We start from the raw sequence: 57,671 nt of genomic DNA, 5'->3' as shown, positions 1-57,671 counted from the left end.
AGGAAGTAGAGTTTGAAGTATCAATGAACTTTTACCAGAACCGCTAACACCTGTTATGCCAACTAAATTTTTAAGCGGAAATTTTACGCTTAAATTTGAGATGTTGTTGATATTTACATTTGAAATTTCAAGCCATTTTTCTTGCTTTCTGTTTTGCTGATAGTCTATACTCTTATCACCGTTTAGATACTGGGCGGTAGTTGTGTTTGAGCTTAGTAATTTATCAACGCTTCCCGCAAATATCACCTCCCCGCCAAATTTACCAGCTCCAGGACCGATATCAACCACAAAGTCAGCTTGCTCGATGGTCTTTTTATCGTGTTCGACTACGATTACCGAGTTGCCTTTTAGCTGTAAATTTCTAAGAGTTTTTATAAGTTTTATCGTATCTCTTTCGTGCAAACCGATACTAGGCTCATCAAGCACATACATGACTCCGCTTAAACCGCTTCCTATCTGACTTGCGATACGAATTCTTTGTGCCTCGCCGCCGCTTATGGTTCTAGCGTCACGGCCAAGACTTAGATAGCCAAGTCCAACATCATTTAAGAAAAATAGCCTTTCGCTTATCTCTTTTAAGATGGGGGCAGCTATGACTTTTTCTTGTTCGCCAAGATATTTAAATTTATCCTCGTTTGTAAAAAATGCTACACAATTTTCTATACTCATATCTAAAATTTCACCAAGCCCACATCCTGCTACCCTTACAGCTAAACTTTGAGGTCTTAGTCTATGACCACCACAATCAGAGCAGCGCTTTTCGCTCATGTATTCATCAAAGTCTTTATAGTCTTTAAGAAGGTTATAGCTTATGGCAACAGCTCCTTCAAATTTACGACTAAGCTTATGTCTTTTCCACAAAAACTCAACCTCATTTGCATTACCATACAAGACAAGTCTACGCTCATCCTCGCTTAGCTCATAAAACGGCTTTTTGACATTGATGTCGTTTTGTTCACAAAAAGCCAGTAAAAATTTATAATAATAACTCATGTTATAGCCGTAAAGCAGCTTTATAGCACCGCCTTCTATGCTCTTATCCTCGCTTATAACCTTACTCATATCAAGACTGTATCTTATGCCAAGACCGTCGCAACTCTCGCATGCACCCTTTGGAGAGTTGAAACTAAAGCTCAAAGGCTCAAGCGGAGTAAATGAAATTTTACAATCAAAACAAGCCAAATGCTCGCTATAATGCACAAATTTATCATTTATGCCAAGCTCATCGGAATTTAAAATTTCAACCTCAACTTCGCCATAACTCTCATTTAGCGCCTTTTCCACGTCTTGCGCCAAACGAGTGGAGTTTTCATCACTTACGACAAGGCGGTCGATGACGACTTTTATCGTGTGTTTTTTGGTCTTTGAAAGCTCTATTTCCTCATCAAGTCTTACCGTTACTCCATCGATCTGCGCTCTAACAAAACCCTTTTGTCTTAAATTTTCGATAAGATCGGCCCATGTTCCCTTTTTTTCTCGCACAAGCGGAGCATAAAGCACAACTTTTGCACCATTTGGAAGCTTTGAAATTTCATTGATAATATCTTGCGCACTCATCTTTGATATCGGTTTACCGCATTTATGGCAGTGCTGAGTGCCTATTCTTGCATATAAAAGCCTTAGATAGTCATAAATTTCAGTTATCGTTCCTACTGTTGAGCGTGGGTTTTTAGATGTTGTTTTTTGATCTATCGCGATAGCCGGAGTAAGACCTTCTATCTTATCTACATCTGGTTTTCCTACTCGATCTAAAAACTGCCTAGCATAGCTTGAAAGACTTTCGATATATCGTCTTTGACCCTCAGCATAAAGCGTGTCAAATGCTAAAGTTGATTTACCGGAGCCGGAAAGTCCAGTAAAAACAGTAAGTGAATTTTTTGGAATTTCAAGATTTATATTTTTTAGATTATGTTCTCTTGCGCCTGTTATTTTTATGATATTGTGGTTTTGCATATTTACCGCCTAATTTTTTTGAATTTACCATTATACATCATCTCTATTAATATTTTCATGTTACGTTTGTTGTCATTTTATTAAAAATATTTTAAAAATTTAAATCTAAATATACAATGTAAGCTATTTATTTGATAATATAAAATAAAAATTACAACAAGGTTTTATCATGTCAAATCCAAATATTCCTATCGATAGACGAACCAACAGAGTCGAGCTCATAGGGCTTATTTGCGGTATTGTTTTTGCATTTATCGTTTATAACATCATGCCCAGTAATGCCGGAGAGATAGCAACGGCGGCAGCAAACGGCAAAGTCTTAAAAGTAGATGCCATGCCTGCAGTTGCAGCTATCGCTACATTAATGGCGGTTTGGTGGATGACTGAAGCCATCGCACTTCCTGCTACGGCTTTGCTTCCTATGGTGCTTTTTCCAATATTTGGCGTAGATAGTTTTAGAGCCGTGGCTGCTCCTTATGCTTCTGATACTATCTATCTTTTTATGGGTGGTTTTGTTTTAGCGCTTGCTATGCAAAAGTGGAATTTGCATACCAGAATAGCCCTTGGCATAGTATCGTTAGTTGGAACAAGCCCTAGAAAACTAGTCGGCGGATTTATGATAGCAACCGGCTTTTTATCCATGTGGGTAAGCAACACAGCCACCGCCATAATGATGCTCCCTGTTGGCCTTAGCGTCCTTCATCTTGTAAACACCCTAACTAACAAAAACGATACCGTCTCTATAGAAGATGATATGAGAAATATCGATGAATTTTCTATCAAAGGCACACAAGGAGGCGTTGTCAATACAGCCTTTCATAAAGGTAGAGATATAGTAAAAGAGATAAAAGACAAAACAACAGCTTATAGCTCAAATTTCGGGATATCTCTTATGCTAGGTATAGCCTACTCGGCATCTATAGGCTCTATGGGAACTATCATAGGCACTCCTCCAAACACCCTACTTGTAGCATATATGAAGAATGAATTTAATATAGAAATAGGCTTTTTTGAGTGGATGTTAGTAGGTGTTCCGCTAAGCATTATCATGCTTTTTGTGTGCTGGTTTGTTTTAACCTGTGTTTTATTTAAACCCGAAATTAGCGAGATACCGAACGGCAAGGCTGTTATAAAAAATGAGCTTAAAAAGCTTGGTAAGATAAGCAGACCTGAAATTTTAGTAGGGGTTGTATTTTTATTAGCAGCAACTAGTTGGATAGGACTTGGTTTTGTGCTAAAAGGCTTTGGGGTCAAGCTAGCAAGCATTGATGCGATCATTGCCATGAGCACAGCCATACTACTTTTTATCATACCTGCAAATAAAAGCGGAGAGAGGCTGATCGACTGGGATAGTGCCAAGAGGCTTCCTTGGGATATACTTATACTTTTTGGCGGAGGCTTATCACTATCGGCTCAATTTAGCAACACCGGTCTTTCGCTTTGGATAGGGCATCAAGTCTCTGCTCTTGGCGTTATGCCGATAGCTCTTATTACCTTGATCGTAACCGCACTCGTGATTTTCTTAACCGAGATCACATCAAACACGGCAACAGCAGCTGCATTTTTACCTGTTATCGCAGGAGTTAGTATAGGGCTTGGATATACTGGCACAAATGTCATGATATTTACTATACCTGTCGCACTTGCTGCTACTTGCGCATTTATGATGCCTGTAGCCACTCCTCCAAACGCCATCGCATACGGCTCTGGCTATGTCAAACTTAGCTCGATGATAAGAACGGGAATTTGGCTAAATTTAATAGGTGTAGCCTTAATCACCTTTACTACATTATTTATAGCAAAAGCAGTATTTGGTCTTAGTATATAAATTTAACACACCTTAAAAGTCCGAACCGACATTTTCGGACTTTTACCTTTATTTATTAAAATATCTAACTTTGTAGTATAATGTAACTCGCACCTAAATTCTTGATTTGTCAAAAATAAACTTTATATCAATTTCAGTTTTTTTTGATACTCTAACGCTGAAAAATCAACCCAAAAGGAGAAGAAAATGGCAGTAAAAATTACAGATATTTGCATAAGTTGTGGCTCATGCATAGACGAATGCCCAGTAAATGCGATCGTAGATGACTCAGATAACCCAACAGGAGAGGATACATACTACGTATACGCCGATAAATGCGTTGAATGTGTAGGACACAATGATGAACCAGCCTGTGCTTCAGCCTGTCCAACAGACGGCTGCATAGTTTGGGATGCTCCTTATGCTGGTCAACCATCTCGTAGTGAGATCGGCGCAGATCTTAGAGATGGTCATAGCCCGGTTATAGCATAAATTTAGGCCCATTCTATGGGTCTATTTTGTTTTTTAGAATTTTTTTGATATAATTGCCGACTTTATTACGAAACACTTTAAGGAAATTTAAATGCAAAGAACACTTTCTATAATCAAACCAGACGCAGTCAAAAAAAATGTTATAGGCAAGATCGTCGATAGATTTGAAAGCAACGGACTAAGAATCGCGGCAATGAAAAAAATCAGACTAAGCAAATGCGATGCAAAAGCATTTTACGCAGTTCACAGTGAAAGACCATTCTTTAACGATTTAGTTGATTTTATGGTTAGCGGACCTGTTGTTGTTATGGTTCTTGAAGGTGAAAATGCAGTAGCTAAAAACCGCGAACTAATGGGTGCTACAAACCCTAAAGAAGCAGCAGCCGGAACCATCAGAGCAGACTTTGCAGATAGCATAGATGCAAATGCCGTTCACGGAAGCGATAGCCTTGAGAACGCTGTAAATGAGATAAATTTCTTCTTTGCTGCAAGAGAAATTTGCTAAGCAAGAGGTATAAATTTGAAGATAGCATTTGCAAAAGTTGCAAATCAAAATATAGACTTTGAAATCAAAAGTGAAGAGCTAAATTTCAAAGGACATTTAAAAAGAATAGATCACAAAAACGTAAAATGTTTAGGAAATATCAGTGGAAGCACAGCGCATAACTGCGATAGATGCGGAGCTGACATCTCGTTAGATATAAATGAAAACGTAGGTCTTATCGTTAGCGATGGAGTATACACCGACCCCGAAAACGAATTAAGCGATGCGATAGAGTTTTTTGATCATCAGATTTATTTAGAAGAAATTTTAAAAAGCGAAATAGAAGCATTTAAGAGCGACTATTTTTATTGTAAAGATTGTAAAAATTTATAAAGGAGAATAAAATGGCAGTACCAAAGCGAAGAGTTAGCCACACACGTGCAGCAAAACGCAGAACACACTACAAAGTGACACTTCCAATACCTGTTAAAGATAAAGACGGTTCATGGAAAATGCCACACCGTATAAACAAAACAACAGGTGAATACTAAAATATGATACGCATTGCTATTGATGCCATGGGCGGGGATTTCGGCCCCGAACCTATAGTTGCAGGTGTAGTCGAGGCTTTAAAAGACACAAATTTCTCTGCCGTGCTTGTAGGAGATAGCAATGCCATAAAACCTCTTATCCCAACTCATTTATTAAAAAACATAACATTTGTCGAAGCAAACGAAGTCGTTTCTATGTCAGACGGTGCGACTGATGCCTTAAAACGTAAAGATAGCACGATATACAAGTCGATAGAACTGCTTAGAAACAAAGAAGTAGACGCTGTTGTATCAGCCGGCCACAGTGGTGCAACTATGAGTTTAGCTACTTTGCGTGTCGGCAGACTTAAAAATGTCGCAAGACCGGCAATAGCAACTCTCATGCCAAATTCAAAAGACACTACTACTTTAGTGCTTGATGTCGGAGCAAATGTTGATTGTAAAAGCGAACACCTTTTTCAATTTGCCGTTATGGGGGAAGTTTACTCAAAGCAAATTTTAAACAGAAAAACTCCACGCGTAGGACTTTTGTCTAATGGCGAAGAAGCAAGTAAAGGAAATGAGGTAAGCAAAGAAGCTTTTAGCCTTATTTCAAGACTTGACAGCTTTGTCGGCAATGTCGAGGGTAACCAAGTTTTTGACGGAAGCGTCGATGTGGTGGTTTGTGATGGTTTTATAGGAAATATTTTGTTAAAAACCAGCGAAGGTGTCGCGGATGCGATCGGAAAAATCATAAAAAAACAGATCACTAAATCACCTTTGGCGATTGCAGGCTCTGTGCTAATGAAAAAAGTCTTTAAAAAGCTTAAAAAACAAGTTAGCTATGATGAATACGGCGGTGCGCCACTTATAGGCGTAAACGGCTGTGTTATAATTAGTCATGGAAAAAGCAACGCGAAAGCTATCAAAAACGCTGTTTTCCAAGCTATAAATTTTGCAAATTCAGACATTAATAAAACAATAGAAGAAGAACTCTCAAATTTCGTAAGGTAACAAATGCCAAAAGCCTCTTTAATATCAATCGCAGCCTATACTCCAAGTCACGTTCTATCAAATTTTGTTTTAGAAAAAATGGTTGAAACAAGTGACGAATGGATAGTAAAGCGCACGGGCATTAAAGAAAGGCGTATAGCAAAAGATGAGATCACAAGCGATATTGGCACAAAGGCAGGCGAGTTAGCCATTAAGCGTTCTGGGCTTAAAAAAGAACAGATCGACGCTATAATTTGCGCCACCATAAGCCCCGATCATCTTTGTATGCCTTCAACAGCATGTAAGATAGCAGCAAATTTGTCTCTTCCTCACGGAATAACCGCTTTTGACATAAGTGCCGCTTGCACGGGTTTTATATATCTACTTGAGATAGCAAAGTCCCTTGTAGAAAGCGGTGCTAAAAAAAATGTCTTAATCATCGGCGCAGAGAAGTTAAGCTCCGTGGTTGATTATACAGATAGAAGCACTTGCATACTTTTTGGAGACGGAGCCGGTGCGGCTGTTGTTAGCGCAAGCGATGAAAATGAAATTTTAAATGTTCACACAGCAAGCGACGGAACTCAAGGAGAGCTTTTAATCACCCCAGGATGTGGAAGCGCTTTTCCTGCAAGCAAAGAAACTCTTGATAAAAAACTAAATTTCATACATATGGCAGGTAATGAAGTTTTTAAAATAGCTGTTCAAACTCTTACAAAAAGCGTTCTTGACATACTAGAAAAAAACAACCTAACTAGCGATCAAATAGACTTTTTTATACCTCATCAAGCAAATATCCGCATAATCGAAGCGGTAAAACAACGCCTAAATTTTACAGATGAACAGTGCGTTTTAACTGTCGCAAAATACGGCAATACAAGCTCGGCTTCTATTCCGATGGCGATAAACGACGCATATGAAGACGGTCGTATCAAAAACGGCTCTATGTTACTGCTTGACGCATTTGGTGGCGGGTTCACATGGGGTTCTGCAATACTAAAATTCGGTGGCAAAAACTACTGCGATCTTAACGCTTAAAAAGCGTTACACAAATTTAACCTTTAGATAGCTTTCATATATTTTAATCAAAAGCTTAGTCCCTGAAATTTTACTCAGGAACTAAACACCGTAAATATCGATTTAAACCTTAAACTGTGAAACCTTGCCGTCAAGCATTGCGCCCATATCTTGCAAATGTTTTGCCGCGGCACCTATTTCCTCTACGGCTCTTGCGTTTTCGCCTGAAAGGGCATTTGTTTTTGTGATATTTTCTATCATTAAATTTATCTGCTTAGCGACCTCAGCGTAATTACATATAAAATTATCGGTAACCCCTATGGCGTATTGCATAGAATTTGCCATTTGAGTTATCTTCTCCTCTACATTTGCGGATAAATTTGCTATATTTTGAATATTTTTCGCATTTTCGTTCATTGCTTCGCTTGATTGAGTGGTTGATTGCACTATGATTTTTAGTGTTACATTTATCTCATTTAATGACTTTTGCGTCTTTTCGGCAAGCTTCCTAACCTCATCGGCAACTACGGCAAAACCGCGTCCATGTTCACCGGCACGTGCGGCTTCTATAGCAGCGTTTAAGGCAAGCAAATTTGTCTGCTCGGCTATCTCTTCGATAACCGTTAGCACTTGCTTGATATTTTCGGTATCCGTAACAAGTCTTGAAAGTTTATTGGCAAATTCGGTCTCCACCTCGACACTCTTTTGCACTTCCTCGTTTAGTCGTAGGATAGAGTTGTTTGCTTCACTTATATATGAATTTGATTTAAAAAGCTCGGTCTTGCCGTTTTCACCATCTTTTACAGACTCTTTTAAATTTTGCTGTATTAACATCGCATCTTTGGTTGTGCTGTTTAGTAAGAGTGCACCGTTTTCTACACGGCTTCCCGTGCTTATCGCGCTACTTGAAAGCTCTTGTGAGGTAGATAAATTCTCGCTTGAGAGTCCTTTTATCTCAATTACCATAAGTCTGATTTTTTCTATAAATTTATTTACCTCTTTGCTTACGTTGGCGATCTCATCATCGCCTTTTATTGGCATTTTTCTTGTTAGATCACCATCTTTTGAGGCTAAATTTTGCATATTTTGTGCCATTTGATTGATAGGGTGTGATATAATTTGTCTTATTAGAAGCGAGCTCATAAGTATCATTAGAACTATCATAGCAGCACTTGCTATATAAATATCCTTTTGCACCTCTTTTTGCGGAGTTAGATAATCGCTTGTAACCGCACTTCCTACAAGAACCCACTCAAACGGCTCAAATCTCTCAAACGCCATTATCTTTTCTACACCCTTATCTTTTATATGCACAAGTCCGCTTTTATCTTTTAAAACCGTATCTAAATCAAATGACGAATTTTCTCTTATGCTTTTGCCTTCACGAGTTGGGTCTATATCAAATTTTTGAGTTTTTAAATTTAATATAGAAAAATACCCGTTTTTACCGAGCTTCATCTGGGAGATCGCGCTCTTTAACGAGCTAAGTCCCTCCGTAAAATCATATCCGATAAATAAAATACCTATCAAATTTTTACTGTCATCAAGGATTGGCTCATAGATCGTCGTGTAATTTCTACCAAAAAGCATGGCCGTTCCTATATATCCTTGTTTTTGCATTATAGGCTCATAAGCCGGGTTTTGTTTTGTCAAAAATGTCCCAAGCGCCCTACTTCCGTCCTCTTTTTTAACCGAGGTAGAAATTCTCAAAAAATCATCTCCAACCTTTGCAAACACTGTAGCTACTGCGCCGGTGGCATTTGTGTATCTATCCATCATTGCAAAATTTAGATTTATTTTAGTGTCGCTTGCATAAAGAGTCGGCACTGCTTTACCATCCATAAACGAGATATTTTGGCTATCTATACTTATCTTTCCAAGGCTGTCTTTTAAAACATTAAATGAAATTTTTGCATTTTTTTCATTATCCTCTTTAAAAACCATAATGGCGTGCATCGCCATCGCTACGCTTTGCTCTATAGTCCTTTCGACATCCTTTTTTATCTCACTCTCCAAAGACGATCTTACTCGTAAATTAAAAACCATCATAGAAATCATCAACAAAACAGCTAAAGCAACGGAAATTTTGCCCGCAAGACTTCTTAGATACCTCATTGCACCACCTCCTTATGTTTAAAATTTTTTGAAATTTAATTGTACTTAATAACATTTATAACAAATTTCAAAAACAGAATTTAAGTATTTTCTTTAATTGTTTATTAAGTAAATAGACATATAAATTTATTTTTTACCATTTAATGATTATTAATCTTTGAACGATATAATTTCGCTATTAATAAAATTTATTATTAGGAGAAAAAATGATAGTTACAAAAAAAGCACCTGATTTTACAGCTGCGGCAGTTTTAGGAAATAATCAAATTGTAAATGATTTCAACCTATATAAAAATATCGGCGAAAAAGGCGCGGTAGTATTTTTCTATCCAATGGACTTTACGTTTGTTTGCCCAAGCGAAATAATCGCATTTGATAAAAGATATGATGAGTTCAAAGCTCGCGGTATCGAAGTTATCGCAGTTTCAACAGACAACCAATTCTCACACTTTGCATGGAAAGAAACTCCGGTAAACAAAGGCGGCATAGGTCAAGTTCGCTTCCCTATCGTTGCTGATACAAACCACGCTATTTCACGCGGTTTTGACGTATTGATAGAAGAAGCTGGCGTTGCTCTACGCGGTTCATTCTTGATAGACAAAGACGGTACAGTTCGCCACGCGGTAGTTAACGATCTTCCACTTGGTAGAAACATCGATGAGATGGTAAGAATGGTTGATACAATGCTATTTACTAACGAGCACGGCGAAGTTTGTCCAGCAGGTTGGAACAAAGGCGACGCAGGTATGAAGCCTAGCACAGAAGGCGTTGCTAACTACCTTGGCTCAAATGCCGACAAACTATAAAATTTAAACAAAGAGGTCACTTGACCTCTTTAACACTTTCTTCAACTAAAATTATAAATTTTTAATTTTGCAAAAAACAAACCCCGATATGATATAATCCATCATTAAATTTAACCACGGAGAATCACATGGAGTTTAAAGGAAGGCAAGAGCTTGTGATTGCTTGTGAAGAGAGCATTTTAACACTCAAAAACCACTTCATACATACTAGTATAGAATTTTGCAAACACGAAAATATCTTTATATCACGAGAGAGAGAGCAGGCGATATTTGAGGATATCTTTGACTCGCTTTTGCTTCTACGCCCGGATGCAAACAAGCTTTATGACGAACTTAGCGAGATAATCAAAGATGAAAAAATACGAGAAAACTACATAAATTTCGCTATGTTAGGTCTTGTTTTAAATTTCAATAAACTACCAAATGTCCAAAACTACGTAGGCTTTTTTGTAAACGCCATCGAGCGAATAAAACAAACCCTTAGCAAGCTAAGCACAACAAAAGAGCTAACATATGATGTTCCAAATTTAAACACAAGTTCTTTCTTTTTTGAAAATACCATAGACACACTTTTTCGCATGAAAAATGCAAACAAAAAACCGGAATTTCTAAATTTATATGACGGTGTTAATATCAAAAACGAGGCCGAAATTTTAAAAGTTCACGAAGATAGCGTTGTTTTTGGCGTGGATGTCATGCAAATTCTGGCCATGAAACAAGAAGGAAGCGGATTTATATTGCCAAATGAATTTTTCCCACAACACATAAAAGCTGACATCGTTGATTTTAGCACTATAAATAAAACGGTAACACTGGCAAATTTTACCCGCATATCAAAGATGAATGCAAACCTAAGAAAACATCAGCGCGTCCATCCAAATCGCTTTACAAAAGTCACACTCAAAAACCAAATTTCACAGCTTGACGGAAATTTATATGATATTTCAGACGGCGGTCTTAGTGTCCTTAGCTCAAATATCGGCGATTTTAGGCAAGGTGATAGTTTGGAGGCAAATTTTGAGCTTTTAATGCCAAAAAAAAACAAAATTTACAACGTATCGATAAAGCTGATCCTGATAACAGAGCTAGCTTATAAGGGTTGTATTCGCTATTGCTTACAAATACCACAAGATCAAAGTAGCGATATAGTGCACGAATTTACAACCGCACGTGTAGAAGAGACGCTAGAGGAGCTAAAAGCCCATATGGATCTATATAAATAAGGCAAAACATGAAAAGCATACAAGAAAATTTAAAGCTATTTTATCTAGGTCTTAAAGATAAAGAGCCGTTTTTTTATAAAAACAAGGATTTAACCACTCATGCAGCCATTATCGGTATGACGGGAAGCGGTAAAACAGGTCTTGGTATAACACTTCTTGAAGAGGCTTGTATAGATAATATTCCTTCGATCATAATCGACCCAAAAGGCGATATGACAAACCTTGCTTTGACATTTGAAAATTTAACAAGCGATGACTTTGTCCCATATATCGACGAAAATGAAGCCGTAAACAAGGGCATAAGTATAAGTGAATCAGCAAGTCTTCAAGCTGAGAGTTGGCGTAAAGGCATAGAAAGCAGTTTTCAAGAAATTTCACGCGTAAAAACACTCAAAGAAAGTGCCGATATAACGATATACACGCCAAAAAGTAGTGCCGGAGTCGGCATAGCTTTACTTAGTGATTTTCATGCGCCAAAGATGGATGACGAAGAGAGCTTTAGTGCATATATAAACTCGCTAACGGCTTCGGTATTATCTTTGGTGGGCATCAAAGATGACGACATGAGCTCAAAAGAGCAACTACTCATCGCAAAGATATTTGAGAGTAAATTTAAAGAGGATAAAGATGTAACGATAGAAGACCTTATCGGTTTTATCGCCTCTCCTTCATTTAGCAAAATCGGCGTTTTTGACATAGAAACATTTTATCCAAGCGCCGAGCGCATGAAACTAGCAATGAAGATAAACGCACTTTTGGCAAGCCCAAGCTTTAAAGGCTGGAGCGAGGGCGTTCGTCTTGATGTTTCAAAAATGCTCTTTGATGCAAACGGCAAAGCAAAATGCAACATCTTTACCATATCGCATTTAAGCGATGAAGAGCGAATGTTTTTTGTAACGCTTCTACTAAACGAAGTCATCGCCTGGATGCGCACGACAGATGGCACAAGCTCACTTAGAGCCATACTTTATATGGATGAAATTTTCGGATTTTTCCCGCCAAATTCCAATCCTCCGTCAAAAACACCTATGCTTACACTCTTAAAACAAGCCCGCGCCTTTGGTATAGGCTGTGTTTTAAGCACTCAAAACCCTGTCGATCTTGACTATAAAGGTTTATCAAATATCGGCACTTGGTTTATAGGGCGACTTCAAACAGCTCAAGACAAAGCGAGGGTGATCGACGGCCTAATAGGAATCTCAGGCTCGTCGCTTGATAAAAACGAGATAGGAAACACCATATCAAATTTAGCCAAAAGGCACTTTTTAGTTAAAAACATAAACGAAGACGGACTAAATATCATCTCGACAAGATGGGCGCTAAGCTACCTAAAAGGTCCTTTATCACGCGATCAAATTTCAAATTTAATGAACGAGAAAAAGACAAATTTACAACATAAGATAAGTAAAAATTTAGCAAAAACAGGCGGAACAAAACCCGTCTTATCAAACGAGATAGAGCAAATTTTTGCTCTAAACGAAAACAAATTTCTCTCTCCTTGTCTATTTGCAAAGGCTAAAATTCGCTACTTTGACGCCAAAAAAGGTATCGAAACAACAAAAGACGTGAGCTATCTTTATGAACTCGATGAAACGCAAAATTCCATAAACTGGCTAGAGGCATCGGAAGATTTAGATATAAGTTTAACAAGTAAAAAAGACGATGCAAGCTTTAAGGAGCTGCCAAATTTCATCCAAAACGCTAAAAATTTCAAAAATTTCGAACGCGATTTTAAAGACTTTGTGTTTAGAAACCGCAAGCTAGAGCTCTTTGAAGCCATGGGGATAAATTCAACCCCAGATGAAAGCAAAGAGGAGTTTTACGTAAGACTTAGCGATAAATGCAATGAAATTTTAGAGCAAAAAACCGCTGATCTAACACAAAAATTTCAAAAAGAGCAAGCAAGGCTTGAAGATGCTTTAAGCAAGGCAACCGCAAGGCTTGAAAAAGAGCAACGAGAGATGAATGCGAGCGGTCTTGAAGCGATAATTAACATAGGCTCAAGCCTACTTGGGGCATTTTTGGGAAGCTCAAGAGGTGTTACAAAAACCAGTGTCGGTAAGATCGCCACTAGTGTAAAAAGTGCAAACAAAGTCTTAAAAAACAGAACCGACGTAAAACTTGGCGAAGAGAGTGTTGAGGCGATAAATGCTAAGATCGAGGAGTTGATCCAAAATTTCACGAACGAAGCCCAGGCACTAAAAGATAGCTATGATATAAAAAATATCACCCTAAACACCATCGCCCTTGCTCCTAAAAAAAGCGACATTTATGACGAGAAAATCGTTCTTTTGTGGAGATGATTTATAAAATTATCAGCAAATTTTAATTATCATCTCGGTTTTTAAATTTAAACAAGGTTAAGACATGAATGAAAATTTAATAGCATATTTACTAGCATACATACTAGGCGGGATACCTTTTGGGCTCGTTTTTTGCAAACTTTTTTGCAACGTAAATATCACGCACTCTGGCAGTAAAAGTATAGGCGCTACAAATGTTTTACGCGTACTAAAAGAAAAAGAGCCAAAAAAAGCCAAAAAAATAGCCGTCTTAACCGTGGTTTTTGATGTTTTAAAAGGACTTTTGCCATTAATCATCGCAAAAATGATCGGACTTAGCGAGCAAACTCTTTGGGCGATGGCAGTTTTATCAGTTATAGGACACTGTTTTTCACCGTTTTTAAAATTTGAAGGCGGCAAAGGCGTGGCAACGGGAGCCGGGGTGCTTGGGTTTTTTCTACATTTTGAGCTTTTAATAGCACTTGCGGTTTGGTTTATCGTTGGAAAAATACTTAAAATAAGCTCTCTAGCATCACTTCTAGCACTTGTTGCACTTGTTATCTCAAGCTTTATTTTGCACCCAAATTTAGAGATAAACTCACATGCTCCGATATTAATTATCGCCTTTATCGTGGTCTATAAACACGCACCAAATATCAAACGCCTCATTTGCGGCGAAGAGAAAAAAGTGATATGACAATAAAAATCACGACTTTGATTAAGGATTATGAGTTTGAAACCATAATCGGCATGCTTGATTTTGAGCGAGTAAAGCCGCAAAAAATTCGCATAAATGCAAATTTTACAAGCGATGGTTTTATCGACTATGTTGAGATCATAAATTTCATTGAAAATTTTTACAATGAGCATAAATTTCAAAGCGTAGAAGAGTCAGTTGAAAAAATTTCAATTGCTTTAAAGCAAAAATTCAGCAATTTAACAAGTCTAAATTTAGAAATTTTAAAGCTAGAAATTTTAAAAAATGCCCTTGTGGGCGCAAAAGTAGAAAGTATTTATTAAAAATTTATTAAAGTATCTTGAAAAATTGCTTAATTTATGATACAATCGCGCTTAAATTTTAAAACAAGGAATTAAAATGAGAATTTTAATAGTTGAAGACGAGGTAACGCTAAACAAGACCATCGCGGAAGGTCTACAAGAGTTTGGTTACCAAACCGATAGCTCCGAAAATTTCAAAGATGCCGAGTATTATATCGGTATTAGAAATTACGATCTAGTGCTAACAGACTGGATGCTACCAGACGGAGACGGCGTAGACTTAATAAATGTTATCAAACACAAGTCACCTCGCACTTCTGTTGTTGTTCTTTCGGCAAAAGATGACAAAGATAGCGAGATCAAAGCGCTTCGTGCCGGTGCTGATGACTACATAAGAAAGCCATTTGATTTTGATATTTTGGTTGCTAGAATAGAAGCTAAACTTCGCTTTGGCGGAACAAATATCATTAAGATCGACGACCTTATCATTAACCCTGACGAAGAAAAGATAACATACCTAGGACGCGACATAGAGCTTAAAGGCAAACCTTTTGAGGTATTAACACATCTTGCTCGTCACTCTGATCAAATCGTAAGTAAAGAGCAACTTCTTGACGCTATCTGGGAAGAGCCTGAGCTAGTTACTCCAAACGTTATCGAAGTTGCGATCAACCAAATTCGCCAAAAAATGGACAAACCTTTAAATATCTCAACTATCGAAACAGTAAGAAGACGCGGATATAGATTTTGCTTTCCCAAAAAAGCTTAAGAACTAGATTTATATTACAACTGGCATCCGCATCGATGATGCTAGTTGTAATTATCTCGGTAATACTCTACTACTACATCAAGGTAACCATTTTTGAAACTGCCGTTCAGGATCTAAATTTTGAAGCAAAAAGCATAGTTGAAAACAAAGAGAAATTTAATCCAAATAATCTAAAAAATTTTGACATTCAAATACCGCATAAAACGCTAAGTAATGTCCAAATCATACACACTAACACCAAAAAAAACCAAAAACCTTACTACTCTATGCAAAAAGAGGAAACTCATGTTTTTATGACGTTAAACTACCCTTATGATAGTGATTCGTATATGATACTTAAAAAAGATACAACCCTACAAAGTAAAATAGTAGATCAAATTCTAATCGATATCATGATGGTAAACGCAAGTGCGATACTACTGGTGCTTTTTTATGCGTTGTTGCTTTCAAGAATGATGCTAGTACCAATAAAAATACTAACAACAAAACTAACCAATCTTGATGAAAAATTTTTAAAAGAGATAGATTTTAAGCATCTTCCGGAAGAATTCTGTCCGCTTGGAAACAGTATAAATAAACTCATAAATAGGATACAAACCTTTGTAAAATACCAAAAGGAGCTTTTCGTCGGTGTTGCACATGAACTAAAAACACCACTGGCAGTCATGAAAACAAAAAACGAAGTTACTCTTTTAAAAGAACGTGACAAAGAGCGTTATATAGAGGCACTGGTATCAAACAACGAAGCCATAAAAACCATGAATTCCATGATAAGTTCTATCTTAGAGATCGGGCGACAAGAGGGCGCACAATTTGAAGAGCCTGTAAATGTTAATGTTATTAGTTTTTTAGAAAAGCTTGGAAACGGCTTTAAAATTTTAGCTCATCAAGAAAGCAAAGAAGTTATCTTAAATCTTGAGCCAAAAATTTTAAATATGAAAATTCAAACAACATTACTAACTCATGTTATACAAAATTTCGTTCAAAATGCTATCAAATTTTCGCCAACAGGAGCAAAAATAACAATATCTTCAAAGGTTGTAAACTCAAATTTTATAATCGAAGTTACCGATGAAGGCGTCGGCATAGATGAGAGCAAGGATCTATTTGCTCCGTTTAAGAGATTTGGCGATAAGGGCGGAGCCGGACTTGGGTTATTTTTGGCAAAAAGTGCGGCTCAAGCACTGGGAGCTACAGTAAGTATCAAAAATAGAACCGATAGAAGTGGGGCTATTTCTACACTTATCGTGCCTATACAAAATCACAGAATCAAACAAACTTCTATCGGTAAAAAAGTTTAAAACAAGGCAAAGCAAAATGGCAAAAAGAACCGCGGTTATTGATCTTGGCTCAAATTCTATGCGTATGGCAATCTTTGAGCGCACGTCGCGCTGGGCATTTTTTATACTTGGCGAATACAAAATGAAAGTTCGTCTAGGAGAGGGTGGATATGGCTCAAACAATGAAATTTCAGCCCAGTCGTTACAAAAAGCATACGAAGCCTTTAGCGAATTTAAAAATATAGCCAAAAGCTACAAATGCGGTAAAATTTTATGCGTTGGCACAAGCGCTCTTCGTGACGCTCCAAATTCAAGCGAACTTATCTCACTAATCCGCAAGAAACTTGATATCGGCATAAAGGTCATAGACGGCAAAAAGGAAGCTACTTACGGTGCAATAGCCGCAAATAATCTCCTATCGCCGATAAAAGAAGCCGTAACTATAGACATAGGTGGTGGCTCAACCGAGCTAGCTCGCATAAGCAACTCAAAAATCATAGACACGATCTCTCTTGATATCGGAACAGTGCGCTTAAAAGAGCTATTTGCTAAAAACAAAAGCGAAATTTCGACTTTCGTTCAAAATATATCAAAGCAAATTCCGCCACACTTTAAATCCCAAAACATCATCGCTATCGGTGGTAGTTTGCGTGCTATCTCAACTGCAATCATAACAAAGACAAATTATCCCCTAAACACCTTGCATGGCTTTTCTTATAAACTAAGCGATCAGAAAAATTTCATACAAAGCATAATAAACGCCGACTACGACGACTTGAATAAATTTCTAATCAAAAAAGACAGACACGATACTATAAGAGAGGGTGCGCAGATATTTTTAACCATAGCAAATGCACTTGAAGCAAAAACTGTGCACACAAGCGGAGTTGGTGTGCGTGAGGGCGTATTTTTGAGTGACTTTTTGCGTCCTAGTTTAAAATTTCCACAAAATTTAAATCCAAGTGTAAAAAGCCTGCAAGATCGCTTTATGCCTACTGCAAATAAAAACATCATAAGATATGCTAAAGAAATTTTCCTAGCACTTGCACCTATACATGAGCTTAATGAAAGCTATCTTGAGCATCTTCTAACAGCAGCAAGACTGTTTAATATCGGTCAAGAGATCGGCTTTTACGGAGATCATCAAAACTCCGCGTATCTTGTGTTAAACGGGCTAAATTTCGGCTTTACACACGAGCAAAAAACTCTAATCGCAGCCATCATCGGAACAAACGGTAAAAAAACAGTATATGAGTACGAAAGATACAAGGCGCTTTTGCCAAAGCAAGAACACGTCAGATGGTTAAGCTTTATACTAACTTTAGCAAAAATTCTTGATCTAAATTGCAGTGGAACGAAGCTTAAATTTGAGCTCATAGCCTATACACTTCAAATTTACGGAGCTAAAAATTTAATAATGTCAAAAGAGGAGATAAAAAAACTTGCAAAGCCTGAGCTTTTTGCTATCTGCTTTGCTTAGTTCATACTCATCTTGTCTTTATAGTCGCTAAGGCTGTTTTTGCGCTCTTCCAAAAATGAGCCTAGCTTCTTTTTATTATCTTCAAAAAACGCTTGAAAATCCTCTTCGTTTTGTATCTTGTCTTCACCAAAGCTATCAAGCATAACATTTGAGTTGCCGACTATCACAAGATATCTGCGATTTTCATAGCTTAAAAGCATAAGCTTATTGGCCTTATCAAGATGTTTTTCATATATCACGTTTACATCACTATTTTGATTTTTAAGAAGCCAGCTAATAGACTTCGTTTTGTTTGCAGGAGCTTGGGCAGGAGCCGTAAATCCTGAAAAATTTTGCTTACCAAGCATGATCTTTTTAAACACAAACAAGAACAATAAAAGCAAGACAAGGACACCAAGGATTATAAAATACCTTGAGTCCACAACCGGCTCATTACTGTTTTTAGGGGCTGATGTAGACGGGGTTTCTACTTTTACACTTGCTTGTGGCATTGTAGCTACTTGGGCCGGTGTATTTTTCGGGCTTACTCTTATGCGAAGACCAAAACCATCTGTAGTTTTTGAAGCATTTACTACGATAGGATCTTGGGATTTTAAATTTAATATAAGTGAATTCTGCTTAGGTTCGATATCAAATTCTTGTAAAATTTTAGAATTTACAGCCTTGCTTACGGTTTGATCAAAACTTAGCGAATTTAGTATCAAAGACGTTGTATTTTTCTCGCGTTTTTGAAAGATATTTCCCTCATAAGGCGCATCAAAACTTAGCATGATATCTACACGGTCTGTTCTTTCGTAGATATTATATGTAAGTAGATTAGAAGCCAAAATGGGCAAAAAAGATATTAAAAACGTAAGTAAAATTTTCATAAAAGCTCTTTTTTAAAGTATTGTATAACCGACTTAGAGTCTAAAATTTCATTGATACGGATGGCTAGGTTTTTCTCGTAAACCATAACTTCACCCTTGCCAAAAATTCTATTATTTATATAAAGCTCCACGCTCTCTCCTGCAGGCTTTTCAAGATCTACAACAGATCCTGACTCAAGCTTTAAAAGCTCATGCACGCTTATAGTAGTCGTGCCAAGTTCCGCGATGAAGTCAACTCCGATGTCCATCAACTCATCATAGCTTTTAAACAAGCCAACACTGTCTAAATTTTCTAATTTTTCCTCTTCACTCATGCTTTTTTATAGCCTATCTGAAAAGTTCGGTTTTTCATTTTATATATAAATTTTTCATCAAGCTTGACGTGAAATTTATCAACTTCACCGAGAAATTCCGGAGTTCCAAGCTTATATGCGTCATCTTCTTGTTCATTTAGTAAATTTTTTGCTTTGCCGATGATCATGTTTGCTATCTCTTTGCAAAGATCATCAAGGTCATTTCCCTCAAATTCTTTAACTCCAAAAAACGCTTCTAGAAAAATTCTTAACGTATCTTTTTTAAAAAATAGATAAAAATGATACTCTTCTTTGCCTTTATATACAGGAATACTAGCACCATAAAAGCCGTTTCCGATACTTGACCCACTTTCTAGCTTAAAGCCTAAAGTATCAGAGCAAAGATATCTAGTTGATACGTCTATAACGTTTTTCATCTTATTTCCTTAAAAATTTATAACCTCTATTATACTTTGCATTTTCTAAAAAGGTTATAAATTTAGAAACCAAGCCAGCGCCGCACAAGGTAACATTATCACTGAAAATTCGCACTCATACGGGTAGCATTATCAAAAAGGATATGAAATGAACAGACGAAATTTCTTTAAATTTAGCGCCCTGTCTGCTGCTGGCACAGTCGTAACGGCAAATAATGCACAAGCAAGCGAAGTTAAGGACAAAGCAATGGCAAGCATTATCGATATTGATCTTTGCGATGGATGTAAAGACTTTGATATACCGCGTTGCGTAAATGCTTGTCGCACAAAAAATGAGCAAATTTTTCCTGTTCCTAAAAAACCCATCATGCCGTATTTTCCTCAAAAGAAATTTGAGGACTACTCAGATCAAAAAGATAATATCTCACGCCTAACGCCATATAATTTTACCTATATAGAAACGCTAAAGATTGATGAAAAACAGGTATTTATACCGCGCAGATGTATGCACTGCGATCATCCACCATGTCAAAAGCTCTGCCCTTTTGGAGTCATAGGCAAAAGCGACGAGGGTGCTGTAAGTATAGATAAGGATTTTTGCGTTGGCGGGGCAAAATGCAGAGATGTCTGCCCTTGGGGAGTGCCGCAACGCCAAGCAGGAGTTGGTATATATTTAAAAATTATGCCTAAACTTGCAGGCGGAGGCGTGATGTATAAGTGCGATATGTGTGCGGACTTACTTGCTAAAAACCAAAAACCCGTATGCGAAACGGCATGCCCGAAAAATGCCATAAAATTTGGCAAAAAAGATGAGATATTTGCCATTGCAAACGAGATGAAAAAGAGCCGTTTTATATACGGCATGAATGAAAATGGCGGAACCTCCACTATATACGTAAGTTCGGTTGATTTTAACACCATAGACGAAGCTATATCTAAAAAATATAAAGACAAGTCAAAATCCGGGATAATGGATATGAAATTTCACACAAATCCTCTGCGCAACTCTCAAAATCTTGCAATGGCTACGCTAATAGCCCCTATGGCTGCATTAGGTGCTGCAAGCATAGCCGTCATAAAGAGCAAAAAGGATAAAAAATGAATGATAAAGTCATTAGACAGAGCCTGCAAAATCGCATAATCCACTGGGGTATAGCCTTTAGTATTTTTGGGCTAATTGTCACGGGAATTTTACAAATGCCGGTAGCAAAAAGATATAATATAACTAAAGTTTTTGAGTGGAGTGGGGATTATTTTTTTACTCTAAATTTGCACTATATTTTTTCGGCTACGTTGATATTTTTTAGCTTTTATCACATCTTTTATCATGGACTAAAACGTGAATTTGACATAGTTCCAAGAAAAGCAGATATCAAAAATAGCTATCTTGTCATAAAAGCAATGATAAAAAAAGACAAAGAGCCTCCAAGCCCAAAATACCTGCCAGAACAGCGTATCGCCTACGCGGCAGCCGTGTTTATCATTGCTCTTCTTATCGTAACTGGACTAATTAAAGCGTATAAAAATTTATTAGGATTTGATATATCAAATTCACTCTATACCTGGGCGGCCACTTTACATAACGTAGGCCTTGTTTTGATAATACTTTTTATCATAGCTCACTTAATGGCATTTGTCCCAAAGGCAAATAGAGCACTTTTAGGCGGTATGTTTAGCGGTAAAATAGATAAAAAATACGCAAAACACAGACATAGTTTATGGAAAATAGAGTAGAAATTTTTAAAAATTTAAGCTACTTTTAATTTTGGTAGTAAAAATGAAAAAAGAGCCGAAACAACGCAAACTAACGATATAGCGTAAAATGTATATGTTATGGTGTAAGTGTCGGCTATCTTGCCAAAAAACGGTGCGGTTATCCCGCCTATACTAACGGCAAGTCCTAGTGTAACACCGGAAGCTAGCCCTATGTGATTTGGTAAGTAACTCTGCGCTAAAACAACCATAGGGCTATATGACATACCCATAGCGGCTCCAAGCGGTATAATCACGGCAAGTGCCATATAAAAGTTGTCATTTATTGCAAATAAAAAGATCGAAAATAACAAAAAAGTAAATGCAGACTTGATAACCGTGTGGTATCCGTATCTATCAGCCAGCACCCCACCAAGAAGCGTGCCCGCCGCAACAATAGCATAGTAAGTGCTTAGTATAACGCTCGCGCTTGAAGCGGAATTTCCAAATTTACTTATAAAAAATAGAGCCAAAAACGTGTTTATACCGTGAAAAACTATAGACCTACTCATGATCACAACACAAAGATAGCCAAACGCACTCCAGTCATCCTTACTCTCTTTTTGCACTATCTTTTTTGTTTTAATATATGTCCCAAGCTCGCTTATGCCCTTATAATGATATATAAATAACATAGCAAAGATAACTTGAGGCAACAAAAACCATATCATGCCTCTAAGCCCAAAAAGATAAACAACTAAAGATACGAATACCGGACCCAGTGTAAAACCTAAATTTCCGCCAAATGAAAATATACTAATATTAATCGCACGGTTATTATCGTTTGAGGCTTGGTTGATGATCTTTGCGGCTTGAGGATGAAACATCGCCATGCCTATACCGCTTATCGTTACAGCAAAACAAAGTAGATAAAAATTTGAGCTAAATCCAACACAAGACATACCGCCACCTGCTAGTATAAGCCCGATCAAAACTATATATGGGGTATTTTTCTTATCGTTTATATATCCAATAAACGGCTGGACAAACGAGCCTATGATATTTGCATACAAAACAAGCATGGCTGCGGTTGTGTAGTCATAGTTATAAGTAGCGATCAAAAATGGCAAAATAGCGCTTAATGCACCTTGATTAACATCAGAGCAAAAATGCCCAAAAGATATTAGGTATTTATAAATTTTGTTGTTTGTCATTTAATTTTGCCGAGAGTTAAATTTAAAGAGGGGCTTCTCCCTCTTTAAATTTAAAAAAGCTCCGAGATCTTATCCATCAGCTCTTTGCCGCTGTATTTTGCCGTTAGCTCAACTATCGCAGTGCCGATTATCGCACCATCGGCATAGCCTTTGACCTCATTTGCATCAACGCTATTTTTAACACCAAAACCAACTGCAACAGGCAGGTCGCTCTTTGACTTTAGCTCCTTTACCAACATTGCCAAACGCTCATTACTGGCACGTTTTGAGCCGCTTACTCCAATAGCGCCGATAGCGTAGATAAATCCAGATCCAGAAGTTAAAATTTTATCCGTTCTATAGGCTGAAGTTACGCTAATAAGAGGCACAAGCGCTATCTTATGAGCCGTGCAAAGTTTGAAAAATTCACCATTTTCCTCATAAGGCAGATCAGGCACGATAAGCCCGCTTACACCGTATTGCGCGCATGTTTTTACAAATTTTTCCATGCCGTATGAAAATATAAGATTAAAATATATCAAAAACACTATCGGCTTGTTAAATTCACCCTTGCACTCTTTTAAAATTTCAAACACACTATCGGTATTTACGCCGTTTGCTGCTGTAGTAAAACTTGCCTCGGCTATAAGCTTGCCGTCTGCTAACGGATCTGAGTAAGGCACTCCAAGCTCAAGCAGATCAAGCGAACTTTTGTCATAATTTCGCAAAAATTCTTTCGTGTGTTCTATGCTTGGATATCCTGCGACGATATAGCCGATATTTGCCTTTTTGCCATTAAATGCTTCTCTTATCTTATCCATAAATTTTTCCTTTTTCATAACCCATTATCGTATCCATATCTTTATCGCCCCTACCTGAAACGTTAACGACTATCGTCTTTTTAGACTCTAAACTTGGGCAAAGCTTTTCTAAATACGCCAAAGCATGCGAGCTTTCTATCGCAGGAATGATACCTTCAAGCCTTGTCGTAAGTCGCAATGCATTGACACACTCATCGTCAGTTATAGCGTAGTATTTTACACGCTTTATATCATGCAAATGTGCGTGTTGCGGACCAACACCAGGGTAGTCAAGTCCTGCAGATATGCTATGAACCTCCTCTATCATGCCGTAAGCATCCTGAAGCACCATGGTTTTCATGCCATGTATAATACCCTCACGACCGTTTGTAAGAGTTGCCGCATGATAAGGAGTGTTAGCACCAAGACCTCCTGCTTCTATGCCGATTAGTTCGGTGTCTTTATCATCTAAAAATTCGTTAAAAATTCCTATCGCGTTACTTCCTCCGCCAACACAAGCGATGATATAGTCAGTCTTTATGCCATAGTCTTTAAGCTGGGATCTAGTTTCACGCCCTATGATACTTTGAAAGTCGCGCACCATTTTTGGATAAGGATGTGGACCGACAGCCGAGCCTATAACGTAAAACACGCTTTCTATCTCATTTACCCATGCTTGTATCGCAGCCGTTGTCGCCTCTTTTAGCGTCTTTAGACCATCTTCTATGCTAACAACGTTTGCTCCAAGAAGCTGCATGCGGTAAGCATTCAGTTGCTGTCTAGCGATATCAACCGCACCCATATATACATCACACTCTAGCCCTAAAAGTGCCGCCGCAGTCGCACTAGCAACGCCGTGTTGTCCCGCTCCCGTTTCTGCTATGATCTTTTTCTTACCCATCTTTTTAGCAAGCAAAGCTTGCGCTAAAGCGTTGTTTATCTTATGCGCTCCTGTATGGTTTAAGTCTTCTCTTTTTAGATAAATTTCATGCCCATAATGCTCACTTAGGCGCTTTGCATAATAAAGCGGACTAGGACGTCCAACATAATTTTTAAGCAAGTCGTCTAGCTCTGCTTGAAATTGTGCGGTAGATGCGATACTTTCATACGCACTTTCTAGCTCATCAAGCGCAAACATCACGGTTTCAGGCACAAACTGACCGCCGAATTTTCCAAAATACGCCTTTTTATCCATATTTTTTATCCTTTATTCTATTTTCATTTTGTTATTTACTATAGCGGCTAGCACGGCTACCTTGCTTGGAATTTTTATAAATTTTTCATCTTCAAGCTTGCTATTTGCATCTATTACAAGTGGATTAAATTTTAACGCCGCGCATGCGTTGTTTTCATCTATCCCACCTGCTATACCAAAGCTAAACGGCTCTAAATTTTCAAGCTTTTGCCACTCAAAACTAACACCGTTTCCGCCTAAATTTCTTCCTTTGCAGTCATAAAGCACCATGTCGTTTGGTTCATTTGTTTTTGGAAGATCACCCTCTGAGACACTTAAAACACGCCAAACCTCAACATCTAAATTTTTTAGACCAAGATATAAACTTTGGCTTATTTCGCCATGAATTTGAGCCACATTAAGCATTGCAAATTCACAAAGCTCAACTATCTCGCTATCGCTTTGTCCCGCAAAAACACCTACACACTTCCTATCCCGCTCCCGCGCTAAGGCTGAAATTTCCTTTGCCGTATCAGGAGCTACTTGACGCACACTTTGTGCAAATATCACGCCTATATAATCAACATCAAATTCAAGCACATCAAGCGCTTCTTTGACGTTTTTAATACCACAAATTTTAAGACGTGTAGCGTTTAAAGAACTCATAGGATTTCCCGCTTTCTATCGCTTCAAGCACGATCTCTTTGGCATCCATAGGTGTTTTAACCACGTCTGCCGCATATAGTGCAAACATTGCGTTTAGCACGACTATATCAAGCTTTGCGCCCTTTACTTCGCCTCGCAAAGTCGCTTTTAAAATTTCGGCGTTTTCTTCGCCTGTGCCACCCTCTATGTCGGCGTGAAACGCTCTTTTAAAGCCAAATTGCTCCGGTGTTATGCGGTATTCTAAAATTTTACCGTCTCTTACCTCATGAACTAACGTCTCATCGCAAAGTGTGATCTCATCCATGCCGTCCATACCGTGAACAACCAAGGCGTGTTTTCTACCAAGCTTTAAAAGAGTCTTTGCCATTAGTTCGTTCACCTCTTCAAGATAGTTGCCCACCATTTGAAATTTAAGTCCTAAATTCGGGTTTAAAAGCGGTCCTAGCATATTAAAGCAAGTGCCTATTTTCAGACGATCACGCACCTCTTTTACCTCAGCTGTTATTTTATGGAAAAACGCCGCATGGAAAAAGGCCAAATTTTCATTTCTGATCCTCTCGCGATTTTCATCTATGCTTGCGCTTAGTTTTACACCTAGCGCGCTTAACGTATCGCTACTGCCGCTTTTGCTTGTTATGGCTTTATTGCCGTGTTTTGCAACCTTTACACCAAGACTAGCAAGTATAAACGCAACCGTAGTTGAAACATTTATAGTTTTTAACCTATCGCCTCCGGTACCAACTATATCAAACATATCGCTTGGGTCATTATAAGTTATGGAGTATTTTAGGATATTTTGCACCAAAGCCGCAACGCTTTCAGGATAAAGGCTCTTTTCGCTTATAAGCACAAGCAAGCCGGCCAGCTGAACAATGTCGTATTCTTTATCGTTTATAGCTTTGCAAATAACAGCGTAATCAGCCCCATCAAGCATCAGACCCTTTTGTAGTTTTATCATAAATGGTGCAAAATTTACCACTTCATTCTCCTTTATCATCTCTTTTTTGTTTATATTTAAAAAATTATCGATTATTTTTTTGCCATACTGTGAAAAATAGCTTTCAGGATGAAACTGAACACCGTATATTGGGCGATCTTTTACCTTTAAAGCCATCACTACGCCATCATCACTTACAGCCAAACACTCTAAATTTTCGCTAAGTTCATCGACATAAAGCGAGTGATAGCGCATGACGCTAAATTTTTGCGGAAGTCCCGTAAATAATGGCTCGGCATTTAAAATTTCAATATCTGAAGTCTTACCATGAAGAGGCTTTTCAAGACGCTTTATCACACCGCCAAAACATAGTCCGATCGCTTGATGACCCAGACAAATTCCAAGTATCGGCTGGGTTAGATCTGACTTTAAAATTTTTAGACAAATTCCACTATCTTTTGGGTGTTTTGGGCCCGGGCTTAAAATTATTTTTGTAGGATTTAGTGACTTTATCTCACCAAGAGTAATTTTATCGTTTCTAACACATAAAATTTCCTCATCGCTTAGATCCTCTAAATACTGTTTTACATTAAAAACAAAACTATCGTAATTATCAATTAAAAGTATCATCTTACCTCTTTGCAATTATCTCTAAAAACCCTAACGACACTGGCGCGTTTATGGCAAATTTCAGCGTATTCATTCTTTGGAGTAGAGTCATAAACTATACCAGCACCGGCTCCCACAAAAACATCTCTAAAGCCTTTTGTGTCGGTCTTTGCATTAAAAAATGCCGAGCGTATCAATATCGCCATTTGCACGTCACCGTTAAAATGTAAAAATCCTATACCGCCGCCATATATGCCTCTTTGAAGACCTTCAAGCTCAGATATGATCTGCATGGCGCGAATTTTTGGCGTTCCACTAAGTGTTCCTGCAGGAAAAATACTTCTAATAACATCAAGCCACGAAAGGTTATCGCGGCAAATTCCATAAACCTCGCTTACGATATGCATAACACTCTCGTAATACTGAATATGCATTGGATTTTTTACAACTACGCTTCTTGGCTTTGCCACATGTCCGATATCGTTTCGCGCCAGATCTATTAACATCTTATGTTCGGCTAGCTCTTTTTCATCGCTTAAAAGATCGTTTTTTAACCTCTCGTCTTCATTTGCATCGCTTCCTCTTGGACGAGTTCCTGCTATCGGTGCAACGAAAATTTTTTTATCTCTCATTTCAAAAACAAGCTCAGGCGAAGAGCCTACGATATCGCCGTAAGGTGTGGGAAAATGAAACATATATGGGCTTGGATTAAGCGTGCTGAGTTTTTTATAAAACTCCACGCTATCTAAATTTGATGAGATTTTTAGCTGTTTTGCAAGAACAACTTGGAAAACATCGCCCGATCTTACATACTCTTTAGCTTTTTCAACAATATCTTCAAAATGTTTCTTTTCGGCATCTAAATCTGTTAAAATTTGAAATTTTGCCTCTTGATATTTACTCTCTAATGGCTTTAGCTCTTTTAAAAACTCGTAATAATCATTCTTATCGCCGTAAAATGTATAAATTTTACTCACTTTATCAAAATGTAAATAAGCATTTGCATTTGCGTAAAAAAACTCCGGAAATTCATATGCACACTCGCTAGGCTCGGCTATATCTTCAAAAAATTTAACACTTCCGTGAGCAAAAACACCAAAAAGACCCGCAAACGGAGCTTGGCTCTTTTGAAGATTTGCATTATAATATCCCACGAGTGCGTCTAAATCATAATTTTTAGCGTCAAAATATTCGCAGTCTATGCCGATTATCGCTTGAAATTTATCTTCTGCAAGGTAGCTTTTAGGGAATTTGTTTTTGATCTGTTCGTAGTAAAAAATCGGTTCATATAAGAGCATTTGATTTCCGTTATAAAATTTTACTTTCATTATAAATAAAAAAGCTTTGCATTTTTTAAAATTTAAAATTCTTTTTACATTTTAAACAAAATCAATACGCATTTTACACAACTTTAAATTCATTTTGATAAAATTCAAGTTTTATAAGGACTTACCATGCTATTTGCTCTTTTGTTGATTGTTGGCACATTTGTGGGCTTTATCTCGGGATTTTTCGGTATCGGAGGCGGGACTATCATAGTGCCTATCATGCTAGCTTTAGGCTATAACATCAAAACTGCTATAGGCATAAGCATAACGCAAATGTTAATGGGTGCTATCTTTGGCTCATACATGAACTATAAAGCCGGTCTTTTGCGTCTAAACAAAGGAATTTATCTAGGTCTTGGCGGCATGAGCGGGGCTAGTCTTAGCGGATATATCGTGGAGCTTGCACCTGAAATTTTACTAGAGAGTATCTTGCTTGCGACATTTGCTTTTTCTATTTTTAAACTTTATTTTACAACCGTCAGTGAAAATTCTTCACCAAATACTTCAAATTTATTGCTATTTTTAGTAGGTTTTTCAGTTGGAGCTATAGCAATTAGTATCGGTATCGGCGGAGCGGTTTTTATAACACCTATTTTGGTTGGATTTTTAGGGTATGAGATGAAAAAGGCGATTTCCATGGGCGTCTTTTTTGTTATGTTTGCTTCTATTTCGGGATTTATTTCTATGGCATACCATGGGCACGTGGAGTATGCAGAGGGCTTTACTTTGGGTATCGGTGCGCTTTTAGGAGTTTATTTTGGCACAAAAACAACTCACAAAACAGACAAAAAAGTTCTTAAAAAATGGTTCTTACTTCTTTATCTGGTCATGAGTTCGTTGATGATAAAAAAGATATTTTTTAGTTAAAATTCTCTAAAAAATACGCCTCGCTTAGCTTGTTGCTAAGCTTATTTAAAAACTCATCCGCATTTTTTAGAGCAAGCGAGGTTTTTATCTCTTCAAGGCTATTTTGACCATCAAATTTTAATGCCGCTTTAGCTTCGCTAGGAGTTAGCTCAACTTTTAAATTTAGCTCATTTGCAAGCAGTATCACAGGACTTGGCTCGTTTATAAAATACTCAAGATAACGTGCAACACAAGGTTTTATGCGAATTTTGCCCTTTTTGTATTTTACATGATGAAATTTCTTTGGCGCTATGCTAACATTTTGTGTGGCAAAAATTTCGATAAGTTGCGAATAAGTGCTTTGCAAATCCTGCTCTAACATATTTGATAGCTCTGACAAATTTAAACTTTGCGGATATGCGTTTTTTAATGCCTCATAAACTGCGTTACCGCTTTTATCGTCTCTTGAGTGAAGGATAAAATTTAATTTACTAAATTCATTCACGCCGATATCCATATCAAAGTCACTCTTGCCGCCTAAAATTTCACTCTTCATAACAAGACTTTTTCTAAACGAGCGATTAAGCATAAAGTCCCTCATCTGCTCGCCCTCTATACGACTTGGGTAGTTTTGCGAGATATGAGCGTCAAAGCGGTAAATCCCAAGACTGTTTCTAAAAATGTCATCAAGCCCTGCATCTATAAGATAGCAAAGCCCGCTCTTCTTAAGAGAAGCGGCAAATTTATAAAAATACATTGGGTCATTTGAAGTCTCTAAAAAATCATGCAAAACATAATAGTCATGTCCTTTTTTGATGATATTTTGCAAGAAATTTGCCTGAGTTAGTAAAAGCTGGGTGCTATCCCTTAGGGTCGGATCATTTTGCGCTTGTAAATTTATTCTAAGATAATCACTTAAAAATTTAAGCTCTTTTTTTGCTTTTTCAAGTCTACTTGTTTGATCTTTTTGAGTAGATGAAACAAATATCATATAATCACGCAAAATATCAAAACTCTTCCAACCCGGATAGACATTATATGAGATATAGGCTATGCCATTTTGGCTTAAAAGCTCGTGTATAAGGCGTAAGATAGCCTCTTTAACCTCATCGCAAACCCAGCTATAAAGCCCATGTGCGATAATATAGTCAAATTTGCCAAGCTCTTTCAACTTATCTTTGTCGATACTTAGGATATCTTTTTCGATAAGTTTAAAATTTTCAAGGCCCATGCCTTTGGCTATCTCGTTACCGACTTTAACCTGAGTGCTTGAGATATCAATACCAACAATATCGGCTTGGCTGTTATGGACTGCAAATGGAAGGATATTGCCACCGTAAGCGCAACCAAGCTCAAGCACACGAGCGGTATTTGCCTTTGGTGCATCTAAGCCTAAAAATTCAGCTACCGACTGAAGTCTTAACGGCGAGCAGTCTGCAAACGCAGCTGAAAAATAAGGGAATTCATCATAGTATTCTTTTACGTTTTGCATTTTTATCCTGGATTTATTGTTATTTATGCTTTTTGTAAAACATAAAGCATCTCTTTGACGTAAGTATCTCTTGCGCCCAAATTTCTACTACCTCTAAAGGCGTTATATCGTTGTTCTAAAATTTTTAGTTCGCCCATTTTGGCAAGATTATGGACAAAATTTTCTCTTGTTATAAAGCCCTCTGAGTTAAACGAGATAAGTACAAACCGCGCTTTTAGTGAATTTATAAGGTCAAAAAATGCTTCGGGCGCTTTTGTCTTTTGGTTGTAAACAGAGCGGTTCCAGTCTTGCGAGATACCGGATACTTTTGAAATTTCACTTGGTCTTTCGTTTTTAGCGATCAAATTTAGCATGAAGTAATTTGAACTATAAGGGTGCTGGTTATAAGGAGGATCAAGATATACAAGATCAAGCGTGTCAAGATCTGAAACAATGGCGTTTGCATCCTTTTGAAACACCGTATACGGCACACTAAAATTTGAAAAAACAGGCATTTTAAGCAAGATATCGCCGGTTATTCGTTTTAATGCGTTTTGCCCCTCTCCTCCGTATTGTCCTATGCCCTGTTTGTTTTTATAAAATCCCTTAAACACGCCGCTTGTATTTGCGCGGTTGCTAGCCTCATAAAGCAAGGGTGCGATAAAGAATTTTTGCATTTCACAAGGTAGATCATCGATCAAATTTCTAGCCGTATCGATAAATATCGCATTTTTTCTAGTGTAAAAGGCACGTTCGCCTTTTTGTATGTTTTTATCATCTTTTGGCGCATAAAGCTCTGTTATAAACCCTGGCTTTAGTTCCTTGTTTATACGCTTTACAAATGCTTGATATGATGCTTTTAAATGTGTCTTAAACTCTTCATCGGCATTGTATAGATAGCATTCGTTTGCTATACGCGAGTAAAGCTCGATGTCGTTTGCTATTATAAAATTTGAATGCTGTTTTAAAAACCTAGCCACTATGCCAGAGCCTGAAAACAGATCACCACAGCTAAGTTTATCTTTATCAAGCTTGCTCTTGGCATACTTTACGCCCTGCCCGATAAGCCCGAGCAAGGCGCGTTTGTTGCCAAGATATGTTAAAATTTGTTCTTTTAAAAAGGCGGGATTTTCAGCCATTTTTACGAGCAAATTCTTTCATAAAATCAACCAAAACTTTTACATCGTTTTGACTTACGGCATTGTAGATTGAAGCACGTATGCCACCTAAATGACGATGTCCTTTAAGCCCTAGCATGTTGTGTTTAAGCGCTTCTTCTACAAACAAAGGCTCAAGGGTGGCATCAGGAGTGATGTTATAGCTTACATTCATTACTGAACGATGCTCTTTTTGTGCGTGTCCTTTGTAAAAGCCACTAGATTCGTCAATCGCATCATAAAGCAACTTAGCCTTAGCGTCATTACGAGCTTTTATGCCTTCTAGTCCGCCATTATCCATTATCCACTGCATTGTTAAATTTAATAAATATATCGCAAATGTCGGCGGTGTATTATAAAGACTTTTTGCGTCCGCATGGGTTTTGTATCGTAAAAATGTCGGCACATTTTGACTACTTACGCGCTCTATCAAATCCTTTCTTATTATCACGATAGTTACACCACTAGGACCGGCATTTTTCTGTGCTCCGCCGTATAAGATACCAATATCACTAAAATCAAGTGGCTGCGAGAAGAAGTCACTACTTGCATCAACAACAAGCGGTGCTTTACTTTTTGGAAGTGCTTTATACTGAGTGCCATATATCGTGTTGTTTGAGCAGATATAAGTATAGTCTGCATCATCGCCAAATTTTATCTCGGGGATATAGCTAAATTTATCATCTTCGCTTGAAGCTGCGACACGGACATTTACACCCATTAGCTTTGCTTCTTTTATGGCCTTGTTTGTCCAAACGCCCGTGTTTGCATACTCACACACGCCGCCTTGACTTAAATTCATCGGTATCATAGCAAACTGCAAATGTGCTCCGCCTTGTAAAAATAGCACCTCATACTCATCGCCTATACCATAAAGCTTTTTAATCTTATCCATCGCGCCAAAATGCACCTCTTCATAGGTTTTTGAGCGATGTGAAATTTCCATAACAGAGTAACCCTCTCCTCTATAATCAACAAGCTCTGACTGCGCGTGTTCTAGCACGCTCAAAGGTAGTCCCGTAGGTCCTGCACTAAAATTTATCATTCTCATGTTTGCTCCTTAAATTTTGGCTGTTATCTATAAAATTTTTGCTTTTTTAATGGCGTTTTGTCCGACAAGTTCTACTTCGTCGCCCGCTTGCAACTCTTCAAGTATAGCATTTGTGTTATTTAAGCGCACTTGAATTAAGCCTTTTGTGCTCTCAAAAAAGCTCTGGCGTGCCTTATATGTAGCATTTAACTCATTTATCTTGCTCTCAAGCTTTAAAATTTTACCCCTTAAAAGCATATCAAGCTTTTGAGAACTTGCTAAAATTTGTGCTATTTTAAGATCAATTTTGACTTTTAGGGCATTCGTAGAAAGCTTTGCCATGATAAAATTTAGTCTATTTTCAAACTTTGAAATTTTTTGTAGCATAACCGTATCAAGCGACTTTTCAACAGCGTCTAAATATTGTAGAATTTCATTTTCATCTGGCAAAATTTGCATCATAGCAGCTGTTGGGGTCGGTGCCCTAAAGTCAGCCACAAAGTCACTTATGACATAGTCTATCTCATGCCCTATCGCCGATATTACAGGCGTTTTAGCGTCAAATATCGCCCTAGCAAGACCCTCATCGTTAAAACACCACAAGTCTTCCCTACTACCGCCTCCGCGCGCCAATATAATCACATCAACGCCATATCCGTCAGCTTTTTTAAGCGCACTTATGAGCGAGGTTGGTGCATTTTGACCTTGAGTTAATGCATCAAATATAAAAATTTCAGTCAGCTTCCAGCGAGAGTTAGCGACCTTTAGCATGTCTTGTAAAGCCGCAGAAGTTGCCGAAGTAACAAGTGCGACCTTACGAGGCATACGCATAAGTTGCTTTTTGTAAGACGCGTCAAAAAGCCCCTCTTTTGATAGCTTTTCTTGGAGTTGCTTAAACGCAAGTTCTAGCTCGCCCTCGCCGTCAGGACGCATGGATGAGGCGATAAGCTGATAGCTCCCGCTTGGTGTATAAAGCGAAATTTTACCGTAAATTTGCACCTTCATACCATCTTTAACGTCAAATTTAAGTTTGGCATTACTCATACGATACATTACGCACAAAATCGCCGCTCGCTCGTCCTTTAGTGTAAAATACCAATGCCCAGAGCCATGCTTTGTAAGACGCGAAATTTCACCGACTACTTCAACATACTCAAAATGCGTCTCAAGCAAAGCCTTAGCTTGTTCGTTTAACTCAGATACGCTTAGCATTTTGCACCGTTAAAATTTATTAAATCTTTGGCATAAATTTTTAGTGTATTCATAAATTTTTGAACGTTAATTACAATGTGTTTTTTCTTAAGCGTAGTAGATTTTAAAATTTTAAAATCAACCGCAGGCACAAGAAAAGACCAAGCGGTCATTAGCGCACTTTCTTTGCGATAAATAGCGTTGAGATATCCATACTAAAACCGCGACACACCTCAACTTCAAATCCCGCTTCATAAAGCTCATCACAAAAAGTCTTTGCGTCTAAGAAATTCTCTATCGAGCTTGGCAGGTATTCGTAAGCCTCTTTGTTTTTAGAGATAACTCCGCCTATACGAGGTAAAATTTTACTAAGATAAAAGTCCCTTATCGATGTTATAAGACCTTTTTTACTGCGTTTTGTAAATTCAAGCACAACCACATAACCGCCTGGTTTTAAAACACGGTTAAACTCACGTAGTGCAGCCTTACGCTCTACTACGTTTCTTATGCCATAACTTATACTTAAAATTTGAGCAAATTCATCACCTAAAGTCGTGTTATCCGCATAAGCTTCGATAAATTTAAAATCCGGAAATTTAAGTCTTGCAGCATCAAGCATGCCACTTGAAGGGTCAACCCCCACAAGCTCGTCTATATGAACTCCAAATTCACGTGCCATACTCTTCCAAATACCCATCATATCGCCTGTTCCACACGCTACGTCTACGATATTTATACTTTGTGCGCGAAATTTTTCAAGCATGTATCTGCAAGCAAATTTACGCCAGCTAACATCTATGCCAAGACTCAAAACACGATTTGCCAAGTCATAAGTAGGCGCTATCTCATTGAACATTTGAACTATTTTTTGTTGTTTTTCCATAAATTTTAAGACCTTTTTAAATGTAATAATACTTTAATTTTCGTGAAATTTTACATGTTTTTTCGACAAATTTTACCCTTTTTTGCAAAATTTCTTCTCTTAGTTTATAAATTTGTTTATAAATTTTTGACTGTAGTTTTTTCACTCTTTGGCTTGGCGGCATTTTGTCTAAAATTTCAAGCCATATATCGCGATCTTGAAGCGAGCCAAAAAGCTCTTGCATAAATTTAAGACGACTTTCGTATTTTTTAAAATTCCCGACATAAAGAGTGTTTGAAAAATACTCCATAGCATATCTTAAACGCTTAAGTTCGATCCTGATCTTATGAAATTTTTCGTTTGCACTTTTTTCATTTAGGGCCATGATCTTGCGCTCAAATGCCACAAGTTCTCTTCGTATATGATATGACGCGACTGTTTTTAGATCAAGCTTGGCTTTTGGACCGTTATAAAAGTCGCTTTCTTCTTTTAAGAACAACTCCCAATCATCTAAAAATTCATAATTTTTAACATCGCTTAGAAATTTTTTTATCTCTTCGCTCTCTTTTTCATTGGCTTTACTTATAAAATACACTATCTCATCAACATTTTTTTGAGAGCTCAAAAAGTCCAAAAATACATCAAAATCACGTTTTAGGTTTGTAGAATTTGCCAAAATTTTAAATTTATCACTAAAAATTTCAGTCGTTTTTTGGTCAAAAATATCACTAAACATACGAAGCAAAGAGCGATTTTTACGTAAATTTACGCGAAACTGATGAAGCACCTCCTCATCAAATGTCAAAAGATACTCATCTTTGTATTTTTTGATATTATTTAAAATTTTAAAAAACAAAACTCTAAACGCCTCTTTGCTGTCCATGTTAGGTGGAAATTTAAGCTCGACATCGCTATTTTCCAAAACATTAAAGATATTGTTTATACTAAAATTTACATTTGGATCGCCGCATATCGCAAGATTTTTATTTTTATATCTTGCATCACATGTAACATCGCTGTGTATAAAATTTGAAAAAAATTCAGGCAGCTTATAAAAAACGGCAGTTTGCTCATCTTTAAATTCAACCTCAAACGTGCAAAGTCCGTTTAGTTCAGCGTTAAAAATGTCGATATTGCAGGAGTTATTGTTTAGCTTAAAGAGATAACGATCTTTTTGTATAAGTGTGCCGATGCGATTTTTAAGAGCCTCTTTAAACTCTTTTTTGTCGCACTCGCACTCGTTTTCTTCGCGTATAAGTCCTTTGCCGATTTTAATGGTTTTTATAAATTTACCATCTTCGCTTCGGTATCTTATCTCTTCGTTTTTTGTGATTTTTATGTAAAATTGCAAAATTTCAAGGTGCTTAAATTTCAAACCTTCTTTTTCTAAGAAACTAATAATTTCAGCATCATGAAGCAAAAATTTACGCTCTATCTCTAAACCCATCAATGCCCCCTGAAATTTTTTATATATTTTATCAGGTTATGGCTTAAAATGCGAAAGAAAGCGCCTTTTATCTACAATGTTTACAGCTTTTTACACTCGCTACTATGTTTAATCTCTCTATGATATTGCAAAGTTTTTGCTCTAATTTCTCTTGGTATTTTCCAAGCTCAGAGTCTTCGTAGCTTACATCTTCAACATTTCCGCAACCCTCGCAAACAACGTGTATATGCGGATGCTCGTAGATGTCGTATCTTGGTTTTTGATTTACGATATTAACCTCGACAACAAGACCTTCATCTTTTAAGGTATTTAAATTTTTATAAACGGTTGCCAGCGAGATCGATGGGTTTTCTTTTAAAATTTCCTCATAAAGTTCATCGATAGTCGGGTGTGTGTGACGATCAAGTATCTTTAAAACACTCAATCTTTGCGGTGTCACTTTTAGTCCAGAGTGTTTTAACATTGATATATGCTGCATATTATTTCCTATTTTTTAGAGAATAATACTACATTTACTTTTAAAAATGGCTTTATTATCTAATATTAATTATCTAATAATAATTTTTGGGCTATTTGTTCTGCACTTATACCAAGATAGTTTTCAACTTCTGCGGTATTACCGTGTGGAATAAAAGCGTCATTATACTCAAAACTTGCTATAGATACGTCATAAATTCTATTGTCTTGCAAAAATGCGCTTAAAATTTCACCTACTCCGCCTTTTTTGGCGCTATCGCTAATGATATACCATTTTTTGCAGCTCTTACTAAGCTCCAAAAGCATCTCTTTATCAAGCGGCTTTACAAATACCAAATCAACAAGACTCACATCAAGGCTATCCTTGAGTAAATTTCTTACACTAAGACCCTTTGCAACAGCATTACCGTAACAAATTATCGCCGTGTCAGCGCTTCCTTTGATTAAAATTTCGCCTTTGCCAAGCCTAAAATCCTTTGCCTCAAATTCATCATTTAAACCAAAAGCTCCACGAGGATAGCGAAAAGCGCTAACTCCTTTGTAACGATAGGCAAATTCCATGGCTTTTTTCATGCTAGTTTCGCAACGTGGGGCAAACATCACAACATTTGGGATAGCGTTTAAAAAGCTTATATCAAAAGCACCCTGATGTGTCTCTCCGTCTTCTCCGACTATGCCGGCTCTATCCATAGCAAATGTGATATTTAATTTTTGTATACAAGCATCATGTATAAGCTGGTCGTATGCGCGCTGCATAAAAGTAGAGTAGATAGCAACGAACGGTTTAAAGCCCTCTTTTGCCATCGCCGACATTGAAGTTACCGCGTGTTGTTCAGCGATCGCCACATCCCAAAAACGCTCTGGAAATTTTTCTATCAAAGCGTCTAGCCCCGTGCCTGTTGGCATGGCTGCTGTTACACCGACGATGTCGCTATGCTCTCCAGCCATCTTTAAAAGATGTTCGCTAAATATTGCCGTGGCTGACTTGTTTGACTGTTTTTTTATAAATTCCCCGCTCTTTAGGTCAAATGGACCAACCCCGTGCCAACCGGCAAGATAACCCTCTGCATACTCGTATCCTTTGCCCTTTAAAGTCTGAACATGCACGATAACAGGCTTTCTCATCGCTTTTGCTGTTTCAAAAGTGCTTAGAAGCGAAGAGAGATCATGCCCGTTTACCGGACCTATATACTCAAGTCCTAACTCTTCAAAAAACATACCAGGAGTGATAAGTCTTATGCCCTCTTCCATCCTGCGCGCCATGTAAGCGGCACCGTCTGGCATATACTCTAAAAATTTCTCGACTCTGCCTTTAAATTTTTGGTAAAACTGTCCAGCCATCATCTGGCTTAAATACTTGCTAAGCGCGCCGATGGGTTTACTTATGCTCATTTCATTATCGTTTAGCACGATAACACATGGGTATTTTCGGTCGCCTAACTCATTTAACGCCTCATACGCCATACCTCCGCTAAGCGAACCGTCACCGATAATAGCAACAGGTATGCGGTCTTCATTCTTTAGTTTTATTGCCTTTGCTGCGCCCACGGCTAGCGATATAGATGTAGAGCTGTGCCCCGCGATAAAGTAGTCAAATTTACTCTCACTGGGCTTTGTATATCCGCTTACGCCTCCAAATTTACGCAAGGTATCAAACTGATCCCAGCGTCCGGTTAGTAGCTTGTGCGCGTAACTTTGATGGCTTACGTCAAATATAAAAGGATCTTTTTTGACATCAAAAATATAATGCATAGCTACGATGATCTCGACTGCACCGATATTAGAGCTTAAGTGTCCGCCGTTTTTGCTTACGGTTTGTAAAATTTTATCTCTAAGCTTATGGCAAAGCTCGTTTAGTTCTTCTAAATTTAATCTTTTAATATCCAAATTTTGCACTTACTCACCAACCAACATTTTTAACTTTTCAATCCTAGTTTCGATAGTCGCGTCAATGTTTCCAACCTCACTAATAATCACAACCCCACCCTTGCTAATAGCATCATCGGGAATGATTTTGATATTTTCTTTTGCACTAAAGTGCGACTTTAGATACTGAGCGTCGTCCGGATGAACTCGAATTTGGATATTTTTTGCATCGCTTAAATCACGCACCAAAGAGCTTGAGATATTTGTAGCTATGAGTGCCGAATTTGATGAAATTTCTTTTGCGACTATCTCTTTTGCTATTAAAGTAGCAGCATCGGCAAGTTCAGTCTCGCTCTTTTTTAAAAATTCTTCAAATTTATCATATTCGTCATCAAGTTTTGCAATAGATGATGTAAATCTAGCTTCAAGCTCAGCGATCTTAGCTTCATATGATGTGCTTGCTTGAGCTAAACCTTCGTTTCTGCCATCCTCTTTTGCGCGTAAAATTTCACTCTCAAGCCTTTTAGCAAATTCACTTTCTTGGTTTTCTATTTGCATTTGAAGCTTGATGATGTTTCCACTAAGTTCGTCAGTTTTTTTAAGCAATTCTTCAACAAAATTTACATCAAAACCTGCTTGAGGCTGGTTTAAACTTTGCTGTGGTTGTTGGAACTGGCTTTGCGCAGGCTGGATAGGATCAGACTCTTGCGTCTGTGCAACCTGGCTTTGCGGAGTAGCATACTCCACAGCAGGCTCGTCAGAAACCATTAACATCTCTTCGCTGTATTCGTTACCTCTGCTGTCATTACCCAGTACCTTAAAGCGGTAGTTCTCAACAAAATGCGTTGATGCATTTTCGTTTGTTATGACGCTACTTTTCATTTTCTACTCTATCATCTCGTCTGCTTCACCGACTTGGAATACTCCCTGCTCGGCTAGAGCTTGAACTGCTTCTACTATGCGACGCTGCGCCTCTTCGACATCCTTAACACGAACGGCTCCAAGATAGCTCATCTCCTCTTTAAACGCTTCAGATGCACGCTGCGACATATTGCCAAGGAATTTATCTCTAAGAGCCTCACTTGAGCCCTTAAAGGCAACCATAAGGTCTTTTTTATCAACATTTTTAAGAATTTCTCTAATGGCGGTATCATTAAGCGTGATAATATCTTCGAAAGTAAACATAAGCTCTTTGATTGTAGTTGCAAGCTTTTGATCGTTTTGTTCGATCCTCTCGATAGTTGTTTTGCTAGCTTTTTGGCCAAGGCGGTTAAGCACCTCTGCAACGGCTCTTGGACCGCCGACTTCGACTTTGTATGAGGTAAGACTTTCAAGTTTACCTTCAAGGACGGTAGAAACACGTTTGATAACAGACGGGCTGATATCGCCTAAATTTGCCATCCTAATCACAACTTCCCCTCTAAGCTCATCGCTAAAAAACGAAAGCGTTTCCGCCGCACTCGTAGAGTCCATGTGAGCCAGGATTAGCGCGATAGTTTGCGGGTGTTCTTTGATGATAAAGTCGGCTAGTTGCTGAGGCTTGATCTTACTAAGATAGCCAAAGCTTTTTGTATTTTCCATACTTTTTGCTAGTTTATCAAGGATCTTTTGCGCCACTTCGGCTCCAAAAGTTCGATATAAAATTTCTTTTGCGTATTCTAAACCACCGCTTCTCATGTATTGATTTGACTGCATGAGAGCATAAAATTCTTCCAAGATAGCAGCAGCTACTTGCTTGTCTATGTTTCTTGCGGTTGCGATATATCCCGATATATCAGTGATAACATCAACATCCATATGAGAAAATATAAGGCTCGTCGCCTCCTCACCAAGCTGAATAAGAAAAATAGCAATCTTTTCAGGCATGGAAAGGTCATCATATATCATCTTTTGTTGTTCGGTTAATTTTACTGACACTAAATCTCCTTGCGGACGTTAAAGTCACTATCGTTTCTAACTAGCTCTTGAAGTAACGACGCTATCTCTTCGTTTCTATCAATCACCATATTTCTTATCTTTTCAAGAAGCACATCATATCTAAGCTCATCCTCATTAAAGTCACCGCTAAGACCAAGTTGCTCCTCAACCTTTCGTCTTGCCGCCTTAAATTTCTCAAGTGTATCTTCCGCATCTGTCTCGATCTCTTCAAGCTGATCTTGTAACATTTGTGGATCGTCTTCTTTTGTCTCTTCAAGCATTTTCTGCATAAAGACAACGATGACCTTTTTATAAAACACATAAAGTAGTAGCACGACAAAAAGATATTTAAATATCGGCATAAACGGCATGATATAATTTTGCATAAAGCCGTTTACTCGTTGGTCTGTGCTTAAATCATCTTTAAATTTAAATTCAAAATTATCAAGCGTGACCTCATCACCTCTTTGCTGGTTATATCCAATAGCTTGTTTGATCAAATTTGTTATAGACTCTTTTTGTGCGGGTGTAAGCTCTACAAATTCTATCTCACCGGTATCTTTACCGTTTTCATCTTTTTTGCTTTGATACTTACCGTCAACAACGACTGCAGCACTAACTCTAACAATACTTGCAAACTGACCTTTTATGTTTGTAACTTTTTTTGAAACTTCGTAGTTTGTTTGTTGTGAGCTTTTATTGTATTGCTCTCTTATGTTGTCATCTTCAAGACCTTGAACCGGGCCTATATTACTAACGGCACCCGGTACTCCCTGGATCTCATTTGGAGAGGTTCCTTGACGTTTTTCTTCGATATTGCTTTCGCTTCTAACCACGTTGTTTGGGTCATAAACTTCACTCAAGCTATCTTTTTTATCAAAGTCAAATTCTATATTTACCTTTGCAACAACACGCTCACTACCTCCTACTATCGGAGAAAGAACATTCATGATCTTTTGCTCGTAGTTATTTTCAAATTCTCGCTTATATCTTATCTGCTGAGCGATCATCTCACTATCAAATTCGCCATCCTCTTCGCCAAGAGCTATGCCGTCTTGATTTACGATCTTGACATTTTCTATATTTAAATTTGTAACTGCGGCTGCGACTAAATTTTTAATACCAAAAATTTGCTTTGAATTTAGACTTATACCCTGCTTTAGCTCAACAACGATCGAAGCCGTCGGAGGTGCTTGGCGTTCGGTAAATACCGTCTCTTTGGGTATCGCGATACGCACGGTTGCTTTTTGTATAGTTGAAAGGCTTTCTATCGTTCTAGCAAGCTCTCCCTCTAGTGCACGTTGAAATTTCACGCGCTGTTCGGCATCGGTCGAGCCAAATTCTTGTTTGTCAAATATCTCAAAACCTATCTTGCTATCTTTTGGAATTCCAAGTGTCGCAACCGCGATACGTTCTCTATAAACATCCGCAGTAGGAACAAGGATAGTGCCTTCGTTTGCAAGCTTGTATTTTACTCCGTCTTTATTTAGTTGATCAACTATCAAGGCGGAGTCATTTGGGCTTATGTTTTCAAAAAGCACACTATAGCCTGCGTACGTATCGCCTCGCATATCTTTGTATATACTTAAAAAAACTAAAAATCCCACAACAACGACAACCGAGCTTGCCGCTACTATCCTCTGCTTTAGTGTTAGCTTTTGGTAAATTTGACTTATTTGCTGAAGTAATGCCCGAAAATCCATATCTTCACTTTAACATTTCTTTTAACTCTTTAAGCACCCTATCGTTTTGCCACGGCTGGCCTATGGTTATACGCAAAGCGTTCATGCCGTAACTTTTAAGATCCCTTAAAATTATACCTTTTTTTAACATTTTTTGCACTATTTCGCTTGCGTTTTGCTCTTTAAATTTAAATGTAATAAAATTAGTATAGCTAGGGATAAATTCTATATCAAATTCGCGAGCAAATTCCTCATATCTAGTCATCTCTTTGAAGTTATTTTCAAGAGATTTTGTAACAAATTCTTCATCTTTTAGGGCCTCTATCGCGGCTTTTAAACTAAGAGTTGTTATGTTAAAAGGAGAGCGGATTTTACCTAGTTCTGCTATTATATTTTCATCAGCTATACCGTATCCTACGCGCATACCGCCAAGTCCATAAGCCTTTGAAAATGTCCCAAGATAGATCGCATTTTTAAATTCATTTACGATCTTAGCAGGATCTATCCATTTTTTCTTATCTTTAAATTCCGCAAATTCATTATACGCACAATCAAAAACAACAAGTGTTTCTTTACTGATTTCATTTAAAAATTTATATACCTCGTCTGCATCCAAGCAGCCTCCAAGCGGATTATTAGGAAGGCATAAAAATATGATCGCGATCTCATCTTTGTTAGCTTTATAAATTTCTAAAAATTCAGTCAAATCATGCTCTTGTGCTTTCGTGCGATAAACTTTAGCCCCTACGTGCTTTGTGTAAATTTCATACATAGCAAAGGTTACGCCAGCCATCAAAACGGCATTTTTTTCATTTGCTTTTGCGTGTATGCAAAATTCTATCACCTGATCACTTCCGGAGCCTATGATTATATTTTTTGCACCGATATTAAATTTACTAGCTAGAGAATTTTTAAGCTCAAAGTAGCTATCGTCAGGGTATAAAAACGCATTTTTAGCCACATCTTTTATCGCGTTTACAACACGCTCGCTAGTGCCAAATGGGTTTTCATTGCTTGCAAGCTTTACAACATCTTTTGGTTCTATTCCAAACTCTCTAACAACAAGTTCTATAGGCTTTCCTGCTTCGTAATTTACAAGTTGGGCTAAATTTTCATTAAATTTCATTGTTCGTCTCCGTTTAAATAGCTTCCAAGCCAAGTGATCTCGGCACCGCATTCTTTTGCTAACGAAAAGACATTTTGGACTTTCTCGTCATCAACATGACCTTCAAAATCAAGATAGAAAACCGACTTAAATTCGCGTTGTTTTATCGGACGGCTTTCTAATTTTGTTATATTTATATTTTCATTTTTAAAAATTTGAAGTAAGTCCACAAGACTTCCGGGCTTATGATCAGTCTTTGCAAGTATCGAAGTCTTAGAGCCTTGTGCTTTTGCATTTTTAAAGTCACTTAGTATAAAAAATCTCGTTCTATTTGCCATATTATCCTCTATGGTGTCATAAAGAATAGGCACATTGTGAAGCTTTGCCGCTATCTTCGAGCAAATGGCTGCCGAGTTTGAATTTTTAGAAGCAAGATAAGCAGCTTCAGCGGTTGATCTTGACGGTATAAATTCCACATCCAAAAGCATATGATCTTCTAAAAATTTACGACACTGGTTATAGCCTTGGGGATGTGAATATATCTTTTTTATATCTTTTATGTTTTCGCACTCGCTTACAAAACTGTGGTGTATGTCAAGATAAAGTTCTGCAACTATCTTAATATCAGGGAATTTTCTAAAACAGTCAAGAGTAGCGCCCACTGCGCCTTCGGTGTTATTTTCGATAGGAACAACGCCGTATTTTACCTCTTTTTGAGCAAGTATATTAAACACGGCTTCTATGGTTGCAAGTGGCAGATAAGAGCTCATCGCACCAAATCTACTCTCCGCGGCTTGATGAGTATATGTGCCTTCAGGTCCGAGATAGGCTATCTTTTGAGGCATCTCTAAATTTCTGCTAACTGCAAAAATTTCAAGATATATAGCCTCTATCGCCGCACGGTTTAAAAGCCCGCCTTTACGATTTATTAAGCGGTTTATTATCGCTTTTTCGCGCTCGGGTCTATAGATAGGAGCGCCGCTTGTTTGCTTTAAAACTCCTATCTTTTTAACAAATTCCATTCTCTCATTTAATTTTGACAAGACAAGATCATCTATCTCGTCGATATTTTTACGAAGTTCGTTTAACTCTTGCATGTTTTTCCTACATCAAATCTTTTTCAAGCGCGACTATATCCTCAAAACTCTCTCTACGTCTAATAAGCCTATCTTCACCGTCTTGCACCGCTACTTCAGCTGCGCGAGCTCGTGAGTTATAGTTAGAACTCATTGTAAAACCGTAAGCCCCGGCACTTTTTACCACAAGCAAATCCCCGCTCTCGCATGCAGGTAGATTTAAATTTTTAGCCAAAAAGTCGCCGCTTTCACATATCGGTCCGACTACATCGCAAAGTCCGGCACTTGTGTTTTTGCCGACAACATTTACATCATGATATGCACCGTATAAGCTGGGACGGATAAGGTCATTCATCGCACCATCTACTACGATAAAACGCTTTTGCTTATTAAATTTCTCATACAATACGCTAGTTACGAAGTATCCTGCATTTCCCACGATAAAACGTCCGGGCTCGCAAACTATCGTTAGGTCTTGCGCGCTTAATTGTCCTAAAATTCCTTGAGCGTAGTCATACAAGCTAACATTGTTTTCATTTTGATAAACGATACCTACACCGCCTCCGACGTCAAAAAATTTAATATCTATATCAAGCGCCTTTAACTCACGCACAAGTTCGCTTACTATACCTGCCGCTTCGATGATAGGCTCGATATTTGTAAGCTGTGAACCGATATGAAAATGCACTCCGATAGGCTCTATATGAGGTGAGTTTTTAGCATAGATATACATTTTCTTGCCGGTTGTGATATCAACACCGAATTTATTTTCATTAAGTCCGGTTGAGATGTATGGGTGTGTTTTTGCGTCTACGTCAGGGTTGATACGTATGCTTATGCGAGCTTTTAAATTTAGCTCCTTCGCGATACTTTCAAGACGATACATCTCGGCTTCGCTCTCTAAATTTATCATTAAAATTTCGTTTTCAAGCGCCTCTTTTAGCTCGTCGTCGCTTTTACCTACGCCGCTAAATATGATTTGATACTTTTTGGCTCCCGCCATGATCGCGCGTCTTACCTCACCGATGCTTACGCAGTCAAATCCTGCTCCAAGCTCTGCTAAGAGTTTTAAAACACTTAAATTTGAATTTGCTTTTACTGCGTAGCATATCAGGGATTTTCTAGCGTGAAACGCATCTTTTAGCTCGTTGTATCTACTTTTTATATGATCAAAATCATAAACATAAAGAGGGGTTTTGTATTTTTGTGCGAGAGCTTTAAAATTCATAAAATAACCTTTGTTAAAATGGGTTGATTTTACAAAAAAAATGCCAAAATTTGGCTTAACGATGCGTTTTTAGAAGATAAAGAGCATAAAGCATGAGACCAAAAACTGGCAAAACTATGCCAAGCTCAGGCAAGATGACCGAATTTTGAGAAAATTTACCAAGCACAAACAGCAATCCCCAAACCACAAGCGTGCTCACAACAAAGACAAATGTAGCAAACGCAAGGTTAAAAAACCTACCCGTAACAGGCAGATGATAGTAAAGTATAAGCACTAAAAACGGTGCGAAAAACGGTGCTATCGCAAGCGTATAAAAAACCGACTTAGCTCCGTCAAGCTCAACACCTTCGTCTTTAAACGTAAAGATAAAATCAAGCACATCAGGTATACTAAAACTCGTTCTCTCACTCGTGTTTGCGCTTTGGATGCTTTTTGGGGTAAATCCCTTGAGCCCTTGACTGCGGGAGATATTTTGCACTTCAAGACCTTTTGCGCCAAGCTCTAAATTTGACGGCAAATATGTAACATTCATGTCTTTTAGTAACCATATATTATCTTGAAAGTCGGCACTTTTAGCAAATGCGGTTGAGACTAAATTTGTGCCGTTTATATCAAAAATTCGCAAGTCGTTAGCAGTTTTTTCAAGTAAATTTAGCTCTTTTATATATATAAATTTGCCCTCGAATTTTAAAAAAGTATCGGTTGTGCTTTTACCAAAAGTAGCATTTGCGATATTTTTTTGAAATTCGTATGCGTATGCAAACGGGGTGCAATTTAACCCAACGTATATAATCGTTACACATAAAGATATAAAAAACGGCGGTAAAATAAGTGCGTTTTTACTCACACCAAGAGCATAAAAACTGATAAGTTCGTTAGAGCGAACCATATTTATATGCGCTACGATAATAGCAAAAACAAGCGAGATCGGCATAACGTAAGATGTTGCCGTAAGCATTGTAAGACCAACATAAAGCAACTGCAAGTTTGCAGAACTCGGTAGATCTTTTAAATTTGTAAGTAGATCAATACCGACATAAAAAAGCTCAAGTGCAAGAAAGATTATCAAAAACGACTTTAGATAAACCCAGCCGACATATCTGGCATAAAGATTCATATCTCTACGCCTTTTTTGATGCTAAATTTCTGAGAAATAGCATTTATATCGCTTTTTAAAAGCTCAACTACGGCCTCTTTGCAGTGAATTAAAATTTTATCTAAATACTCTTTTTCGGCTTGGCTAAATTCGCCTAAAACAAAATTTGCCGCATTTCCCTTGCGTCCGATACCGATACGAACACGCTCATAGTCGTTGCCGATAAGATTATCGATAGACTTTATACCGTTGTGTCCGCCGCTACTTCCGCCTTTTTTAAATCTTACTGCGCCGAAATTTAGATCCAAATCGTCATGTATCACTATAATTCTATCAGGTTTATAAAAGTCATTTACGGCCTTTACGCTATTGCCTGATAAATTCATATAAGTTTGAGGTTTTAAAAGTAAGGTATTTTTAAATTTATAAAGTTCGCCTTGAAATTTAGCCGAACTAACATCGATAAATTCAGGACTCTTAAGTAGATCTATCAGCATAAAGCCGACATTGTGTCTTGTGTTTTCATACTGTTTTGTGGGGTTTCCAAGCCCCACGATAAGCGTCATCAACCAGCCTTATCTAGCTTTGATAACCCCAAGAACAGCAACACGATCCGTATCAACGATAGTGACACCTGCAGGAACTGCTATGTCACGAACCAAGATCGTATCATCAACATCAAGCTTACTAACATCTACATCAAATGAATTTGGTAGATTTTCAGCTGTACATTTTACTGCTAAACGACGTTTTGACTGGATCAAAACACCCTTGTTTTTAAGACCTATCGGAGTGCCTACAGGTTTAACAGGGACCATATATCTTGATACAACACCAGGAAGTGCCACTTTAAGGTCAACGTGTTTTAAGTCGTTTGTTACAACGTCTCTTTGGTAGTCAACAATAACAACGTTATATACCTTGTCGCCAACTTTTACATCAAACGCAAGGGTCTCTTTTTTACGTGCCTCTTTTATAAAGTCATTGACTTTAAATGCAGCAGCAATATTCTCTAATCCCTTACCGTAAATGTTCGCGATTAGATAACCATCTCTTCTTAAAGCCTTTGCAGACTTCTTACCGATACTCTCTCTAACGATACCTTCTAACATCGTTATCCTTTCATAAAAAATAAACGCCGAGTATATCTTAAATTTGTTAAATTTAAGATAAATTTAACCAACCGGTAAAGTCTAATTATAGCTTTATCGCCGGTATCGTGACGTTGTGTTTTGATTACAATTTTTTTAGTGCGATTATATCATTGCCGATATCGTTTATGTTTTGCTCTTCGTTTGATGTCTTAAATCTTGATAAATTTACATTTTTTATCTTTATCTCAAGATCGTTTCGTCTGCTTGACTTTTCTAACGCCTCATTGGCACTTATAATGTCGTCTGAGTAAAGCTCAAGCAAATGCTGGTCAAAAGTCTGCATACCATAGGTGTTTTTACTCTCGGAAATAGCCGTGTAAATATCATCAATCTTGTCATTTAATATCGTCTCTTTGATACGAGCGTTATTTATCAAAATTTCAACCGCAGCACGTCTTTTGCCATCTTTGGTTTGCGCAAGGCGCTGTGATATTATAGCGCTTAGAACCGATGTAAAAGTAAGTTTAACGCGGTTTTGCTCCTCTTTTTTAAACATATTTACGATTCTATTTATACTCTCTTTTGCGTCAAGAGTATGAAGGGTAGAAAGCACCAAGTGACCTGTTTCGGCAGCTCTAATCGCTGTTTCTATCGTTTCTAAATCCCTCATTTCACCTACAAGTATGACATCCGGGTCTTCGCGCAAAGAGGCCCTAAGCGCATCGGCAAAATTTAAAGCATCCTGTCCGATAGAGCGTTGGTTTATAATACTTAGTTCGTCCGAATAGACATACTCTATTGGGTCTTCAATGGTTATTATATGTTTTCTTTTGGTTTTATTGATGTGATTTATCATGCTGGCTAAAGTGGTTGTCTTGCCGCTACCAGTAGGTCCGGTTACCAGTATGATACCGCGATTTGTATTGTTACAAATTTTTTCAATCGAAGCAGGAAGTTTTAAGTCGTTAAAATTTGGAATTTTATTTGGTATTGTTCTAAAAACCGCCGACACACCTTCCATTTGGAAAAACATATTCACACGAAAACGATAGTCGGAATTCAGCTTATGGGTAAAATCAACACTTAAGTTATTAACAAGATTTTTAAAATTTGAGCGCAAAAGCTCTTTTGCTAGAGTGATACCATCCTCTCTTGAGAGAATTTTATCACTCATTTTTACTATCTCGCCGTTAAATCGGCCTCTGATATATCCGCCTGACTTAATGTGTAGGTCACTTCCTCCGCCATCTACTAGACGTTTTAGGTATTCATTTAACTCATCTCTTAGCTTAAAGTTGAGCTTGCTGACATCAACGTCAAATTCCATATTTCTCTCTTATTTTAGAGTCTTCATAATATCTTCAAATGCAACCACAAAGGCTTTTAGTCCATCATTTAAAAGCTCTTTATAAGCAAAGTTCATATCGATATCGGCATTATTTACAACTTCAAAAAAGCTCTCTATGCTCTCTTTGCTAGGGGCTTTTTTAGGTGTCGCTTTCTCTTTTATAAATTCTTTTATCGTATCAAGCGGAGCTGTATTTATCGAGTTTTCATACATTAGCTCACGAACATAATAATCAGCCCTTAGCTCACCGCCCTTAACGCCTGTGCTAGCAAAAAGCGCGCGAACATTTGGTAAATTTCTATCTTGTATGATGTGATAAATTTTTGCGGCGTTCATTATGCCAATTTGCCCTTTAGGTAGGCTTTTTTGCGCCATTTTCTCATCAAGAAGTCTATCAAAACGGCTAACAAAAATACTTATAACGCCTTTTGGTAGCGGAGTATTTGGGAAGCGTCGCTTATAAATTTCAGCTCCTGCCTCAAAAGCGTCAAGACAATTTTGTGCTTGCTCAGGTGAAAAGATAAGAGTTGCATTTACGCTTATACCTTTTGCCATAAGCGCGCTCATAGCTGTAAAACCCTCTTTTGTGGCAGGAACTTTTATCATCACATTTGGCATGCCGATACTTGCATGAAGTCTAACACCCTCTTCTATGGTTGCATTTGTATCATCTGATAAATTTGGATCAACTTCAATACTAACAAAACCGTCGTCATCATTTACGTAATTTTTAAGCATCTTACATGCAGCCATCTTAATATCTTGAGTAGCCAATGTCTCGTAAATGCTTTTTGGATGGCGTTTATCACTTTTTAATATCGACTCTTTATACGCCTGTGAACTTGAAAAAGCGCTTTTAAATATCGCCGGGTTACTTGTAGCTCCGTTTATAATCTCTTTATTTAAAAGCTCTAAAAATTCATTATCCAAAAACTCACGTTCAATAAAATCACACCAAAGTGAAAATTTTACATTATTGTCATACATTTTTAATCCAATATCCTTAAAATTTCGCGAAGATCTTTTGTGTCAACACAGTGTGTTGCACTCTTTTTTAAAATTTCTTTTGCGCAAAAAGCAACACTAATACCGGCATGCTTAAACATCGAAGCATCATTTGCGCCGTCTCCTACGCACATAGTTTCATCTTTACTAACACCTAAAATTTTTTGCATACGCTTAATCATCTCACCTTTTGAGAAACCAAACATCATTTCGCCGCCCACGAGCCCAGTTAAAACACCGTCTTTTTCATGCAAGATATTTGCAAAGCTCTCATCATAACCGATCTCTTCACGCATCAAATCAGTTGCTATATGAAAACCGCCGCTAAAAACGATAACCTTTATGCCACGCTCTTTTAGCCCTTTAACAAGCTCTTTTGCACCGTTCATTTGCTTTAAATTTGAACAAACTTCACTTACCAATGAAGTTGGCATGCCATTTAGCAAAGCCACTCTTTTACTCAAGCTTTCAAAAAAGTCAAGTTCGCCTTGCATAGCCTTTTTGGTTATCTCTTTTACTTTATCTCCTACACCGTAAGCATCGGCGAGAATATCTATTGTCTCGCCGTCCATTAATGTGGAGTCAAAATCAAAAACACAAAGCTTTATCAAATTTGACCTCTACTTTAAAAATCGCGCTTTAAAAGACTTTCGACCTTTAAGATCGTAAGGATGTTTTGATCTCTTTTACCGATACCATAAATCATGCCTTTATCTTTTATCAAAGTCTCAGGCGGCGGATCTATCCTGTTTCTATTTATACGAATAGCCTCTGTTAGCCTATCTATAACAAAGCCTGCGATATTTTCCTCATCCTTCATAACTATGTAGCGAGTACTAGCGCTTTGCTTACTTGCATTAAGCGAAAAACGCTTTCTTAGATCGATAAGAGGGATAACATTACCCCTTAAGTTAAACACGCCAAGAACATACTCAGGCACACTAGGAACTCTTGTAAATTCTATCGGTTTAATGATCTCTTGTATGTTTAAAATAGGTATCGCGTACTCCTCTTCACCCACTACAAAACCAACTAGCTGGATAATATCCTCACTACTTTTTGAAGGCTCGTCGATCTGCTGTTTTTGCCTTTGTAATACTTCGTTTAGTTTATTGCTCATATCATACTCCCTACGGCAACTTTATATTTTTTCTAACAACGCTTTCAAGATACTCAGAAGAGTATGGCTTAGTAATATACTCAGTCATTCCTACCTCAACACCTCTAAGCCTATCTGTTTTTGACGTCCTTGAAGTAACTGCTATAAGCGGTAAATTTCTATATTTTGAATACTTACGAATTTCACCGGCTAAAGTATAACCGTCCATTCTAGGCATTTCTATATCAATTAAAACCGCGTCAAAAACGTGTTCGCCTGATTTTATTAAAGTTAAAGCTTCAACACCATTAGTTGCCTCTATGACAGTTACTCCAGTTGGCTCTAGTGATTTTTGCATTATCGTTCTATCCATTTTTGAATCATCAACGATAAGGACTTTATAATCACTCGGTTGCTCCTTAACTTTTTTGGCTTCTGCGTCTATTTCGGCTCTTATGTTTACTTTTATATCTTTTGCCATTTCCATCATTGCAGCAACATCGATAATAAGAGTAACACGACCGTCACCTCTTATCGTAGCTCCCGCAATACCAGGGATATTTTGCAAATAATCCCCCATTGATTTAATAACAATCTCTTCTTGTCCGACAAGGGTATCTACTATGATACCGAGTTTTGTCTCGGCAACTCCGATTATAACAACATAAGTATGCTCTCCGCCATCAAACACCTTTCTAACGCCAAATACATCAGAAAGCCTAACCAAAGATAAAACCTCATCACGTAAACGAAGAACGTTTTTGCCGTCTATCGTATAGATGTCGTCTATCGGCACGCGAACGGTTTCAAGAACGCTAGCAAGCGGTATAGCATAATACTCCTCTTGCGTTCCAACAAGTAGCGACTGGATAATCGCAAGTGTTAGAGGAATTTTTAGTTTTATAACAGTGCCTTTTCCAACTTCGCTTTCGATGTCGATTATGCCGTTTAGTTTTTCGATATTTGTCTTAACAACGTCCATACCAACACCGCGTCCACTTACGTTTGTAACTTTTGCAGCAGTTGAAAATCCAGGCTTAAATATAAGACCAAATGCCTCTTTATCGCTCATTGTATCGGCTTCGCGCTCGGTTATTATGCCTTTTTCGATTGATTTTGCTTTTAACATATCCACATCAAGACCCTTACCGTCATCAACGATTTCGATAACGATATGGTTGCCTTCGTTATAGGCTTTAAGCTCTACTGTGCCTTTTTCAGGTTTGCCGGCAGCCTTTCTTATCTCAGGATCTTCTATACCGTGGTCGCATGAGTTTCTAATGATATGCACTAGCGGATCGCCTATCTCTTCAACGATAGACTTATCAAGCTCGGTCTCTTCACCTGAAATTTCAAGATCGATTTGCTTGCCAAGCTCGCGGCTAAGATCGCGTATCATTCTAGGGAATTTATTAAACACTTTTGCTATCGGAAGCATTCTTGTTTTCATAACGGCAAGCTGAATATCTGTCGTTACCAAGCTTAAGCTTGAAACTACTTGATTTAGCTCTTCAAGGAATTTTTCACCCTCGTATCTCTCTTCAACATCATCATAAATTTTAAGAAGTCTGTTTTTACCAAGAACAAGTTCGCCGATCAGGTTCATTAGGTGATCTAGTCTTTTAACCTCAACACGTATGGTTTGCTCTTGCGCAACTGTACCGCCGGCTTGTGCAGGGACTTTTTTGTCGGCATCTTCTTTTTTAGCAGCAGGTTTTGGCGCAGCAGCAGGTGCTGGAGTCGGAGCAGGAGTGCTTTGAGCAGCAGGAGCGTTTGTTTTTTTACTTGCTCGTCTGGCTTTGTCTTCGGCTTTTCTAACTTTTAAAAGACGCTCTATCTCAGCCTCCACTTCATCATCGCTTAGACTTGATAAATTTTCATCACTTATATCAAGTTCTTCTTCAGGCTGCGGGGCTACTTCAGGCTCAGGTGTTTGCTCAACAACAGGAGCTGCAACATGCGCTTCGCCTTCTGATATCACGGTTAATCTAGCACAAATATCTTTAATATCTATACCTACGTCTTTGTCGTTGCCGTAATCACGAATGCCGTGCAATAAACCTTTCATCATATCAACAGACTCAAGCACAACGTCCATAACATCAGGAGTAATTTTAAGCTCGCCTTTTCTAGCTTTATTTAACACGTCTTCCATGTGATGAGTAAGCTCGGTTAAAATATCAAAATTTAAAAAGCTTGAACTTCCTTTAACTGTGTGCGCAACGCGGAAAATTCTATTTAAAAGCTCAAGATCTTCAGGATTTGCCTCAAGCTCAACAAGGTCATGGTCTATCTGCTCAATAAGTTCGAAAGCTTCTATCAAGAAGTCTTCCATTATCTCTTTCATATCATCCATTTTTCACCTCATTTTGCAGATTTTGAGTGTGCTTCAATAACTTTTAGCACCTCTTGATAAAATATACTTGCATCAAATTTAGTAAGATACGCTGCACCGCCGGCTTCTTTGCTCTTGCCTTCGCTAAATTCATTACTTAAAGATGAATTAAACACTATCGGAATATCCTTAAATCTCTCATCATCTTTAATGTGTGCCGCAAAGTGATAGCCGTCCATTTGGGGCATCTCGATATCACTAAGTATCACGCGAACCTCTTTATTAATATCCTCACCGTATCTTTCGTAAAGCTCATTCATCTTCTCTAGGCCTTCAACGCCGTTTTTAGCCTCAACTATATTTAGACCCATTTTTTCAAGCGCGTCTTTAACAAGTTTTCTGGCCGTAGAGCTATCATCAAGAACAAGAGCTATACCCTTTATCTTTCTGTCTTCGTCGATGTCAACATCAAGTTTTGGAGAGTAAATTCCAAGCTCTTCAACTATACTTTCAAGATCAAGTATAAGTAAAACTTCGTCATTTTCTATCCTAGTTACGCCGGTTATCTTGCCTTTATCAAGCGCACCGGCACTGCTAGCAAAATTTGCTGGCTCTATGTCTTTCCAGTTGATACGGCGAATTCTCTTTGCCTCATGAACGATAAATCCAATAAGTATCCCGCTAAATTCTGCGATGATAACGCGAGGTTTTATAACGACCCCTGCGCTTGGCTCTACTATATTCATCCATCTAGCTAAATTTACGACAGGTATAACGACACCGCGCAAATCAAAAATTCCTTCAATATATTCAGGAACGCCCGGTAGTTCAGTGAGATTTGGCATTTTTATGATTTCACGCACTTTTGCGACATTAACGCCGTATATACCCTCATATACCTTGTCTTTTGCCTCTTTAAAGATACGAAAATCAACAAGTTCCATCTCGTTTGAACCCGTTTTTAATACGTTGTCTCCAAACATCAATGTCCTTTCAGACTCTTTCGAGCAAAATTTATTTTTTCGTCGCGGTATTCTACAATAAAATAACTTTGGTCGCACGCAAAAGCAGGAAGATTGACATAAATTTTATCGCCTATATCAAAAATTTCACCCTGATGATAGTGTCCCTCTATCACAATATCTGCGCTATAATGTCGCATTTTAGGGCTTATAAAGGCTTTGAAATTTGAAATTTTATAATCAAGCTTCTTAACGGTAAGTCTGTTTAAAATCCAATTTGAAATTTTAAATCCACACAAAATATCTATAAAATTCATAAACATTAAAAACCATTCAAGCCTCAAAAATAAAAGCGCGTATTTGCTAACAAATGGCAAAAAATTATCACCATGAGCTATCTGCACGCTTTGAGCTAACTCGGTTTTAAAATTTACCGGTTGGGCGCTGATAGGAAAAACTTTAACATTTTTAAAGAGTGAGGAGAGGACAAAGTCGTGGTTGCCTTCGATGTAAATAACCTCTGTTTTAAGCGCTATTTTGTTGATAAGCTCGATGTGCTTTTCATAAAATTTCACTGTGTTTTTTGCATGAGCAGCCAAGAAGTCAAACATATCACCCATCAAAAAAAGTTGCGGCGCGCTTATCTCACCTCTATCAAAGCTTTGTAAAAATCTTAAAAAATCATCTCGGTTAACGTTTTCATGGGCGTCAGAGATAAATATCGCACCGTTTTTTATTATCATTTCTTGCAAACGAGGTCCTAGCAAAATTGTGAAATTTTAGGCATGGCTAAATTTTCATCAAAGCCAAACATCAAATTTGCATTTGCTAAAGCTTGAGAACTTGCGCCCTTTAAAAGGTTGTCAATGGCTGAATTTATAAAAATTTTATCTTCCCAAACTACTGCAAAAATATCGCAAAAATGCGTTCCGGCAACATCTTTTACACTAACAGGGGATGTTTTAATACGGATAAATTCTTCATTTTTATAAAATTCGCGCAGAATTTCAAGCGGTTTTATCTCTTTGTTAAGCTTGGCATAAACGCTTACTAACATGCCACGAGTCAAAGGTACCAAGTGCGGCACAAACACTGTTGACACACTCTTTTGACAAAAATTTTCAAGGTGCATTTTTATCTCGTCGGCGTGGCGATGGATTAGCGGATTATAGGCGTTTAAATTTTCATTCACGCTTACAAAATGACTAGTCGCGCTTGGCTTTTTACCTGCGCCGCTTACTCCGCTTTTAGCATCTATCATCACGCCTAAATTTGTATCTATGTATGGCAAAAATGGAGTTATGGCAAGTAGCGAGGCTGTTGGATAACAGCCTGGGTTTGCCACAAGTTTTGCGTTTTTTACTTTATCGCGGTTTATAGGTAAAAGCCCATAAACTGCATGAGCTAAATTTTTATCATCCAAATGCGGACAGTAATTTTTCTCATAAAGCTCTTTATTTAGTCTATAATCAGCCGATAGATCAACAACCTTAACGCCAAGCTCTAAAAGCTCGCTCGCATATCTCATGGCCTCTTGATGCGGTAGGGCTAAAAAGACAAGTTTGCATTTTTGAGCGGCTTCTGTTACGTCAGCAACGCTTACTTCAAAGTCCAAAACGCCTCTTAGAGAGCTAAAAATTTCATCTATCTTGCCCTTTGAACTAGCTGCTAGATAGTTTATCTTTAATTCCGGGTGGTTTAGCAAAAGACGTATAAGCTCAAAACCGGTATATCCGCTAACGCCGATGACTCCGACATTTATCATTTCTAATCCTTAAAATTTATCGGTTTATAACATATAGAAACTATTTCTACGTCTATATTACCTTTTGGCAAACTTAGTCTAACCTCATCGCCCTCACTCTTGCCGATAAGCTGGCGCGCCAAAGGCGAGCTTATAGAGATAAGACCTCTCTCAAGGTCGCTCTCACTAACCCCGACTATCGTATAAGTATCCTCAAGCTCGGTATCAACATCAAGTATCGTAACATTTGAGCCAAATCTAACTTTATCATGCACATATGTGCTAGGGTCGATAACTTCGGCGTTTGCAAGAAGTGTGCTTAGCTCTGCGATACGAGCGTCTATGAAGCTTTGCTTCTCTTTTGCGGCGTGATATTCAGCATTTTCTTTTAAGTCGCCGTGACTTCTTGCGATATCTATTTCTATAACTATTTGCGGACGTTGAACATGCTTTAAATCTTTTAATTCCGCTTCTACTTTTTCATAACCGTAAATCGTCATCGGTTCGCTCATTACTTCTCCTTTTAATTATTTTAATAACAAATTATGATTTTTAAATTTAATTACAGATAATTTTGTAATCACTCTTGCCGACTTGGCATTAAAAATTTCGCTACATTTACACTTGAGCCGTGCTTTAGGTATGCTCTAAGTTCGTTACAGCCTGTTAAAAATTTATCTTTATCACAATTTTTGTAAGCATTTAGCAAATTTAAAGCACTTACTTGCTCTTGTATAAGCTCGTCATGAAGTGCGCCTTTGCCCATAAAGTCATACATAATGTTTGCAAGTCCTGCGTATTTTACTTTTACAAGTTTGCGCGCTAACCAAACATCTATCGCTTTTGCCTTATAGCAAAGCACAAAAGGAGTGCCTATAAGTGCGGCTTCAAGTGTTGCAGTCCCGGAACACACAAAGGCAAATTCACTTTCATAAAGTGCCTTTGGAGCTTCATTTACTATATTAAATTCGCTCACGTCACCGTAAAACTCAGCTACCTTATCTATTAAAAAAGGAGGGATAACAAGAAGTTTTTCTTTATCTTTTATATCTTTTGCAACCTCACGGTAAATAGGCATCAACCTAATTATCTCGGAGCGTCTTGAACCTGGCAGAAAGGCGATCTTACTGCTATTTATCAGCTTTTCTTTTTTAAATTTAAGCTCATCTAAAAGTGGGTGTCCCACATAAACTGCGCGAGAGTAAAATTTTTCGTCAAAGGGTAAGATCGAGGCTAGATTATCACAAAATTTCTCGACTTTTTCCACGCGTTTTGGTTTCCAAGCCCAAACTTGCGGCAGTATGTAGTATGTGATCGGTGCTTTAACCCCGGCCTCTCTCATGGCTTTTGCTAAAGGCAGGTTAAAGGCAGGGCTGTCTATAAGTAGCACCGCATCGGCGGTTTTGGC

General features: G+C 37.9%; 56 protein-coding genes and 2 pseudogenes (1 of these 58 running past the window's edge). 18 read left to right on the top strand and 40 right to left on the bottom strand.

The features are described from left to right. On the bottom strand, window positions 1–1,953 hold the 5' portion of the coding sequence (uvrA, locus tag CCAL5182_RS07065) for an excinuclease ABC subunit UvrA (RefSeq protein ID WP_169936619.1). Its footprint begins 894 nt before the window's first position; the window shows 1,953 of its 2,847 coding nt (coding positions 1–1,953); the start codon lies at window positions 1,951–1,953; its stop codon lies off the left edge, out of view. Window positions 1,954–2,122: 169 nt separating this feature from the next. Here uvrA and CCAL5182_RS07060 point away from each other — a divergent pair, with 169 nt between their 5' ends. The 7 genes from CCAL5182_RS07060 (at window position 2,123) to CCAL5182_RS07030 (ending at window position 7,294) form a co-directional block, all read left to right on the top strand. Continuing rightward, entirely contained in the window at window positions 2,123–3,781 is a 1,659-nt protein-coding gene (locus tag CCAL5182_RS07060) for a DASS family sodium-coupled anion symporter (RefSeq protein ID WP_336610615.1), read from the top strand. A 186-nt stretch (window positions 3,782–3,967) separates the two neighbouring features. Further along, entirely contained in the window at window positions 3,968–4,252 is a 285-nt protein-coding gene (locus CCAL5182_RS07055; protein ID WP_169936623.1) for a DUF362 domain-containing protein, read from the top strand. A gap of 91 nt (window positions 4,253–4,343) precedes the next feature. Continuing rightward, window positions 4,344–4,757 carry a nucleoside-diphosphate kinase gene (gene ndk, locus CCAL5182_RS07050; RefSeq protein WP_169936625.1) on the top strand — a complete coding sequence of 138 codons (414 nt, stop codon included), beginning with the start codon at window positions 4,344–4,346 and terminating at the stop codon, window positions 4,755–4,757. A gap of 15 nt (window positions 4,758–4,772) precedes the next feature. Then, on the top strand, window positions 4,773–5,129 hold the full coding sequence (locus CCAL5182_RS07045) for a hypothetical protein (RefSeq protein ID WP_336610614.1): 357 nt from the start codon (window positions 4,773–4,775) through the stop codon (window positions 5,127–5,129). An 11-nt stretch (window positions 5,130–5,140) separates the two neighbouring features. Then, window positions 5,141–5,287 (top strand): 50S ribosomal protein L32, encoded by a 147-nt coding sequence (gene rpmF / locus CCAL5182_RS07040; RefSeq protein ID WP_069633196.1) that lies wholly within the window; start codon window positions 5,141–5,143, stop codon window positions 5,285–5,287. A 3-nt stretch (window positions 5,288–5,290) separates the two neighbouring features. Continuing rightward, window positions 5,291–6,280, top strand: coding sequence for a phosphate acyltransferase PlsX (gene plsX, locus CCAL5182_RS07035; RefSeq protein ID WP_336610613.1), 990 nt, complete (start codon window positions 5,291–5,293; stop codon window positions 6,278–6,280). A 3-nt stretch (window positions 6,281–6,283) separates the two neighbouring features. Beyond that, window positions 6,284–7,294, top strand: coding sequence for a beta-ketoacyl-ACP synthase III (locus CCAL5182_RS07030; RefSeq protein WP_336610612.1), 1,011 nt, complete (start codon window positions 6,284–6,286; stop codon window positions 7,292–7,294). A gap of 102 nt (window positions 7,295–7,396) precedes the next feature. Here the strand turns inward: CCAL5182_RS07030 and CCAL5182_RS09065 are convergent. Both CCAL5182_RS09065 and CCAL5182_RS09060 read right to left on the bottom strand, forming a co-directional pair. After that, window positions 7,397–7,915 (bottom strand): annotated as a pseudogene (locus tag CCAL5182_RS09065) (methyl-accepting chemotaxis protein); the annotation flags it as partial. Window positions 7,916–8,254: 339 nt separating this feature from the next. Continuing rightward, window positions 8,255–9,319 (bottom strand): annotated as a pseudogene (locus CCAL5182_RS09060) (Cache 3/Cache 2 fusion domain-containing protein); the annotation flags it as partial. 275 nt (window positions 9,320–9,594) lie between these two features. On the opposite strand from CCAL5182_RS09060, the gene CCAL5182_RS07020 reads away from it, so the two are divergent. The 8 genes from CCAL5182_RS07020 to CCAL5182_RS06985 all read left to right on the top strand — a co-directional run bounded on the left by CCAL5182_RS07020 (window position 9,595) and on the right by CCAL5182_RS06985 (window position 18,227). Then, on the top strand, window positions 9,595–10,194 hold the full coding sequence (locus CCAL5182_RS07020) for a peroxiredoxin (protein WP_169936635.1): 600 nt from the start codon (window positions 9,595–9,597) through the stop codon (window positions 10,192–10,194). Window positions 10,195–10,322: 128 nt separating this feature from the next. Beyond that, the gene (locus CCAL5182_RS07015) at window positions 10,323–11,417 is read left to right on the top strand and encodes a PilZ domain-containing protein (protein ID WP_336610611.1); all 1,095 of its coding nucleotides are present in this window, start codon (window positions 10,323–10,325) and stop codon (window positions 11,415–11,417) included. 8 nt (window positions 11,418–11,425) lie between these two features. Further along, complete coding sequence (locus tag CCAL5182_RS07010; protein WP_336610610.1) at window positions 11,426–13,720, top strand: ATP-binding protein; 2,295 nt, start codon at window positions 11,426–11,428, stop codon at window positions 13,718–13,720. A 64-nt stretch (window positions 13,721–13,784) separates the two neighbouring features. Then, window positions 13,785–14,396, top strand: coding sequence for a glycerol-3-phosphate 1-O-acyltransferase PlsY (gene plsY / locus CCAL5182_RS07005; RefSeq protein ID WP_336610609.1), 612 nt, complete (start codon window positions 13,785–13,787; stop codon window positions 14,394–14,396). Further along, complete coding sequence (locus tag CCAL5182_RS07000; protein WP_336610608.1) at window positions 14,393–14,719, top strand: dihydroneopterin aldolase; 327 nt, start codon at window positions 14,393–14,395, stop codon at window positions 14,717–14,719. Before plsY ends, CCAL5182_RS07000 begins: the two co-directional genes overlap by 4 nt. Window positions 14,720–14,795: 76 nt before the next feature. Then, complete coding sequence (gene hsrA, locus CCAL5182_RS06995; RefSeq protein ID WP_336610607.1) at window positions 14,796–15,467, top strand: homeostatic response regulator transcription factor HsrA; 672 nt, start codon at window positions 14,796–14,798, stop codon at window positions 15,465–15,467. A gap of 38 nt (window positions 15,468–15,505) precedes the next feature. Next, window positions 15,506–16,768 carry a sensor histidine kinase gene (locus tag CCAL5182_RS06990; protein WP_336610623.1) on the top strand — a complete coding sequence of 421 codons (1,263 nt, stop codon included), beginning with the start codon at window positions 15,506–15,508 and terminating at the stop codon, window positions 16,766–16,768. Between the two features lie 16 nt (window positions 16,769–16,784). Next, on the top strand, window positions 16,785–18,227 hold the full coding sequence (locus tag CCAL5182_RS06985) for a Ppx/GppA phosphatase family protein (protein WP_336610606.1): 1,443 nt from the start codon (window positions 16,785–16,787) through the stop codon (window positions 18,225–18,227). Here CCAL5182_RS06985 and CCAL5182_RS06980 read toward each other — a convergent pair. The 3 genes from CCAL5182_RS06980 to CCAL5182_RS06970 are packed head-to-tail and all read right to left on the bottom strand — an operon-like array spanning window position 18,224 to window position 19,826. Next, window positions 18,224–19,096 (bottom strand): excinuclease ABC subunit A, encoded by an 873-nt coding sequence (locus tag CCAL5182_RS06980; RefSeq protein WP_169936651.1) that lies wholly within the window; start codon window positions 19,094–19,096, stop codon window positions 18,224–18,226. The two genes, CCAL5182_RS06985 and CCAL5182_RS06980, sit on opposite strands and share 4 nt — an antisense overlap. After that, window positions 19,093–19,410, bottom strand: a complete 318-nt coding sequence (gene fliN / locus CCAL5182_RS06975) for a flagellar motor switch protein FliN (protein ID WP_169936653.1) — start codon at window positions 19,408–19,410, stop codon at window positions 19,093–19,095. The genes CCAL5182_RS06980 and fliN overlap by 4 nt, the downstream gene beginning before the upstream one ends. Then, a complete protein-coding gene (locus CCAL5182_RS06970; RefSeq protein ID WP_169936655.1) occupies window positions 19,407–19,826 on the bottom strand; it encodes a chemotaxis protein CheX in 420 nt (139 codons plus the stop codon). The genes fliN and CCAL5182_RS06970 overlap by 4 nt, the downstream gene beginning before the upstream one ends. A 148-nt stretch (window positions 19,827–19,974) precedes the next feature. Here CCAL5182_RS06970 and CCAL5182_RS06965 point away from each other — a divergent pair, with 148 nt between their 5' ends. Both CCAL5182_RS06965 and CCAL5182_RS06960 read left to right on the top strand, forming a co-directional pair. Next, complete coding sequence (locus CCAL5182_RS06965) at window positions 19,975–20,928, top strand: 4Fe-4S dicluster domain-containing protein (RefSeq protein WP_336610605.1); 954 nt, start codon at window positions 19,975–19,977, stop codon at window positions 20,926–20,928. Continuing rightward, window positions 20,925–21,560, top strand: coding sequence for a formate dehydrogenase subunit gamma (locus CCAL5182_RS06960; RefSeq protein WP_169936659.1), 636 nt, complete (start codon window positions 20,925–20,927; stop codon window positions 21,558–21,560). The genes CCAL5182_RS06965 and CCAL5182_RS06960 overlap by 4 nt, the downstream gene beginning before the upstream one ends. A gap of 14 nt (window positions 21,561–21,574) precedes the next feature. Here the strand turns inward: CCAL5182_RS06960 and CCAL5182_RS06955 are convergent, their stop codons facing one another. From CCAL5182_RS06955 to CCAL5182_RS06930, 6 genes are read right to left on the bottom strand one after another with little or no spacing between them, the layout of a single operon-like run. Further along, window positions 21,575–22,732 (bottom strand): MFS transporter, encoded by a 1,158-nt coding sequence (locus CCAL5182_RS06955; RefSeq protein ID WP_336610604.1) that lies wholly within the window; start codon window positions 22,730–22,732, stop codon window positions 21,575–21,577. Between the two features lie 50 nt (window positions 22,733–22,782). After that, the gene (gene trpA, locus CCAL5182_RS06950) at window positions 22,783–23,532 is read right to left on the bottom strand and encodes a tryptophan synthase subunit alpha (protein WP_169936663.1); all 750 of its coding nucleotides are present in this window, start codon (window positions 23,530–23,532) and stop codon (window positions 22,783–22,785) included. Beyond that, window positions 23,525–24,706, bottom strand: coding sequence for a tryptophan synthase subunit beta (gene trpB, locus CCAL5182_RS06945; protein WP_336610603.1), 1,182 nt, complete (start codon window positions 24,704–24,706; stop codon window positions 23,525–23,527). Before trpB ends, trpA begins: the two co-directional genes overlap by 8 nt. Before the next feature lie 12 nt (window positions 24,707–24,718). Then, window positions 24,719–25,351, bottom strand: coding sequence for a phosphoribosylanthranilate isomerase (locus CCAL5182_RS06940; RefSeq protein WP_336610602.1), 633 nt, complete (start codon window positions 25,349–25,351; stop codon window positions 24,719–24,721). Beyond that, complete coding sequence (gene trpD / locus CCAL5182_RS06935) at window positions 25,323–26,918, bottom strand: anthranilate phosphoribosyltransferase (protein WP_336610601.1); 1,596 nt, start codon at window positions 26,916–26,918, stop codon at window positions 25,323–25,325. Before trpD ends, CCAL5182_RS06940 begins: the two co-directional genes overlap by 29 nt. Next, window positions 26,915–28,195 (bottom strand): anthranilate synthase component I family protein, encoded by a 1,281-nt coding sequence (locus tag CCAL5182_RS06930; RefSeq protein WP_170015977.1) that lies wholly within the window; start codon window positions 28,193–28,195, stop codon window positions 26,915–26,917. Before CCAL5182_RS06930 ends, trpD begins: the two co-directional genes overlap by 4 nt. A 156-nt stretch (window positions 28,196–28,351) precedes the next feature. Between CCAL5182_RS06930 and CCAL5182_RS06925 the strand changes: the two genes are divergently transcribed. Further along, a complete protein-coding gene (locus CCAL5182_RS06925; RefSeq protein ID WP_336610600.1) occupies window positions 28,352–29,092 on the top strand; it encodes a sulfite exporter TauE/SafE family protein in 741 nt (246 codons plus the stop codon). On the opposite strand, the gene CCAL5182_RS06920 is transcribed toward CCAL5182_RS06925, so the two are convergent. From CCAL5182_RS06920 to lpxB, 28 genes are all read right to left on the bottom strand, one after another. Continuing rightward, window positions 29,085–30,563, bottom strand: a complete 1,479-nt coding sequence (locus CCAL5182_RS06920; RefSeq protein ID WP_169999867.1) for a class I SAM-dependent methyltransferase — start codon at window positions 30,561–30,563, stop codon at window positions 29,085–29,087. The two genes, CCAL5182_RS06925 and CCAL5182_RS06920, sit on opposite strands and share 8 nt — an antisense overlap. A 23-nt stretch (window positions 30,564–30,586) precedes the next feature. Next, a complete protein-coding gene (locus CCAL5182_RS06915) occupies window positions 30,587–31,681 on the bottom strand; it encodes a DNA adenine methylase (protein ID WP_169936675.1) in 1,095 nt (364 codons plus the stop codon). After that, the gene (gene serC, locus CCAL5182_RS06910; protein WP_336610599.1) at window positions 31,674–32,750 is read right to left on the bottom strand and encodes a phosphoserine transaminase; all 1,077 of its coding nucleotides are present in this window, start codon (window positions 32,748–32,750) and stop codon (window positions 31,674–31,676) included. Before serC ends, CCAL5182_RS06915 begins: the two co-directional genes overlap by 8 nt. Before the next feature lie 27 nt (window positions 32,751–32,777). Then, window positions 32,778–33,941, bottom strand: a complete 1,164-nt coding sequence (gene xseA, locus CCAL5182_RS06905; protein WP_336610598.1) for an exodeoxyribonuclease VII large subunit — start codon at window positions 33,939–33,941, stop codon at window positions 32,778–32,780. After that, a complete protein-coding gene (locus CCAL5182_RS06900) occupies window positions 33,935–34,093 on the bottom strand; it encodes a hypothetical protein (RefSeq protein ID WP_169936681.1) in 159 nt (52 codons plus the stop codon). Before CCAL5182_RS06900 ends, xseA begins: the two co-directional genes overlap by 7 nt. Continuing rightward, on the bottom strand, window positions 34,093–34,803 hold the full coding sequence (ubiE, locus tag CCAL5182_RS06895; RefSeq protein WP_169936683.1) for a bifunctional demethylmenaquinone methyltransferase/2-methoxy-6-polyprenyl-1,4-benzoquinol methylase UbiE: 711 nt from the start codon (window positions 34,801–34,803) through the stop codon (window positions 34,093–34,095). The genes CCAL5182_RS06900 and ubiE overlap by 1 nt, the downstream gene beginning before the upstream one ends. A 16-nt stretch (window positions 34,804–34,819) precedes the next feature. Continuing rightward, on the bottom strand, window positions 34,820–36,229 hold the full coding sequence (locus CCAL5182_RS06890) for a CYTH and CHAD domain-containing protein (protein ID WP_336610597.1): 1,410 nt from the start codon (window positions 36,227–36,229) through the stop codon (window positions 34,820–34,822). A 67-nt stretch (window positions 36,230–36,296) separates the two neighbouring features. Then, entirely contained in the window at window positions 36,297–36,707 is a 411-nt protein-coding gene (locus CCAL5182_RS06885; RefSeq protein ID WP_169936687.1) for a Fur family transcriptional regulator, read from the bottom strand. A gap of 65 nt (window positions 36,708–36,772) precedes the next feature. After that, the gene (gene dxs / locus CCAL5182_RS06880; protein ID WP_169936689.1) at window positions 36,773–38,593 is read right to left on the bottom strand and encodes a 1-deoxy-D-xylulose-5-phosphate synthase; all 1,821 of its coding nucleotides are present in this window, start codon (window positions 38,591–38,593) and stop codon (window positions 36,773–36,775) included. A 9-nt stretch (window positions 38,594–38,602) separates the two neighbouring features. Further along, the gene (gene fliH / locus CCAL5182_RS06875; protein ID WP_169999873.1) at window positions 38,603–39,454 is read right to left on the bottom strand and encodes a flagellar assembly protein FliH; all 852 of its coding nucleotides are present in this window, start codon (window positions 39,452–39,454) and stop codon (window positions 38,603–38,605) included. 3 nt (window positions 39,455–39,457) lie between these two features. After that, window positions 39,458–40,459, bottom strand: coding sequence for a flagellar motor switch protein FliG (gene fliG, locus CCAL5182_RS06870; RefSeq protein WP_194239021.1), 1,002 nt, complete (start codon window positions 40,457–40,459; stop codon window positions 39,458–39,460). 29 nt (window positions 40,460–40,488) lie between these two features. Next, entirely contained in the window at window positions 40,489–42,192 is a 1,704-nt protein-coding gene (gene fliF, locus CCAL5182_RS06865) for a flagellar basal-body MS-ring/collar protein FliF (protein WP_336610596.1), read from the bottom strand. 4 nt (window positions 42,193–42,196) lie between these two features. Beyond that, window positions 42,197–43,297 (bottom strand): histidinol-phosphate transaminase, encoded by a 1,101-nt coding sequence (gene hisC, locus CCAL5182_RS06860; RefSeq protein WP_169936697.1) that lies wholly within the window; start codon window positions 43,295–43,297, stop codon window positions 42,197–42,199. After that, complete coding sequence (gene pheA / locus CCAL5182_RS06855; protein ID WP_169936699.1) at window positions 43,294–44,373, bottom strand: prephenate dehydratase; 1,080 nt, start codon at window positions 44,371–44,373, stop codon at window positions 43,294–43,296. The genes hisC and pheA overlap by 4 nt, the downstream gene beginning before the upstream one ends. A 7-nt stretch (window positions 44,374–44,380) precedes the next feature. After that, window positions 44,381–45,580, bottom strand: coding sequence for a diaminopimelate decarboxylase (gene lysA, locus CCAL5182_RS06850; RefSeq protein ID WP_169999876.1), 1,200 nt, complete (start codon window positions 45,578–45,580; stop codon window positions 44,381–44,383). A gap of 55 nt (window positions 45,581–45,635) precedes the next feature. Next, a complete protein-coding gene (locus CCAL5182_RS06845; protein ID WP_336610595.1) occupies window positions 45,636–46,697 on the bottom strand; it encodes an LptF/LptG family permease in 1,062 nt (353 codons plus the stop codon). Then, window positions 46,694–47,242 carry an aminoacyl-tRNA hydrolase gene (gene pth / locus CCAL5182_RS06840; RefSeq protein WP_169936705.1) on the bottom strand — a complete coding sequence of 183 codons (549 nt, stop codon included), beginning with the start codon at window positions 47,240–47,242 and terminating at the stop codon, window positions 46,694–46,696. Before pth ends, CCAL5182_RS06845 begins: the two co-directional genes overlap by 4 nt. Window positions 47,243–47,251: 9 nt before the next feature. Then, window positions 47,252–47,788, bottom strand: a complete 537-nt coding sequence (locus tag CCAL5182_RS06835) for a 50S ribosomal protein L25/general stress protein Ctc (protein ID WP_336610594.1) — start codon at window positions 47,786–47,788, stop codon at window positions 47,252–47,254. Between the two features lie 124 nt (window positions 47,789–47,912). Beyond that, window positions 47,913–49,097, bottom strand: coding sequence for a type IV pilus twitching motility protein PilT (locus tag CCAL5182_RS06830; protein ID WP_336610593.1), 1,185 nt, complete (start codon window positions 49,095–49,097; stop codon window positions 47,913–47,915). A gap of 9 nt (window positions 49,098–49,106) precedes the next feature. Beyond that, the gene (locus CCAL5182_RS06825) at window positions 49,107–50,105 is read right to left on the bottom strand and encodes a transaldolase (protein ID WP_169971974.1); all 999 of its coding nucleotides are present in this window, start codon (window positions 50,103–50,105) and stop codon (window positions 49,107–49,109) included. Window positions 50,106–50,107: 2 nt separating this feature from the next. Next, entirely contained in the window at window positions 50,108–50,734 is a 627-nt protein-coding gene (gene serB / locus CCAL5182_RS06820; RefSeq protein WP_169936712.1) for a phosphoserine phosphatase SerB, read from the bottom strand. A gap of 14 nt (window positions 50,735–50,748) precedes the next feature. Further along, window positions 50,749–51,243, bottom strand: coding sequence for a chemotaxis protein CheW (locus CCAL5182_RS06815; RefSeq protein WP_169936714.1), 495 nt, complete (start codon window positions 51,241–51,243; stop codon window positions 50,749–50,751). 10 nt (window positions 51,244–51,253) lie between these two features. Next, window positions 51,254–53,578, bottom strand: coding sequence for a hybrid sensor histidine kinase/response regulator (locus CCAL5182_RS06810; RefSeq protein ID WP_169936716.1), 2,325 nt, complete (start codon window positions 53,576–53,578; stop codon window positions 51,254–51,256). An 8-nt stretch (window positions 53,579–53,586) separates the two neighbouring features. Then, window positions 53,587–54,540 carry a chemotaxis protein gene (locus CCAL5182_RS06805; protein WP_169971975.1) on the bottom strand — a complete coding sequence of 318 codons (954 nt, stop codon included), beginning with the start codon at window positions 54,538–54,540 and terminating at the stop codon, window positions 53,587–53,589. Then, entirely contained in the window at window positions 54,540–55,262 is a 723-nt protein-coding gene (locus CCAL5182_RS06800) for a UDP-2,3-diacylglucosamine diphosphatase (RefSeq protein WP_169972038.1), read from the bottom strand. Before CCAL5182_RS06800 ends, CCAL5182_RS06805 begins: the two co-directional genes overlap by 1 nt. Window positions 55,263–55,279: 17 nt before the next feature. Then, complete coding sequence (argC, locus tag CCAL5182_RS06795) at window positions 55,280–56,284, bottom strand: N-acetyl-gamma-glutamyl-phosphate reductase (RefSeq protein WP_336610592.1); 1,005 nt, start codon at window positions 56,282–56,284, stop codon at window positions 55,280–55,282. A 2-nt stretch (window positions 56,285–56,286) separates the two neighbouring features. Then, the gene (gene greA, locus CCAL5182_RS06790; RefSeq protein WP_169936722.1) at window positions 56,287–56,775 is read right to left on the bottom strand and encodes a transcription elongation factor GreA; all 489 of its coding nucleotides are present in this window, start codon (window positions 56,773–56,775) and stop codon (window positions 56,287–56,289) included. 68 nt (window positions 56,776–56,843) lie between these two features. After that, the coding region (lpxB, locus tag CCAL5182_RS06785; RefSeq protein ID WP_336610591.1) for a lipid-A-disaccharide synthase at window positions 56,844–57,671 on the bottom strand (828 nt) is incomplete at its 5' end.

It is taken from the genome of Campylobacter sp. 7477a (genome assembly GCF_014892335.1).
In the GTDB taxonomy this organism is placed as follows: domain Bacteria; phylum Campylobacterota; class Campylobacteria; order Campylobacterales; family Campylobacteraceae; genus Campylobacter_A; species Campylobacter_A californiensis.
The sequence above is the reverse complement of the archived record's forward strand: the minus strand, read 5'-3'. Positions and strand labels throughout refer to the sequence as shown.

What these genes read in the sequence shown, in the direction of transcription:
- CCAL5182_RS07060 (WP_336610615.1), top strand. Translation starts at nt 2,123, where the DNA reads ATGTCAAATCCAAATATTCCTATCGATAGACGAACCAACAGAGTCGAG.
- CCAL5182_RS07055 (WP_169936623.1), top strand. Translation starts at nt 3,968, where the DNA reads ATGGCAGTAAAAATTACAGATATTTGCATAAGTTGTGGCTCATGCATA.
- ndk (WP_169936625.1), top strand. Translation starts at nt 4,344, where the DNA reads ATGCAAAGAACACTTTCTATAATCAAACCAGACGCAGTCAAAAAAAAT.
- rpmF (WP_069633196.1), top strand. Translation starts at nt 5,141, where the DNA reads ATGGCAGTACCAAAGCGAAGAGTTAGCCACACACGTGCAGCAAAACGC.
- plsX (WP_336610613.1), top strand. Translation starts at nt 5,291, where the DNA reads ATGATACGCATTGCTATTGATGCCATGGGCGGGGATTTCGGCCCCGAA.
- CCAL5182_RS07030 (WP_336610612.1), top strand. Translation starts at nt 6,284, where the DNA reads ATGCCAAAAGCCTCTTTAATATCAATCGCAGCCTATACTCCAAGTCAC.
- CCAL5182_RS07020 (WP_169936635.1), top strand. Translation starts at nt 9,595, where the DNA reads ATGATAGTTACAAAAAAAGCACCTGATTTTACAGCTGCGGCAGTTTTA.
- CCAL5182_RS07015 (WP_336610611.1), top strand. Translation starts at nt 10,323, where the DNA reads ATGGAGTTTAAAGGAAGGCAAGAGCTTGTGATTGCTTGTGAAGAGAGC.
- CCAL5182_RS07010 (WP_336610610.1), top strand. Translation starts at nt 11,426, where the DNA reads ATGAAAAGCATACAAGAAAATTTAAAGCTATTTTATCTAGGTCTTAAA.
- plsY (WP_336610609.1), top strand. Translation starts at nt 13,785, where the DNA reads ATGAATGAAAATTTAATAGCATATTTACTAGCATACATACTAGGCGGG.
- CCAL5182_RS07000 (WP_336610608.1), top strand. Translation starts at nt 14,393, where the DNA reads ATGACAATAAAAATCACGACTTTGATTAAGGATTATGAGTTTGAAACC.
- hsrA (WP_336610607.1), top strand. Translation starts at nt 14,796, where the DNA reads ATGAGAATTTTAATAGTTGAAGACGAGGTAACGCTAAACAAGACCATC.
- CCAL5182_RS06990 (WP_336610623.1), top strand. Translation starts at nt 15,506, where the DNA reads ATGCTAGTTGTAATTATCTCGGTAATACTCTACTACTACATCAAGGTA.
- CCAL5182_RS06985 (WP_336610606.1), top strand. Translation starts at nt 16,785, where the DNA reads ATGGCAAAAAGAACCGCGGTTATTGATCTTGGCTCAAATTCTATGCGT.
- CCAL5182_RS06980 (WP_169936651.1), bottom strand. Translation starts at nt 19,096, where the DNA reads ATGAAAATTTTACTTACGTTTTTAATATCTTTTTTGCCCATTTTGGCT.
- fliN (WP_169936653.1), bottom strand. Translation starts at nt 19,410, where the DNA reads ATGAGTGAAGAGGAAAAATTAGAAAATTTAGACAGTGTTGGCTTGTTT.
- CCAL5182_RS06970 (WP_169936655.1), bottom strand. Translation starts at nt 19,826, where the DNA reads ATGAAAAACGTTATAGACGTATCAACTAGATATCTTTGCTCTGATACT.
- CCAL5182_RS06965 (WP_336610605.1), top strand. Translation starts at nt 19,975, where the DNA reads ATGAACAGACGAAATTTCTTTAAATTTAGCGCCCTGTCTGCTGCTGGC.
- CCAL5182_RS06960 (WP_169936659.1), top strand. Translation starts at nt 20,925, where the DNA reads ATGAATGATAAAGTCATTAGACAGAGCCTGCAAAATCGCATAATCCAC.
- CCAL5182_RS06955 (WP_336610604.1), bottom strand. Translation starts at nt 22,732, where the DNA reads ATGACAAACAACAAAATTTATAAATACCTAATATCTTTTGGGCATTTT.
- trpA (WP_169936663.1), bottom strand. Translation starts at nt 23,532, where the DNA reads ATGGATAAGATAAGAGAAGCATTTAATGGCAAAAAGGCAAATATCGGC.
- trpB (WP_336610603.1), bottom strand. Translation starts at nt 24,706, where the DNA reads ATGGATAAAAAGGCGTATTTTGGAAAATTCGGCGGTCAGTTTGTGCCT.
- CCAL5182_RS06940 (WP_336610602.1), bottom strand. Translation starts at nt 25,351, where the DNA reads ATGAGTTCTTTAAACGCTACACGTCTTAAAATTTGTGGTATTAAAAAC.
- trpD (WP_336610601.1), bottom strand. Translation starts at nt 26,918, where the DNA reads ATGATACTTTTAATTGATAATTACGATAGTTTTGTTTTTAATGTAAAA.
- CCAL5182_RS06930 (WP_170015977.1), bottom strand. Translation starts at nt 28,195, where the DNA reads ATGCTCTTATATGAACCGATTTTTTACTACGAACAGATCAAAAACAAA.
- CCAL5182_RS06925 (WP_336610600.1), top strand. Translation starts at nt 28,352, where the DNA reads ATGCTATTTGCTCTTTTGTTGATTGTTGGCACATTTGTGGGCTTTATC.
- CCAL5182_RS06920 (WP_169999867.1), bottom strand. Translation starts at nt 30,563, where the DNA reads ATGCAAAACGTAAAAGAATACTATGATGAATTCCCTTATTTTTCAGCT.
- CCAL5182_RS06915 (WP_169936675.1), bottom strand. Translation starts at nt 31,681, where the DNA reads ATGGCTGAAAATCCCGCCTTTTTAAAAGAACAAATTTTAACATATCTT.
- serC (WP_336610599.1), bottom strand. Translation starts at nt 32,750, where the DNA reads ATGAGAATGATAAATTTTAGTGCAGGACCTACGGGACTACCTTTGAGC.
- xseA (WP_336610598.1), bottom strand. Translation starts at nt 33,941, where the DNA reads ATGCTAAGCGTATCTGAGTTAAACGAACAAGCTAAGGCTTTGCTTGAG.
- CCAL5182_RS06900 (WP_169936681.1), bottom strand. Translation starts at nt 34,093, where the DNA reads ATGACCGCTTGGTCTTTTCTTGTGCCTGCGGTTGATTTTAAAATTTTA.
- ubiE (WP_169936683.1), bottom strand. Translation starts at nt 34,803, where the DNA reads ATGGAAAAACAACAAAAAATAGTTCAAATGTTCAATGAGATAGCGCCT.
- CCAL5182_RS06890 (WP_336610597.1), bottom strand. Translation starts at nt 36,229, where the DNA reads ATGGGTTTAGAGATAGAGCGTAAATTTTTGCTTCATGATGCTGAAATT.
- CCAL5182_RS06885 (WP_169936687.1), bottom strand. Translation starts at nt 36,707, where the DNA reads ATGCAGCATATATCAATGTTAAAACACTCTGGACTAAAAGTGACACCG.
- fliH (WP_169999873.1), bottom strand. Translation starts at nt 39,454, where the DNA reads ATGAAAAGTAGCGTCATAACAAACGAAAATGCATCAACGCATTTTGTT.
- fliG (WP_194239021.1), bottom strand. Translation starts at nt 40,459, where the DNA reads ATGATATATGATGACCTTTCCATGCCTGAAAAGATTGCTATTTTTCTT.
- fliF (WP_336610596.1), bottom strand. Translation starts at nt 42,192, where the DNA reads ATGGATTTTCGGGCATTACTTCAGCAAATAAGTCAAATTTACCAAAAG.
- hisC (WP_169936697.1), bottom strand. Translation starts at nt 43,297, where the DNA reads ATGAAATTTAATGAAAATTTAGCCCAACTTGTAAATTACGAAGCAGGA.
- pheA (WP_169936699.1), bottom strand. Translation starts at nt 44,373, where the DNA reads ATGCAAGAGTTAAACGAACTTCGTAAAAATATCGACGAGATAGATGAT.
- lysA (WP_169999876.1), bottom strand. Translation starts at nt 45,580, where the DNA reads ATGAATTTTAAAGCTCTCGCACAAAAATACAAAACCCCTCTTTATGTT.
- CCAL5182_RS06845 (WP_336610595.1), bottom strand. Translation starts at nt 46,697, where the DNA reads ATGAATCTTTATGCCAGATATGTCGGCTGGGTTTATCTAAAGTCGTTT.
- pth (WP_169936705.1), bottom strand. Translation starts at nt 47,242, where the DNA reads ATGACGCTTATCGTGGGGCTTGGAAACCCCACAAAACAGTATGAAAAC.
- CCAL5182_RS06835 (WP_336610594.1), bottom strand. Translation starts at nt 47,788, where the DNA reads ATGTTAGAAGGTATCGTTAGAGAGAGTATCGGTAAGAAGTCTGCAAAG.
- CCAL5182_RS06830 (WP_336610593.1), bottom strand. Translation starts at nt 49,097, where the DNA reads ATGGAATTTGACGTTGATGTCAGCAAGCTCAACTTTAAGCTAAGAGAT.
- CCAL5182_RS06825 (WP_169971974.1), bottom strand. Translation starts at nt 50,105, where the DNA reads ATGTATGACAATAATGTAAAATTTTCACTTTGGTGTGATTTTATTGAA.
- CCAL5182_RS06815 (WP_169936714.1), bottom strand. Translation starts at nt 51,243, where the DNA reads ATGAGCAATAAACTAAACGAAGTATTACAAAGGCAAAAACAGCAGATC.
- CCAL5182_RS06810 (WP_169936716.1), bottom strand. Translation starts at nt 53,578, where the DNA reads ATGGATGATATGAAAGAGATAATGGAAGACTTCTTGATAGAAGCTTTC.
- CCAL5182_RS06805 (WP_169971975.1), bottom strand. Translation starts at nt 54,540, where the DNA reads ATGTTTGGAGACAACGTATTAAAAACGGGTTCAAACGAGATGGAACTT.
- CCAL5182_RS06800 (WP_169972038.1), bottom strand. Translation starts at nt 55,262, where the DNA reads ATGATAATAAAAAACGGTGCGATATTTATCTCTGACGCCCATGAAAAC.
- argC (WP_336610592.1), bottom strand. Translation starts at nt 56,284, where the DNA reads ATGATAAATGTCGGAGTCATCGGCGTTAGCGGATATACCGGTTTTGAG.
- greA (WP_169936722.1), bottom strand. Translation starts at nt 56,775, where the DNA reads ATGAGCGAACCGATGACGATTTACGGTTATGAAAAAGTAGAAGCGGAA.